This is a genomic window from Psychrobacter immobilis (assembly GCF_904846175.1).
GTDB classification, from domain to species: Bacteria; Pseudomonadota; Gammaproteobacteria; order Pseudomonadales; family Moraxellaceae; genus Psychrobacter; species Psychrobacter immobilis_E.
In genome coordinates this window covers 173,014-230,684 of sequence record NZ_CAJGZM010000002.1, presented here as the reverse complement: position 1 = coordinate 230,684, position 57,671 = coordinate 173,014, and the positions used below count along the sequence as shown (strand labels likewise).

Sequence of the window (57,671 nt, the reverse complement as noted above, 5' to 3'; positions counted from 1 at the left end):
CGCCCGCTTTTGGCTCGCCTGTTTTTAATAGACCAAAATAGCCAGTCATACCCGGCATACCGAGTACACCTAGGTAATAAGATAACGGCGCAATTTTTGGATCCACTTTGTATAGACCACTGCCCTCACTGACTGCATACGATTGCACGCCATTGTGACCGGAAACATAATCACCCACTGCAAATTTCTCATGCTTACTTTCAATAACTTTACCCACGGTACCAGCACGCATTACCTCGCCAATCTGTACTGGCGGTATATAAGATTTTGCATCGTTTAACCAACCACGCATTGCAGGATCCATTGAGATATACTCAATTTTTATCAACAGTTCACCGTCTGTAATAGTCCGCAGTTCCGTCTCGGTATACTCCCACGTATCGGCGCTTGGTTCGCCAATTGGTCTTGCTTTTAAGCGCCACTGCTTATTGATTGTCGTCATTATTTATTCCTTTAAAATCTTATCCGTTATTAATATCAAATATAGTCCAAAATCGCTTAGAACCACTCTGCTTGCATGTCGGTACATACGGCATTGTCGTTATTTAACAAAGCAATATCGCGATTGATTAATGGCAATTCCCAATCAATAAAGTATTTTGCTGCTTGTATTTTACCGTGATAGAAGTTTTGCTTTTCAATATCCTGTGTTGCGCTTAATAATTGCTCCGCTTTACTGGCTTGGCGAATCCAAATCCAACTCACCACGATGGAGGCAAAGATATTCATCAATGCTTGCGCGTTGCCAGTCAGCGTTAGTGCTTTTTCCGTTTGCAAGATTTTGCTTAAATGCACCAACACTTCATGCAGATGACCCATATAAGGCATCAATTTACCAGCAAGTTTGGCAGTCTCGGGCGTACTAATGCTTTCTAAATCTCGCGTGATTTCACGTTTCAGAATTTGAATACCAAGACCCTTGTTTTGCCATAACTTACGAAATGACAAATCTAACGCTTGCACGCCATTTGTGCCTTCATGGATAGGATTCAGCCGATTGTCACGCCAAAATTGCTCGGCCTGATATTCACGTGTATAGCCTGCGCCGCCCAATACTTGAATACCCAAATCATTGGCTTTAGGCCCAAATTCAGACGGCCATGCTTTGAGCACTGGTGTTAATAAATCCAGCAGCTCTGATAGCTCAGCTTCTAGTGTGGCGTCTTCACAGGTATTGATACGATCAATCAGGTTTGAGCCATATAAGCAAAGTGAAATACCGCCTTCAGAGTAGGCTTTTTGCGCCAAAAGCATACGCTTGACATCACCATGCTGAATGATTGCCGTTGCCGCATCTTCAGGTTTATTATTCGGCGCGATTCTGCCTTGTGTTCTATCCTTTGCATAATCGAGCGAGTACTGATAACCACGATAGCCAATCATCGCTGCGCCAAAGCCAACCGCAATGCGCGCTTCATTCATCATCTTAAACATATAGCGCAAGCCGAAATGCTCTTCGCCGATGAGATAACCATGACATTCGCCTTTGTCACCAAAGCTTAATGCCGTAGAGGTAGCACCTCTATAGCCAAGCTTATGAATGAGTCCCGTTAAATGCACATCATTGCGCTCGCCGACCGATAAATCATCATTTAAGCGATACTTCGGTACGGCAAATAAAGAAATCCCTTTGACGCCACCAGGACCGCCGGGCACTTTGGCTAGTACCAAATGTACAATATTGTCAGACAGTTCGTGATCACCCGCTGAGATATAAATCTTACTGCCTTTCACACGGTATGACCCGTCTTCTTGTTTCACTGCGATGGTTTTGATGTCAGCAAGTGATGAACCAGCATGCGGCTCTGTTAACGCCATGGTTCCGGTAAATTCACCGGTTAACATACGCGGCACAAAGGCATTTTTAATGTCGTCACTGGCAAAATGTGAGATGACATTAATCGCTGCAGTGGTTAAAAATGGATATGCGGTAGTCGATGGATTGGCCGCCATAAAATAGCCTGCCACCGCTGTCATCACTGTTTCGGGCAATTGCATCCCGCCATCTTCAAAACTATAACGACCTGCGATAAAACCTGATTCACGAAAGGCATCGAAGGCGACTTTGACATCGTCTATCATGCTGACTTTTTTGCCATCAAACTGCGGCTCGTTTTTATCCGCGACATGGTTATGCGGTAAGAATAACTGGGTCGCGATTTTATTAGCGGTGTCCAATACTGCATCGAAGGTTTCGCGGCTGTGTTCTGCAAACTTCGGATGCTTGGTTAAATGCTCAGTACCCAATACATCGTAAAGTTGGAACGGTAATTCAAAGTCATTGATAAGCGTATCTGCTGCCATAGTCATTTCCCTATTATAATAGTGATAAATAAGCGGTCATAAATAAGTGATGAATTAATATTAGTCTAATTTAACCCATTGCCGTATTGTCATTTATGACATAATCATGGTTAAATAAGACATTTATAAGCTAGCCAGCTAGACAATTTCAGCCGAAAAACATTTTGTTTTAGACAGCAGCTATCAAAAGATAGCTATGAAAAACAGATAAAGGAATTTAGACACCCATGCCCTACTTTAAACCCTTTAAAGTGATTATTCTTGGCTTCGATGGCGTGCTTGGTAGCGTGCTTGCTGGGGCATTAGACTTATTTTCATTTACTGGTGTCAGTTGGCAACGATTTTTGGGTGAAGCCGTAGAACCGAGATTTAATGTACAGATAGCGAGCCTAGGCGGCGCAGATATTAGATGTAGCAACCGCTTAATCATGCAAGCGCATTGTGATATTCAAGATGTAGATGAGTGCGACCTATTATTAATCCCAACCATTGGCGATTCAATCGACAAGGTATTGAGCCAGAATAGCGCGTTATTGCCGCATTTAAAGCGACTGGCAAATACCAAAGCAGATATCGCTAGCAATTGTAGCGGCGCTTTCTTTTTAGCAGAGGCAGGGTTATTAGACAATAAAACAGCGACAACTCACTGGGGCTATGCCAATAAGTTTAAGGCAGATTTCCCGCTGGTTGATCTGCAAGAAAATCAGTTTGTCACCCAATCAAAAAGAGAGTCAAAAAGCCAATCAGGCACTATCTTTTGTGCAGCAGGCGGTAGTGCCTTTTATGATTTGGGATTGCTATTAATAGAGCGTTATTGCGGGCGTGAGATTTCCACACAAGTGGCAAAAACCCAAATCATCGATAGCAAAAGAGGCAATCAAAACAGTTATACCAATGTGACTTTGCATAAACCGCATGCAGACCAACTGATCAAGCAAGTACAAGAGTACATCGAGGAAAATTTCAATCAGCCTATACAAGTGAGCAGCTTGGCAGCCATGGTGAATATTACGCCGCGCACCTTAAATAGACGCTTTCAGTCGTCTGTCGCTATGCGTCCGATTGAGTATATTCAAGCAGTGAGAATTGAACAGGCGAAACGCTTATTGGAATTGGGCGATGTGACGATAAAATCGCTAGCGGAGCAAGTCGGCTACGATGATATCTCCTCATTTACCCGCCTTTTTAAACGTGCCACTGAGCTGACCCCGAAAGAGTATCAGGATAAGTTTTCGCGATTGGCTATTTAGTTTTTAGTTGTTGCTGATTTCGCTGATAGCTACAGGTTTTGCCACAAGCCTTCGACATGAATGGCATCCGGCTTAATCGTGGGATAATCGCTAAATGTCAATTGATAGCCATCGACTGTATTGGGGCTAATTTGACACGTTGCCCCTAGTGGAAAGCTGTGTTTTTGTCCAATATGACCAAAGCTCATGCCGCTATAAATAGGCAATCCTGTCAGCTGATACAGTTGACGAACCACGGTGGCGACATCATAACGCTTGTCGTAGCTGTCCTCACCTGTACTCGATAATGCACCAAATACGATTGCTTGCTGACCTTTAAACGCGCCTGCTAGATACAAATCATACAGCATGCGCTCAATACGATAGGCTTGCTCGCCCACATCTTCTAAGAACACAATACCGCCGTCAATACGTGGTAAATACTCACTACCTGCCAGCGCCGATACCACACTCAGATTGCCACCCCAAATAGTACCCGTTATCATTTTTGGCTCGCCATTTGTCAGAATACTCGGTAAATTTGGACTGGTTAAAGACGCGTCTCTTATGCTGATGGTCAGGTTTGGGTTAGTTAATGATTCTACAAATTTTCGGCAGCTGACTTGATCAGGTTTGTTCTTGCCAAACTCGCTATAGAGCATCGGCGCAGCCAGCGAGCTCATGCCTCCTTTTGCGAGTAGCGCGCACTGGATGGCCGTCACATCACTAAAGCCTGCGAGTATAGTGCCGCGCTCCTTCATGATGCGCCCCAACGTTGACCAATCAACCATCGGTAATAGACGCACAGCACCATAGCCACCGCGTACGCCAAGCAGCAATCCGGGCGCAGCGATTGCTCCCGTCGCAATATTTTGCAAGTCGCTGGCTCGCTGTGAATCGGTACCAGCAAAACGCAGATACTGCCGAGTAGTAATCGCAGGATTGTCGACTTTAAAACCTGCACAAGCCAAACGATCTAATGCCAATTGATTACGCTCATTACTACCGCCGACATTGGAGCTGGCAAAAAGCCGCGTCTCAATACTTGGTATGATACAGCTCGTTTGCGCCTGTAATGTTTCGGGCGCTGCTTCTTGTAATGTCAACGCCGTTGGCAGATCGTCTTTGGTAAGCTGTGTACTTTTATCTTGTTCAATACTACTAGAAGCCAGTGCCTGAGTAATACTTTGGCTCGCTAATAGCCCTGCCCCTGTGCTGATTCCGACTTGACGTAAAAACTGGCGACGATTAAGTCCAGATATGGCTTCACTCGCTGTATGAGCATTTTTACTTTTATCATCTTTTAATAACTGACTTTTAGAAACCATATCTCGCTGCTACCTTGTCTTTTTTATTTTGATATATTTTTTAACTATCTTTCTTTATCTTGGCAATTCTGCAACCTATTTACTTAAACACCACAGCAGCATATTGTAGACGCTTTATTGGCTATAATAGTTGCCTAACCTTTGCCCGTATTTACTTTTTCGCTACTCTATACACTAAAAAAACAATCCAATTAAATCTATCAATAATACGCAATATTGGCGCACGCCACGACTTTGTTGTAGTATGAAGATACCGATTGCGCTTAAATAAGGATAATAATGGCAGATAAAGCGACTGATAAGCAGGAAAAAGATGACATCTTGGATGCCGATTTAGAGTACATCATTCATGAGGAAGAAAAACTACAAGCAAAGCTAAAAAATAGCAGTCATCTTGAGCGCTTCACTAAAGATTTGATGCTATTTATGAGCCTGATTAAAGATTACTATAAAGGTAATTATCGCGACATTCCCTACAAGACCATTTCAGCGGGCGTCGTTGGACTGCTTTATACCTTGAATCCGATTGACATCATTCCGGATTTTATCCCTTTTATCGGTCATATTGACGATGCGCTAGTACTCACTTTTTGCTTAAAACTTATCGAAAAAGATTTGCAGAAATATCAAATGTGGAAGAAGAGCCAGTCAGCGGTTAAAACTGCTACCAGCTTAAAGAAAAAAGCTTAAACGTTCGCCAACTACAAGCTTGAAATGAGTATTTTGAAAAGCCACGGCTGATGAGCAATTTATCAGCCGTGGCTTTTTTATCAACCGCTAGTCATTCATTTATATGGGTTAATCTGGCACTTCATAATTGGCTTTTTCTGGATTTAGACCAAATGAATACACAAACGTAGCGACGAGGCTATTCACAATAATAAAGGGTAAATCAACGGCAATATGACCAAGCAAGTAGCGGCCGATGAGCCATGAAACAATCAGCATAATAATAAAAAATCCGCCTAGATACGCCAATATAGCAGGATGTTTAAGATTATAAGGCTGCTCAGGTTTCGGCTGTTTATCTAGGATATAGCTTCTGACCGCCCAACCCGCCGCATAAGAAAATCCGCCTAACACCACATAACTAAAAAAATTCATATTGCCTGACTCTAATGACTTAACTATTTATGAGAAACGATTATTTATAAAGAGGTTTTATAATGAATAATGGTCACTTAATAACTGTTTGCAATTCACTTTTATTAGACCTTTCAGTCTCTATCAAACTCTTCATTTAGCTGCCCGTACCGACATTATCAATGACAATATTGGCATGAGGATTGGCTAAAATGTCCGTATTGACGTCGTCACATTCGATACGGTAAATAGTGTTTGCACCTTTATAGATATAAGATAAGTACTCACTATCAAGTAGCGGATCGATATTAGCGTAAACAGGCTTCACATGCGCAAGTACTAACACTCTATCCGGACGACCGATGACCGCATCGACATTATCAGGGTCGATAGAAAAATATGTCGGTATGTCGCTATTTTCAATCACCTCTAACGGCTCAGCATCATCCCAAACGCGCTTGGCACTTGCTGGCTCTTTCATTTGCATCACCCACATACCGGCTTCTTGGCTGACTTTTATTTGCGCAGGCTCGTCATGGCTGACAGTGTAGCAGCCTTCAAATATGGATAAATCCGCTGGCGTATCAACCTTTTTAGTATCAGCTTGCGTATTACTATCATTGCAAGCACTCAAAAACAGCGCGCTACTTGCCATGATAGCGACCATTAAGGGCGTCAATTTTCTATAAAACACGTTTGGGCGTACGGACATCATAGGGTTATCCTGCATTTGGAGATAAAAAGCTGATATTGAGCGCATGACTAAAGACAATTAAAAAAACAATAAAATCGCACCATCGTATTATCATCAAAGCCATTTTAACAGAAAACCACCGCGTTATTATTATCATCACTACTATCATCTGTGCTTTTACGATTTTGTGAATGGCAGCTGCCCATAGCTGGGATAGATTTGCTATACTCAACCCTAAAATATATCGTGTTAGCTAGTGTAAAAATAGCACTACCGAAACCGCCCTGCTCCACGTTTACCATTTATTAGGTCAATACGCTTTTATGTCAGACACTTTTACTTCAGCGCAGTCATTTAATACCAACAACGCCATAAATCCGTTGGCCGCGAAACCCAATACGACAGTTGCTTATACCGACGGTGCTTGTAAAGGCAATCCGGGTGCTGGCGGCTGGGGCGCGCACCTGATATTTAGCGATGGTTGTACGCAGGATTTATATGGTGGTGATAAAGAAACCACCAATAATCGCATGGAGTTAATGGGCGCGATACAAGCACTGACCCATAGTCCGCATGAGCACAATCTCGAGATTTGGACAGACTCAAGCTATGTCAAAAAAGGCATTACCGAATGGATTGAAGGCTGGAAAAAAAGAGGCTGGAAAACGGCGAGTAAAAAACCTGTCGCCAACCAAGACCTTTGGCAGCAACTCGATGAGCTGTGCCAACAGCGCGATATCGATTGGCATTGGGTCAAAGGTCATGCTGGTCATGCGGGCAATGAAAAAGCGGACGAGCTGGCAAATTTGGGCGTGACCTCTAGCAGTGAAGATTTATCAAAAATAGGCGCGCAAGAGACTGCTAAAAAAAAAGAGCAAATAGTGACCGATAATACCCAAAATGCTAGCGATGATTGGCTAAAATTTGATCCATTAGGCTTTGATATGATGGATGATGAGCTTGATGCCGAGCTAGAAAACCATACAGAAGAAAACAACGCATTAGAAGACGATGATAATAATAAGTATGACAATACTATAAATAATAATATTTTAGTCGAAGAAAACCGTCATCAATATGAAAATCAACATCAGTATAATGCTAGCGAACCCATGAGAAATACCGATATGTCAGATATAGATACCAATATGGATACTGAAGTAGAAGCTAAAACGGAAGCTCGCATGGAAACTGATACACCGACATTCGATGGTGATACCAGCCGTGCCAATCCGTATTTTATACCGCTGCTACCCAAACCTATTCATCGTCATGAATCTGACCGTCAGCTTATTATGGATACCGAGACCACAGGTCTTGATCCAATGAAGGGCGACCGTATTATCGAAGTTGGTATCGTAGAGATGATCGGGCGTAAATTTACCGGCGAAAAGCTCCATGTCTATATCAACCCGCAGCGCGGTATGGATGAAGAAGTGATTCGTATTCATGGTATCTCTGAGGCGTTTTTAACCGATAAACCAACCTTCGATCAAGTCGCTCAGGCGCTGTATGATTTTATGGACGGTGCCGAAATCATCGCCCATAACGCCACCTTTGATATGAACTTCTTAAACATGGAGTTCGCTAAAGTTGGCATGCATGACTTTGCGGAGCGCGTCCAAGTGACTGACTCACTGGTTATGGCCAAGCAGCAATATCCGGGGCAGAAAAACACCCTAGATGCCCTTGTTCGCCGCCTAGATGTCGGTAAACAAGACCGTACTTTCCACGGCGCTTTACTTGACTCAGAGATCTTGGCTGAAGTTTATTTGGCAATGACCGGTGGACAAGTCACCCTTGCTATAGAGGACGACGCCCAGTCTGATGGCGGACATACAGCGCATGCAAGCTTTGCTGATTTGGCCGCGTTATTGCTTAAATCGAGCAGCAATGAGAGTGCCAATCAAAGCTGGTATGCGGCGCTTGCAGACGATTATCCTGCGCTTAAAGATAAAATGTAGCCGCTATAATAACTACCATTAAAATCATTTTTTATTAAAATAACCCCTTATACTGGTAGTTAAGTCAGTTAGTCTCTTTATACTGGTAGTTAAGTCAGTTAGTCTTTATTATGACAATAAGGGTTGAAATCTTACTCATATAATTTTTTAATCTATCCTCCAAATCATTGCTATTTTCATCAGTACGTCATGGAAAAAAACAACTATGAACCATTCTACGCAAATGAAATTAACTGCCCCAACCTTGAGTGTGACTGATTTTAACTTGCCATCGCTGCATTTATTGCACGATGAAATTAACGTCATCTTAAAAGACACTGAGATTCATTTGGGCGAATTCAATGATGATAATAGCCAAGCGCCTTTATTGTTAGACTCTATTATTGTGTTAAAACAGCTGTCTTGTATTTTTGAGCTGATTGCTTTGGCCGGTGCTGAGGCGCTCAATAACGCAATCGTACATGGCTTACAACAACTGTATGATAGTGGTGATAATAGCGATACTGCTCTAATTATGGACTTATCAGAAGCCATCATGACGCTTGATCGCTATATTGAATTTGTCCTACTGACAGAATCGGTAGAGCCTACATTACTACTGCCTATCATTAATAAGCTCAATGCTCACGGGCAAGGCGCACCTATCGCTGCCGATTATTTTTCCACTTTTGGTAGCAGCAGCGTCATCATTGCCAATCCTGAGAACAATTTTCAACCGCTTCACGAGCTTAACCTTGACAGCGACTTACTGACTTACGCTTATCGTAGTGGGCTTGGGGTTGCTTTATTAAATCAAGACGGTAATGTGAGCGACGATGAGCAGCAAAAACTCGATGCGATGTCAGCAGCTTGCGCCTTGATAGCGGCAAACTCTAACCGTTTGTTTTGGCAAGCAGCAACCGCCGCCGTTGCCGATATTGCCAGTATCTTACCGCTAAACTTAAGCCAAAAGCATACGCTTATTTACTTAGAGCAGCAATTCCAAAGCTATCTGCCCGTAATGGATACGCGCTTTGCGGACTTGGTTAGCTTTGCTTGCCAGCGTGATACGGCAGAGGCCAAAATCCTACGCGAGCAATATGCTGCCAATCAGTTAGAGACACCGCAACTTGAGCAGATGGCGCGCTTCTTATTTGGTCCTAACCGTGCTTTAACCGATACGTTAAACACTATTATTCAAGCACAAATCAATAGCATCAAAGAAAATGTCGATAGCTACGCACGCGGTGATTCCATCAATCCTGTCGATATGCAAACCTCGCAAATCACCGAGCAGCTGACTGAGCTGAGTTCAGCTTTTCAGTTATTGGGTTTAGCAAATGCTGCCAACAGTCTAAATGCTGCCGCAGAGGCAGTGAGCAAATGGCGCGCACCTACGCCAGAAGATTTTGACCATTTATTATTGGCATTGATGCATGCTGAAAATGCCACTATCGCTATGGCAGAGATGCATACGCCAGGGGCAATTTATTTGCCTTTGAATAATCCGCATATTTCATTACATCAGCTAAACACAGCGTATGATACGCTGATACAAGAAAGCCGTACCGCCATTGCCAGTGCCGAACAAGCCATCAATGATTATTTGGCGGAGCCTGAGCGTGATATCCTCAATATTCAAAATATCCCTGAGATGCTGCGCCAAGTGTCAGGTGCGGTGCGCTTTTTACAATTACCAACCCCTGCCAGTATGCTCAGCCAATTAGCGAGTTATTTGCAGCAGCGCATTGATAGTGGTGCACGAATTGATGACGGCACTTTGGCTTATATCGCCGATGTCATTATGGCCGTTGACCATCATTTAGATGGTTTTGAGAATAATCGTCCTGTGAATAAACAGGCACTAGATGTCGGCCAACAAAGCTTAAGCCAACTGCTTGCAGCCTAAGTGCTTAGCTTCTTAACTGCTTATTTTCAACAGACTCTTACCCAAGCGGATATGAGTCTGTCTTTGATTGTTTGGAAACTTATCCTATGACCCATGCCTTTATACTTCGTGACGAGACGGTTTTATGTCGTCAAACGCCTAATGGCTGGTGGCCTGTGCAGATTCAGTTACCAAAGTCGGTTAATGATACAGCGTTAAACACTCATGACATTCATAACATGCAGCCAGCCTATCAAGTTGGACGAGTCACACTATTTGAAAGCTTAGCCCCGAATCATTGGTTAGTTAGCGCTGATAGCGGTCAAGTTGAAGATAGTTTGGACGATTTTAAAACCGAGGCTGCCAATACTTTTACGGCACAAGCCACCATAGCGATAACTTATGACTATGCCATAGCTCATCATATTGATTTGCCTATTGTTTTAGAAAGCCACAATTCAGAAAACAGTAATTTAGAAAGCAATGTTCTAAATAATAGAGATTTAACAACTAATAGCGAAGAAAGAAACACTCTAGATAATGACGAGTGCGCTTTTATTGCTTATCGCTTGCTTATCACGCAACTGCCATTCGCCTTATCTGACCAACTTAGTCAAGCCATACAGCTGTTACGTTGGCAAGCTGATACGCAGTTTTGTAGTCGCTGCGCGGCTCCCGTGGTACATGCCGCAAGCGCTGAGCGCGCGATGGTCTGCCAAGTTTGCCGCTTACGCCAGTATCCGCGCGTGCAGCCGTGTATCATTACCGCCATTACTCGACCAAATCCACAAACGGGTGAAATGCAAATTTTACTGGCGCACCACCACCGTTATGGGCAGCAAAAAACCCCTCAACAAGCGCTACAATATGGTTTGATTGCTGGTTTTGTAGAAGTCGGTGAAAGTTTGGAGCATGCGGTGGTACGCGAAGTGGCAGAAGAGGTGAATATTAGCCTCACCGATATTCGCTATGTCAGCAGTCAACCTTGGCCGTTTCCGTCTAATTTAATGCTTGGTTTTCGAGCGTCGCATGATGGTGGTGATATTGTGATACAAGAAGATGAGCTGTCACATGCTGATTTTTTTGACCTGTCAAATTTACCAAAAATACCGTCGAAAGGCAGTATTGCTTACGAGCTGATTGCGCAAATTGCTACTGAGCATGGCATATCACTTTAACTGATAATGGCAAGACATCATTTATAAATGCAGTTATTGTTTATGGATGTTTACGGACTTAACCTAGCAGCGCTTATCTCATTTGCAGATTTAGCGCTCCTTACTATTACCCTATTTATTCTAATGTCAGTACCTAGCACTGATATCAAGGTTTTACATTAAATGCAAAGTACCATGAGTAAAAAAAGCCATCTTATCCGTTTGACCAATCTGCCTATTTTATTCAACAGCTTGGACATAGAGAGCTTGCCTGACGCCACCCAAGAAAAGATTGCGCGCATTGACGCCTGCTTGCCGCAAACCCAATGTGGACTTTGCGACCATGCTGATGGCTGTTTGCCGTATGCGGTGGCGATTGTTATCGACAAAGAGCCTTATAATAAATGTGTGCCCGGTGGGCAGCCAGTGACCGATGAGATTGCGCAAATTATCAATCAAGATAGCAGCGATACACAAACCTTTAGCGCTGAGCCGTCAAAATGGCCGATAGATGCTAACTCGCAGCGTCCAGTAGAAGTGCGCGCGGTGATTCGGGAAGATGACTGTATCGGCTGTACCAAATGTATCCCTGCCTGCCCTGTTGACGCCATCGTCGGGACTGGCAAGCATATGCATACCATTTTTACGGACTTGTGCACGGGTTGTGAACTATGTATCGCGCCCTGCCCGGTTGATTGCATTGACTTAGTCACCGTTGAGCGTACCCTATCAACAGCTGAGCGCACGCTTGAACAAGAAGATTTGCGCCAACGTTATCATACCCATTTGAGACGCGTTAGTGAGCAGCTGGCTGATAGCAGCAATAGCAAACCTGTGGTCAGCATGGTGGAGGCAAAACTGAATAATGCCGCCAGTCAATCGTTAAATATCAGCGAAGCACAAGCAAAAAACACGATTGCCGCCGCCAAACTACGCAGTAAAATTAAGAAGTTAGAAAAGCAGCTTAGCGTACGTCCAAATGACAGTAAACAAGCAGAGCTTGAAGGATTACAAACAGAACTCGCGCAACTTTAATAGCAAATATCTGCTTCTGAATAACCAATGAATAAAGTAATGGTAAAAATACCATGAGTAAAACCGTTAAACATAAAACTGCCGATACGCCACCATCGAGGCGGATGCCCAATCGTGATGTGCGCCCATTCTTTGAGAAGTTGGCTGCGACTATCGAAGAGCCAGTTACTGAACTAAATTACGGCAGTAACTTTGAGCTGCTTATCGCCGTCATATTATCGGCGCAAGCGACCGATGTTAGTGTCAATATTGCGACCAATCAGCTCTATTCGGTAGCGAATACGCCTGAGTCCATTTTGGCATTAGGTGAAGAAGGCCTTAAAGCGTATATTAAGAATATCGGTTTATATAATGCCAAAGCCAAAAACGTCATCAAAACCTGTCGTGACTTGATTGAGAAGTTTGATAGCACCGTCCCTGATAACCGTAAAGATTTAGAATCTCTAGCGGGCGTCGGGCGCAAGACGGCGAATGTGGTGTTAAATACCGCCTTTGGACAGCCGACAATGGCAGTCGATACCCATATCTTTCGCGTCGGCAACCGTACTGGACTTGCAACAGGTAAAAACGTCTTAATCGTTGAGAAAAAACTGCTCGAACGTATCCCCGATGATTTTATCGTTGATGCTCATCATTATTTGATTTTGCATGGGCGCTATACCTGTCAGGCTCGCACCCCAAAATGCGGCGCTTGTCCTGTTTATGAAGAATGTATGTTTAAGGATAAAGCCCATTTTTTAGAGCTTTAAAGACTGTTAGATATTTTCTTTCTAAATACTTCAGCTTAATGCTTTACCTTGAGGAAGCAGAATGCAGACCCTGACCGCACTCGTATTTGATGACTTTGAAACCTTAGACTTATTTGGACCTATTGAGCTATTTGGTAGCCTGCCTGAGTATTTTCATATCCAATTTGCGTCAATGAAAGGTGGTATCATTCATAACCATCATGGTGTTGCCTTACAAACTGTCGCAATAGCAGAGTTAGCCCAGCAAACGAATATATTATTGGTCGTCGGCGGTAAAGGTACACGTCCACTCATCAATAATAGTCATTTTTTGCAGACCCTGACTATGCTCGCTGATAACGCCGACTGGGTACTTAGCGTCTGTACAGGTAGTGCTTTATTGGCAAAGGCAGGCATCTTAGACCATAAACGAGCCACGTCAAACAAGCGTGCTTGGCAATGGGTAACCGAGCAATCGACTGCCGTGCATTGGTTAAAGCAAGCACGCTGGGTCGTAGACGGCTAGTTCTATACCTCTTCAGGCGTCACAGCAGGCATGGATATGGCGCTCGGTTTTATTGCTGATAGACACGGGCTTGATAGCGCAAAAGCAGTCGCTGACTATACAGAATACCGTTGGCAAGAAGACAGCCGCCTCGATGATTTCTACAATTGTTAGCCGTCATGGCTGACACTAGAGTTTTAACTCGATTCACGGTAAAATACCATAATTTTTTGATTCACTTTTACCTTCTCTTTTCCGTTAACATTTAATAATGACTGAGTTTATATATTACAGTCCCTGCAATTAAGCGATCCCATTATGCGCGAATACAACTTATTTACCTCAGAATCTGTGAGCGAAGGTCATCCTGATAAAATGGCTGACCAAATTTCAGATGCTATCCTTGATGCCATTTTACGTCAAGACATCCATGCTCGTGTGGCGTGTGAAACGCTGGTTAAGACTGGCGCGGTGATACTGGCAGGCGAAGTCACCACGACTGCCAATATCGACGTTGAACGTATCGTGCGTGATACGGTAAACGGCATTGGTTATCATCACTCAGACTTAGGCTTTGATGGCGAGACCTGTGCCGTTATTAATATGCTGGGTAAGCAGTCTCCTGAAATTGCTCAAGGTGTCGATCGTAGCGACCCTGAAGAACAAGGTGCCGGCGACCAAGGCTTAATGTTTGGTTATGCCAGCAATGAGACCGAAGTATTGATGCCAGCGCCGATCGAATATGCGCATCGCTTGATGGAGCGTCAATCTGAGCTGCGCCGTGGCGGTGATCTGCCTTGGTTACGTCCGGATGCCAAAGCCCAAGTGACCCTTAAATACGACGGTAATAAACCGGTTGCCATTGACGCCGTGGTTTTATCAACTCAGCATGATCCAAGTATCTCGCAAGCAGACCTGCAAGAAGCGGTAATGGAATCTATCATCAAGCAAGTATTGCCAGCAGATTTATTGCATGCCGGTACGCGCTATCATATCAATCCAACTGGTAAATTTGTCATTGGTGGTCCTGTCGGTGATGCTGGTCTTACTGGTCGTAAAATTATCGTTGATACTTACGGCGGTATGGCGCGTCATGGTGGCGGCGCATTTAGTGGTAAAGATCCTTCAAAAGTCGATCGCAGCGCTGCGTATGCGGTGCGTTATGTGGCTAAAAACATCGTCGCTGCCGGTATTGCAGATCGCTGTGAGTTACAAGTGAGCTATGCGATTGGGGTTGCTGAACCGACTTCGATTTCAATTAACACCTTTGGTACTAACAAAATCAGCAACGATGAAATCATTAGCCTAATTCGTACCCATTTTGACCTACGTCCTTACGGTATTACGCGTATGCTGAACTTGTTACAGCCGATGTACCAGCAAACGGCAACCTTTGGTCACTTCGGTCGCCAAGGTTCTGAAACTGCCTTTACCTGGGAAAAAACTGACAAAGCAGAAATCTTAAAAGCCGATGCAGGTTTATAAGCCTAAGGTTAGATTTTTTACTATTTTATCCATTTTTTGATTTATCCAGTCTTTACCCTTCTTAAGTTTAAAGACTGCCGTAATATATTTAAATTTACTTACCCTTATTAGGAGTCGCTTATGTCTCAAGACAATATGCTAGACAATGTTCAAAACGACGCTCAAAACAATGCCAAAAATGACGATATTGATGCTGCTCTTGAAATTACCCCTGAGATGCAAGCATTTTACCAGCGTGCCGATGCGATTATTGGCGTGGCAAACAGTCAACTAGGTTCTGAAGCACATTCAGGTCAAGTAGGCGCGTCACTGCTTTATGCAGCGGCACGTTATAGCGCTTCAGTTGCCTCTATTGGCTTTGTAAAGGGTGATGATTTCGCCAAAGAAAAAGACGATATCGTTGAGTTTTATACCAAACAATATCGTCAAATGTTAAGCGATAACTTGACTGACTACGCACAAAACTTTGATAAGTATGTACAGCTTAATAAAGATGATAAACCTGCGCAGTAAGCTTTCTAAAATCTTATTCAAGAATTTTATTAAGAAGTAACATAAATAACCCAAGCCTTATAAGCTTGGGTTTTTATTGTTCTAATACTGCGCTTATTAAATGTGAGTAGCGAATTGAAAGCTCAGTTGTGCATTTGCTTTTTGTTAAAAACTGGCGTTTAATACAAAATAAATGACGAAAATTATATAATGACAAAAACTGTATAAGGATATTTATGATGAGCGCTCTATCTAAACCATGGCTATCTTTATTAAAGCCTTCTACCCTCGCCCTATCACTCACCATAACTTTTACACTCGGTTTAGCAGGTTGTAATAATATCAGCCCTAACTCAAACCCTATGCCTGATAGCGCACCTATTCAGCCGCCCGCTTCTCACACCAGTCATCCTCCCAAAGGAATCGTTGCCCAGTGTCCAACCTTTAACCCTGAAAAAACCATGTGTACAGCGCAATACGATCCGGTCTGCGTAAAAACTCAAGTCGGCTCAGTGATAAGCTATCGCACGGCTGGCAATGCTTGCTCAGCTTGTAGCACGCCTGAGGCAATTAGCTATGTAAAAGGCGAATGTTTATAACAGTAATAATAATTTCGAAATCATATTGTTAAATATCTATCATTCGCTAAATACCAATACATTATTAAACGCTAATAAAGAATCCCAGCTCAAAACTGGGATTTTTCACATTATTAACTATTAGCATTTTTCAGAAAATTAAATTTTTGAGTTATCTAAATAGTTACTCATCAATTTTCTTAATGCTCGGCGGTCCCGTCAATAACTCTTCATCACGGAACTCATTGGCGGAGTTGTGCTCAGCCGATTCTTCAGTGATAAACCACTGCTGATTACGATAAAGTATCAACCTATCACGGCTCAAGCCCCGCAGTAATGAATACATCATAATGAAAATGACCACGGCAAATGGAAGGCCAGAGACGATAGAAGCGGCTTGTAGCGCACCCAAACCGCCTGCGGCTAATAGCACCGCCGCTATCACGCCTTCTGTGCCCGCCCAGAATAACCGCTGGATTTTCGGTGGGTTGGTGTCACCGCCCGAGGTCAGCATATCAATGACAAAACTGGCAGAATCTGATGAGGTGACAAACCAAAGTACAATCATCACCACGATAAGTCCGTTTAGTGCTGCGGTCAGCGGATACGACTCCATCAATTTAAAGATAGCACTACCAGTATCTGCTCGCACTGCTTCAACCAGTCCTGGACTTGCGATATTTGGGTCAACCGCTGCCATCAGTTCCATATGAACGGCTGAACCACCAAAGGCGGTGAACCATAAGAATAAAATAGTAATCGGGATTAATAACACCCCTAGGATAAACTCGCGAATGGTACGACCACGAGAAATACGGGCAACGAACACGCCAACGAATGGTGACCAGCTAATCCACCAAGCCCAGTAGAACACCGTCCAAGACGACTGCCAGTTGGCTTCCCCTTCATAAGACTCTGTCCACAGACCAAGTGGAATCACTTGATGCAGATAATTGCCAATATTCTCAAAGAAACTGTTAAAAATAAACTGGGTTGGACCCAAAATAATGACAAAGCTTAATAGCACAATGGTGAAGAAAATATTGATATCACTTAAGCGCTTAATCCCTTTATCAAGTCCCATTAATAGCGACAATCCTGCCAGCATAGTGATAAAGGCAATCAAGATAATTTGCACGGTGATGTTATTTGGAATACCAAATAAACTCTCAAGCCCCGAGTTAATCTGTAGTACCCCAAGACCTAATGTCGTCACCACACCAAACATGGTGCCAAATACTGCCAGTGTATCGACCGTATGACCCATAGGGCCGTAGATTTTTTTGCCAATTAACGGATATAGGGTTGAGCGAATCGCCAACGGCAGACCACGGCGATAATGAAAATACGCCAAGGATAATGCCACCATGCCATAGAGTGCCCAGACATGCAGACCATAATGCAAGAACGAGATGTTCATCGCTTGCTTAGCGGCGGCAACACTTTCAGGCTCACCTAACGGCGGCGCCATAAAGTGATATAGCGGCTCAGCCGTACCCCAATAGAGCAAGCCAATACCGATACCTGCGGAAAATAGCATGCCAATCCAAGACACCAGATTGTATTCTGGGTTCTCGTTCTGGTGACCGAGCCTAATATCGCCATAGCGGCTAAATATCAGATAGATACTCATCACCAACGTTAAGTTGACCACCATGATAAAAAACCAACCAAAGCGCATCGATACAAATGCCTTCGCTTGGCCAAACACTTCGGTTGCCAATTCATTAAAAAAGGCACCGAAAATAATAAACGCGAGGATTAAAATCGCTGAGGTTAAAAAAACAGGTCTACTTACCCGTGGAAAAGGGCCCAATCGGCCAACTTTAACGTGATCCATTCAGTCGTCTCAATTTTTTAGGACGCCAACCTTAACAAGATATTTACAAACTATCAAATCGGGCCAGTCATCTGCTAATGGTAAAAATCAAAAAATCCTAAGATAACGATGCATCTTAGGATTTTAAATGACAATTATTATATTGTTTTTAAGTAAAACTTATAGCATCTAACCACATGATTACGTTAATAAAAATACTTTTAAACTTACTATACGTAGCCTATTAATCACCTTTCGCAATTTTAGGCGGGCCTTTTAATAGCTCTTCATCAACGAACTCATTGGCCGAATTATGGTCGGCTGACTCGTCAGTAATGTAACGCTGCTGGTTGCGATATAAGATAAGACGGTCGCGACTCATGCCACGTAATAGCGCATACATCATCACAAATATGACCAAAGCAAACGGTAATCCTGCCACGATGGCCGCCGCTTGTAATGCGCCTAAACCACCTGCTGCTAATAAAATTGCCGCAATCACGCCCTGCATAATTGCCCAAAATAAACGCTGAATTTTAGGTGGATTGGTATCACCACCAGCCGTCAGCATATCAATGACAAAACTGGCCGAATCTGATGATGTCACAAACCAAAGTACAATCATCACCACAATTAATAAGGTGATGGGTTTGGTAAATGGATAGTATTCAACCAATTTAAAAATGGCACTACCCGTATCAGCTTGCACCGCGGCGACCAATCCTGGGCTGACCAAATCAGGACTGATAGCGGCTAGCAGCTCCATCTGAATGGCAACGCCACCAAAAGCCGTAAACCAGAAGAACAATATCGTCATAGGGATAAGCAGAACGCCAAATACAAACTCGCGAATGGTACGACCACGGCTGATACGCGCGATAAACACGCCGACAAACGGTGACCAACTGACCCACCATGCCCAATAAAATATCGTCCAAGCGCTTTGCCAATCAGTGCCACTATAAGCTTCGCTCCACGTCGATAACGTGACGATGTTTGCCAGATAGTTACCAATATTTTCAATAAAGCTGTCAAAGATAAATAACGTGGGACCCAAAATCACCATAAAGGCTAATAGAATACCGGTCAGTCCCATATTGATATCACTGAGGCGCTTAATGCCTTTATCAAGACCTAACATCAGCGAGCCACAAGCTAATGAAGTCACAAAGGCGATGATAATAAACTGTACGGGCAACGTATTAGGGATACCAAATAAGCCTTCTAGACCCGAGTTAATCTGCATAACCCCGAGACCTAAGGATGTCACAACCCCAAACATCGTGCCAAATACCGCCAAAATATCGACGGTATGTCCCCATTTACCATAAATCTTTTGTCCAAGGATGGGGTACAAGGTTGAGCGAATCGATAACGGCAGACCACGGCGGAAGTGAAAATAGGCTAACGACAAAGCAACGACGGTATAAATCGCCCAAGCATGCAGCCCCCAATGTAAAAATGACAGATTCATCGCTTGCTTGGCCGATTCTACAGTCTGTCCCTCACCAATGGGAGGCGCCATAAAGTGGTACAAAGGTTCTGCTGTGCCCCAATAGACCAATCCAATCCCGATACCCGCCGAAAAAAGCATCGCAATCCATGAAAACAAGCTATATTGCGCTCGTTCTGTTTGTTTTCCTAAACGAATATCGCCGTAGCGACTGGCAGCAAGGTAAATACAGAACACCAGCGCCACGTTAAATAAGATGATAAATAACCAGCGGAATTTTTCGGCGATAAAGTCCTGTAAGAAACTAAAAAGCGCGGCTGCAGTTTCAGAAAATAACGAGCCAAAAATGATAAAGCCGACAATTAAGATACTTGAGGTGATAAACACAGGTTTATTTACCCGTGGAAATGGGCCGAGCTTACTTATTTTTATGTCGTTCATTCGCTAAAACCTTATATTTAAGAAAGGTTACCTTAACAAACTAACCCCTAATTATCAATTAACTACCAAATAAACTCCATAAAGACATTTTTTAGTCACAAGTTGATCGGCTGTTTTACGGCTGTTTTAAGGTTGATTTGAGAGGTGCTAAGCAATTATTTTAGTTATATTGTTTAGCTCACTATTTATATATCTCATGTTATATAGTTCATCATGCAGATTATTAGAAAATCCACTAATTGGGTAATAATCGCAGCAGCCTACCATTAGCGTCATCTTCTAATAACCATACTTGTCCATCGACATTTAAGACACCACGAATACGCTCACCCATATCATAGCGATAGCGTTCTGCCGCTCCCTTATTTTTATCGAAATTCACTACGATAAGCGCTTTTGATGATAAACCACTGATAAGGGCGTTGCCTTGCCATGCTGGGAAGTCATTGTATTTACCCGCTTTATAAATACTTATTGAAGAAGGTGATATCACGGGCGTCCATGATATTTTTGGCGCAGCAAAATCAGGGCGCGTGTCGTGATCAGGAATATCCGTCCCTGAATAGTTGCGACCATTGGAGACAACTGGCCAGCCATAGTTCTTACCTTTTTCAATGAGATTAAACTCATCACCGCCGCGTGGACCCATTTCGTGCGCCCAAAGTCTGCCTTTGTCATCGAAAGCCATACCAAGTACATTACGATGCCCGATGGTCCAAAATTGGGTGGCAATGCTCGTATCACTGCCATCTTTCGAAAATGGATTGTCGGCTGGCGCTGAGCCATCAGGATTTAATCTAATAATTTTACCCAGATTTACACTCATGTCCTGCGCAGGCGTTTTTTCTTGGCGCTCACCCGAGCTGATATATAAATACTTGCCATCGGGTGATAAGAGCAAGCGATGGCTATAATGCCCTTGTCCTTTTAGTTTTGGGAATTGCTCCCAAATTGGCGTTATGGCTTTTAAGATTGGCGTGTCAGTATCTGACCCCGTCAATGTCGCTTTGATTACTTTTGCACCGAACTTATTACTATCAGCGCCCTTACCTGCTTCGACATAGCTGATATAGATATTATTAGAAGTAGCAAAATCTGACGCAAGGATAATATCGCCAAGTCCGCCCTGCCCGCCGTAAGCCACTTTTGGAATACCTGTCACGGCAGTTTTCATTCCTGTTGCCGTATCAACAATCAAAAGCTCGCCTGTTTTTTGGGTCACCAGTAGTTTAAGCGTTTTATCCTTAACGTTAGGCAACGCCGTCATTGCCCAAGGTTCATTAAAGGTAGCAACAGTATTGGTTATAAAGGCAGGTTTTTCAGTGCTTGCTGCTGATTTATTAGCCTCAGTTTGTCCTTGTTTATGTTCTGTCAGATCGGCATCGGTATTGACGGCTGAAGGATTGGAGCATGCAGATGCACTAAACAGTAGTGACGTCATGAGTAACGATAATAGTAATGGCCTGTTTTTCTGTTTTTTATTGGTTATCATCCTGATGCCATCTCCGTTAATTTTGTCGTATTCTTATCTGCACTATCATTATTTATACCATAATCAATACACGCAAACGGTAAATAATAATAGCGCACAAAAAAACCCCTTACTTACCATAAAAATAGGCAAATAAGGGGTTGGTTTTAAACCATAACCGTCATTTAATGATAGTCATTTAGTGATAGTCATTTAGCGTTTGCTATTAGCTCATTCTAAGCTTATCAAAAGTTAGCTTATCATCAGCGCCGACATCGACTTTGATGATATCGCCAGCGACAAAATCACCTGCCAGCAGTTTCAATGACAATGGGTTTTCAATTTCTTGTTGGATAGCACGTTTTAGTGGACGCGCACCATATACAGGATCGTAACCAACTGCCACCAGCTTGTTCATAGCATCGGCTGATAACTCGATATCCAACTCACGCTCATGCAAGCGCTGACGCAAGCGATCCAACTGAATCGCAGCAATGCCTGACATTTGCGACATACCCAGTGGATGGAATACTACGATTTCATCAATACGGTTAACGAATTCAGGGCGGAAATGCTGTCCAACCGATTCCATAACCTCAGCTTTAATACTCTCGTAGCTTTCACCAACCATCTCTTGGATTTTGTGCGAGCCCAAGTTACTGGTCATGATGATAACGGTGTTTTTGAAGTCAACCACGCGACCTTGCGAATCCGTCAAGCGACCATCGTCCAATACTTGTAGCAAGATATTGAACACATCAGGGTGCGCTTTTTCAACTTCATCAAACAAAATCACACTATAAGGCTTACGACGTACCGCCTCAGTCAAAGCACCGCCTTCTTCATAGCCAACATAGCCTGGAGGCGCGCCTACCAAACGACTGACGCTATGCTTCTCCATATATTCACTCATATCGATACGGACAATCGCATCCTCACTATCGAATAAAAAGTTCGCCAATGATTTAGTTAGCTCTGTTTTACCAACACCCGTTGGTCCTAAAAATAAGAACGAACCTGAAGGGCGATTTGGATCCGACAAGCCCGCACGACTACGGCGTACCGCATTGGCGACCGCTTCGACCGCTTCATCTTGACCGATGACGCGCTCATGAAGCTTTTCTTCCATCGCTATCATCTTGTCACGCTCGCCTTGCATCATTTTATTCACTGGAATACCAGTCGCAGCTGCTACGACTTCAGCGATTTCATGATCGGTGACTTTATTGCGTAGCAATTTTACAGTGATTGGCTCGCCAGCTTGCTCTTTTTGCTCTGCCGAATCAATCTCGGCAATTTGTTTTTCAAGCTCAGGTATCACACCATATTGTAAGCGAGACATCTCTGCATAATCGCCTTCTCGACTGGCTTTCTCTAACTGAATACGTGCTTTATCCAAGTTTTCTTTATGCTGTTTACTGCCTTCAACTAAAGCTTTTTCGGCCTGCCAAATCTCATTGAGATCGGCATACTCTTTTTCTAGCTCTTCGATCTGACTGTCTAATATTTTAAGCTCTGCTTGCGCACCTGCATCCTCTTCATTTTTGAGCACTTCGCGCTGCATTTTCAGCTGAATACGGCGGCTATCGAGCTTACCTAAGGCTTCAGGTTTACTATCCATCTCCATCCGCAAGCGACTGGCGGCTTCATCAATGAGGTCAATCGCTTTATCTGGCAGTTTGCGATCAGTGATATAACGATGGCTCATGCGCGCTGCCGCTATAATCGCGCTATCTTGAATAACGACACCATGGTGCAGCTCATAACGGTCTTTTAGACCACGCAAAATCGCAATGGTATCTTCGACCGTTGGCTCATCGACCAGTACTTTTTGGAAACGACGCTCAAGCGCGGCATCTTTTTCGATATATTGACGATACTCATCGAGTGTCGTCGCACCGACACAATGTAACTCACCACGAGCTAGCGCCGGCTTTAGCATATTACCAGCGTCCATCGCACCATCCGCTTTACCAGCACCGACTAAGGTATGTAGCTCATCGATAAATAGAATGATATTGCCTTCTTGCTTTGATAAGTCGCTGAGTACCGCTTTGAGGCGCTCTTCGAACTCACCACGGAATTTGGCACCCGCAATCAATGAGCCCAAATCTAACGACAATACTTCTTTATGGCGTAGACCTTCTGGCACATCACCACTGATAATTTTCTGTGCTAAGCCCTCAACAATAGCGGTTTTACCAACGCCCGGCTCACCGATAAGCACTGGGTTATTTTTGGTACGGCGCGATAGTACCTGAATGGTACGGCGAATCTCTTCGTCACGACCAATCACCGGATCAAGCTTACCAAGTTCTGCCTGTTCAGTTAAATTAATCGTATATTTATTCAGCGCATCACGCTGATCTTCGGCATTTTGATTGTCCACTGTATCATCACCTCGCAATTGCTCAATCACGGCTTTTAACTTACTTGCGGTCACGCCAGCACTTTCAAATATCTTTTTAGTGTCGCCTTGTTCAGCGAGCGCCAACATCACCCATTCAGTGGCGATAAAATCATCGCCTTCTTTTTGTGCTTGACGATCTGCCAAGTTCAAAATTTTAACTGAATTGGGGTTTAAATTAACGTCGCCTGTTGGCTCGCTAATCGTTGCTTGATTCTCAAGCGCTTTTGCCACGCCATTTTTTAGCGCAGGGATAGACGCGCCCGCTTGTTGGCAGATAGATAAGTTAGACTCATCTTGCAGTAATACCGCAAGCAAATGCACAGGGTCGATACCTGTGTGGTCGCGACCTAGTGCCAAACTTTGTGCCTCTTGAATCGCCGACTGCAGTTTTTGGGTAAATTTCTCAAATCTCATATTTTTGTCCTCTTATAATTGATAATAATTTATATCTGATAGTAGCTGCGGCTTTTTATAAGTATTAAGATGCCGCAAGCTTTTCGTTATTATCTATATCGGGTTTATTGAGTAATATTTCAATGTTAATTTAACTTTAATAAATAATTATTACAGGCTTATTAATGTCAATTCCTATCAGTTAAGAAGCCAATACACAGCGCTGAAATATCACCTTATTAAAATAAACCTTACTTATAACAATGATATGACGATAAAGCATTAATAGGCACATTTATGAGAGATTTCAAGGGAATATAGAAAAGAAAAGATAGGAAGCTTGAGTATGAGCAAAAACAAAGAAATGTATTTTAGAATACTATTAAACCAATAGAAAATACTAAGGCGTGTCCTCAATTCAATCGATGGGTATCTAGTCGATGGACATCTAAATGGGCTAAAAATAAGCTGAATAAGAATACCTTAACTATGTTAACAAGGTATTTATTCTACAATTTCGATCGCGGTGCCAATCTTTACCGCAGCCATGATTTCATCCATCTCATCATTGGTCACCGCCATACAGCCTTCCGTCCAATCGCGTTGTTGGTTGAGTATGCCAAATGCACCAAAGCCATTTTTCTGCCCATGAATCATGATATCACCACCAGCACTGACGCCTCGCGATTTGGCGCGGGCTTTATCGGCAGTATTTGGATAACTGACGTGAATAGAACGGTAATATCCAGAGTTTTCATTTTTATAATCGAGTGTATAGTTGCCAACAGGTGTACGTTGATCGCCTTGTTGTTGCTTATGTCCAATAGGATTACCACCGAGCGCAATGTGATAAGATTTGATCACTTTATCATCGCTTAGCAACTGCAGGGTGCGAGCGGATTTATCAACAAAGACTTTATCAACCATCATACTTTTCGGCATAGCTTGTTTGTTCTCTGAAGTACTCTCAGCAGCAATGGCACTCGTGCTGGTAATGATAGCGAGGCTAAAACCTATGACGATAAATAACCAATGTGAATATTTACTATTTATATTGAAAAAAAACATAGCTTTTGCTTCTTAAAGTTAAGCGCTCATTGATAAAACCATCTTTGATAAGATAGCAAAAGACTATGTCAATTTGTATAAAAATCTTATGAATTAAACTTAAAGTTCTCAAAGTCAAAATCTAAAATTACCTTACACCATACGAATCGCACCATCTAAGCGAATGACTTCACCATTAAGATAGGCATTATCAATAATGTGTGTGACCAGTTTGGCAAACTCATTTGGATTTCCCAAACGCTTAGGATATGGTACTGCCGCCTCTAGTTGCTCACGCGCCTTCTCAGGCAGACTTTGCATCATAGGTGTTGCAAACACACCCGGCGCAATAGTCATCACTCGGATACCATGACGAGTCAGCTCACGTGCTAGCGGCAACATCATACCAACGACCCCAGCTTTAGATGAGGCGTAACTTGCTTGCCCTACTTGCCCATCAAAAGCAGCGATAGAAGCCGTATTAATAATAATTCCGTTGTCAGCATTAACTTCGGCGGGTGTGCTAGCCGCCACACGCTTAGCAATACTGGCTGCCACCAAACGTGCCACGTTAAAAGAGCCCACGAGGTTGATATTAACCCCGCGACTAAAAGCCTCAAGGTCAGCAGGATTATTTTCACGATCTAACAACTTTTGTACGACAGCGATACCTGCACAGTTAATGGAACCTTGCAGACCTCCGAATGCCTCTTCAGCCATAGCAACAGCCGCTCGAACGTCATCACCACTGGTGACATCACAGCGCACAAAGCGTACATTGTTACCTAGCTCATTGACCAAAGCCTGCCCAGTTGATTCGTTTAAATCAGCAATGACGACCTTACCGCCTTGCGCGACGATAGCACGAACCACTGATTCACCCAGACCTGATGCACCGCCGGTGACTAAAAAACTGTGTTGTTCAATTTGCATAATTATTCCTTTAATTGATGTTTTATTACTATTTTTATAAACTCACTATTTTATTATTTTCAACTACTATTAAGACTTCGATTCGCTTAAACAGAAGACAAACTGCGCAGCAAGAAACGCTGAATTTTACCGCTTGGTGTTTTTGGTAACGCAGCGACAAATTCAACCTCACGCGGATAAGCATGGGTCGAAAGACGCTTACGTACCAAGTCTTGAATCTCTTTGGCAATCTCATCTGTCCCAACGATACCATCTTTTAGCACCACATAAGATTTAATAGTGTGACCGCGCACTTCATCTGGCACACCAACCGCTGCGGATTCTGCGACTGCCTCATGCTCAAGCACGGTGTTTTCGACATCAGTTGGCCCTACGCGGTAACCTGCCGTGATAATAATGTCATCATCTCGCCCTGAGAACCAATAACTGCCGTCGCTGTGACGCTCAACCACATCACCTGTCAGATAATAATCATCAGCGAACGCATCTTTTTCATTCCAGCTATAGCCGCGGAAATAAAACGCGGGCGATTGACTGACCACCACTGCCAGTTGTCCTTGCTCGCCATCAGGCAAGATGTTCATGTCATCATCTAGCACAACCAATGTATGTCCCGGTAGCGCCATCCCCATCGAACCGACTGGACATTTATGCTCTAAAGCATGGTGCTCGCAACATGTCATGCCTGTTTCTGTCTGCCCATATTGATCACAAACTTTACAGTTTAAGTAGGTTTCAACCCAGTTGACCACTTCGGTATTCAAGGTCTCGCCTGCTGAATTGGCACAGCGTAACGATAGCTTGGCATTGGCGTCGCCGTGAGCACTTTCAAACACACCGCTGGATTTCATCATACGAAAAGCAGTTGGTGATGAAGCCAAATTGCTAATCTTATGGCGTACCATAAAATCGCGAGTATTGGCAGCGTCAAAGCCGGACTCGTTAAAGTAAGTCGTGACGCCCATTAATAAAGGTCCAGTAATCGCGTAATATAGTCCATACGCCCAACCGGGATCGGCCATATTCCAGTAGTTATCATCCGCGCGCAAGTCGATTGCGTAGCGCATATAGAGATAAAAAGCCGAGAGTGCACTTAGTGGCACGCTGACGCCTTTTGATTTGCCCACCGTACCCGAGGTAAACATTTGCAAAAACTGTGCATCTTTATCTAACAAAACAGCTTCTACCGTTTGCGGCTGCGTCGCCATCATTTGTGCATAGTTATCATCGCCCCAATTATTGTCTAACTGTCCATCATTCTCACTGCTAACCATGACCATTTTAGTTTGCTTAGCCAAGTCGTCGAACTTGCCGCGATTATCAATATTGGTAAAAACTACTTTAGTATTGGCTTTATCCATCCGATATTTAATCGAATCATAACCAAAGGCAGTAAATAGCGGCTGATAGACTGCACCAATCCGCCAAGTGGCTAATACAATCGTGAGTAGCTCAGGGGTGCGCGGTAGCATAGTCGCTACTTGGTCACCAGCTTGCACGCCATAGGATTTTAATAAATTGGCAATTTGCGCACTTGCCTTATCAAGCTCTGCAAAAGTCATGCGCGTCACATTACCCGCTGTATCTTCATGCACCAGTGCAATATTATCGCCGCGACCATCACGCACATGACGACCGCAACACGCTATATAAGCATTCAAACGGTCGTCTAAATGCTCACCAAATATTTCTGTCAATAAGGTATCCATATCAAAATTATGGTAATAATCGTTGTAGCTTGTTATTGTATTGACAGTATTTACTGCGGCGTCTGTAGATGAGGTGTTCATAAGCTAATCCTTTAGCAATCGAGGTTCACTGACGATATCAGCGATTAATAAATAATAAAATAAATCGTAAAACAGTCACATCCTATCAACTGTTTAAACCTATCAAATAGCATATGCTCTATTAGTAACGTATTTTTTCACTTATTTCAATACATAACGTATCATTTTTATTTTTCAATAGAAAGTATCTAATAGGTGAAGGTTTACTGTAGAGCGCTTAAAAATCCAAGCAATGCCTTCTCTTCACAGCTTTGATGTTGCTTAGTGCGTCCACGGCGCGCTTGTTTATAAGGCTCAAAAAACTGCCCTACTAAAAACTGCTCGATAATAATAGGATTGATATAAGAAGATCGGCACACCGCTGGTGTATTGCCCAGCTCATCAGCAACACTTTTTACCATATTAGTCACCAGTTGCTGACGCTCTTTACCATCAGGCTCACTGGCTAAAATCACTTTGCCAGACTTGGTTTGGAGTTCATCATAAAGGTAGCTTGCTGCCAACACACTGGCCATCCATGTACGAAAATCTTTTGCACTATATAAATTGCCGCCATAACTTTCACTGTCACAGTTATTACCGCAGGTATAGATGCGCAGATAATCATTGATATCAGCACTATCGACGACTTGCTTATCACCATTTTCATCTAAATACTTAAATACTTGATAACCGGGCAGCTCAGAGCAGGCATGTACAATTTCAATCAAACGCTCATCTTGCAGCTCTATATGATGCTCCTTGGCACTTTTACCGACGAAATCAAATGCCAGTCCAGTATCCGTTTCACTGACATGCTTGCTGCGTAACGTGCTTAAACCATAGCTTTTATTGAGCTTGGCATAGCGACTATTACCAATACGAATTAAGGTCGTTTCTAATAGTTTCACCACTGCTGCCAAAACATTGTCACGCGATAGCGGCGGCGCTTCTAAATCTTTCTCTACTTGCGCACGCAGGTTAGGCAATGCTTCAGCAAAACCTATCATGGCATTAAACTTGGCTTGATCTCGCACGCGATCCCATTCTGGATGATATAAATACTGCTTACGGGCTTTGTCATCACGTCCTGTCGACTGTAAATGCCCTTTGTCATCATGGCATATCCAAACCTCCGACCACATCGGCGGTATCACTAAGGCATCAAAACGCTGACGCAAGGCTTTATCTTTAACTGTTTTGCCTGTGGCATCTCGATAAGTAAAGCCACGTCCCGAACGCCGACGCCCGTATCCTGGATCGGTATCGCTGACATATCGCAAGTTCGCGAGGCTCGCCAAGTGCTCATAATCATGGCGTATGTCTTGTGTATTGGTTGGTTGATTTGACTTCGCCATAAAAAATACTCATCTGATAATATCGTTGTTTTAGCATAATCAACTGCCCTTATCTTTGCTGTGTATTTGCCATGGACAATGTGTAATCCTGTGTAAAATAAAGGCGATAAAAGCCTTGTGGATTTTGAGCGTTACGACATAATTTAAGATACATTTACTGAAGGCACCGCCAACATGACAAATTCCACCCTTATGAATTCAATCAATGGCTCTTTAAAAATAGCGCCATTATCTGCCGCTGACTATGAGTCTTGGCTCAGCTTATGGCAAAGCTATCTCACTTTTTATGAGAGCAGCTTGCCATTAGAAACGACGAATGCAACGTGGAATAATGTGCTCGATAGCAACGTACCTATTTATGGGTTTGGGGCTTGGTTAGAGGATAAGTTAGTCGGTATCACTCATGTGGTGCTACACCCTAATACTTGGAATAGCACTGAATGTTGCTACTTAGAGGATTTATACGTGGCTGAATCTGTGCGAGGGCACGGTGTAGGACGAGCATTGATTGAGTATGTCTATGAGTTTGCTCGCCAGCAAAACTGCAACCGCGTTTATTGGGTTACTCAAGAAGAAAATACAGCTGCACGCCGCCTCTATGATACGCTTGCGACCAAAACCAATATGATTCAATAACGCAAGGATTTATGATGGCTTGCTTGTAATTTTTGATAAATAAATAGATAGCTGCTTTTTTATAACCTAGTCGATGTAAAAACAAAAAACGCCAAGTATTGAATACTTGGCGTGTTTATAATTCATATTAATACAAGCTAAAAAACTATTCACCATAGGTACATAGATAGGCCGTTTCCACTGCTACTTTTACTTGAAATTTCTGATTGGCTTCAATAGTAAATTGCTCACCAGCATTGAAGGTTTGCCATTCATCACTCTCTGGCAGCTTGACCGTCAAAGCACCGCTAACAACTGTCATCGTTTCGAATTCGCTGGTGCCAAATTCGTATTCACCAATCTCCATCACACCAACAGTGGCAGGCTTGGTAGCGGTTTGAAAGGCAATAGAAGTCACTTTATTATCAAAATAATTATTAACGCTTGGCATAATTTTCCTTAATTGACTGTTGGTTGATATTTTGTAAATTTCTTTATGGCCTAGCTTTACAGTCCAGCCTTAAGACTCGCTTCGATAAACTGATCAAGGTCACCATCGAGCACCGCGCCGGTATTAAAGGTTTCAACGCCCGTACGCAAGTCTTTAATACGTGAGTCATCGAGTACGTAAGAGCGAATTTGACTGCCCCAACCGACATCAGACTTACCATCTTCAACCGCTTGCTGGGATTCCATCCGTTTTTGCATCTCAAGCTCATAAAGCTTGGCGCGTAACAACTTCATCGCTGTGGCTTTATTACCATGTTGGCTACGCTCGTTTTGACAAGTGACCACAACGCCAGTCGGTTCGTGAGTAATACGCACCGCTGAATCGGTGGTGTTCACGTGCTGACCACCTGCGCCCGATGAACGATAAGTATCAATACGCAAATCAGCTGGATTGATATCAATCTCGATATTATCATCAATCTCAGGCGATACAAAAACGGCAGCAAATGAAGTATGACGACCGTTATTACTGTCAAACGGTGATTTACGTACTAAGCGATGCACGCCAATTTCAGTCCGTAACCAACCAAAGGCATAATCGCCTTTAATTTCAATGGTTGCCGATTTGATACCAGCGACACCGCCAGCAGACACTTCGATAACGTCCACTTTAAAGCCATGCGCTTCTGCCCACCGTGTATACATACGCAGCAGCATCTCTGCCCAATCTTGTGCCTCTGTACCGCCACTGCCTGACTGGATGTCCAAATAGCAATTATTTGGATCCATCTCACCGCTAAACATCCGGCGGAATTCTAAATCAGCAACGCGTTTCTCTGCATTATCGAGCTCTGCTTGCACATCAGCAAGCAAGGATTCGTCTTCTGCTTCTACTGCTAAATCAAGCATAGCAGCGGCATCTTCTAAAGTCGTTTCAAGCGAAACGACCACGTCAATGACGCCATCAAGCTGGCTTTTTTCTTTATTAATCTTGGTCGCGCGCTCTGGATCATTCCATAGCTCGGGATTTTCCAATTCTAAATTAACTTCCTCTAAGCGTTCTTGCTTACCATCGAAGTCAAAGATACCTCCGAAGGTCCTGTCCACGCTCAGATAAATCTTTGATACGTTCTTGATACGGATTGATTTCCATAAATCTTCCTGTCTTTTTAAATAAATATCTCACTGATATGGCGCTATTTTAAATTAGATTGACGCTAAATAGTTGGCTAATTAGTACTGCCTTTATATTAAATAGTTATAGACCACCTAAATCGACCAATCTTCTACTGCCCAACGATGAGCCAGCGCATGCGCATGTAACGCATCATCGGGTGACACGCAGATAGCTACATCCGCCCATTCGAGCAATGGAATGTCATTTTTGGAGTCTGAATAGGCATAGGTTTTATCAAAGGTAGTACCTACTGATTGTCGTTTATCCAACCACTTATTAAGATGGTAAATCTTACCTTCTTTAAAGTTAGGTTTATCGGTTAATTTGCCGGTATAACGCTCTTTTTTTATCTCAAGCGGTGTCGATAATACATTGCCATCTTCAATACCAAAACGCTTAGCAATAGCTGATACCACAAAGTTATTGGTCGCAGAAATAATGACTACCTCATGACCTTTTTCGACATGATGACAGAGCGTCTCCATCGCTTTTGGGCGAATATGTGGCTCGATTTCAGTTTTAATATAATCTTCGCGCAGCTCATGTAGCCTGTCCATAGGTAAGCTACTTAAGAATTGCGCGACAAATTCATTATATTCGGTCGCATCAAGCGTACCTTCGATATAATCTTGATAAAACTTTTGATTGGCGGTGCGGTATTCAGCTTCGTCAACGAGATTATGCTTAACGATATACTCACCCCAGAGATAATCGCTATCGACGTCGAGCAAAGTATGATCTAAATCAAAGAGTGCCAACTCTTTTGGTGCATGTCCTGCTTGTGTTGCCTGCATAATGGAACCTTATTTTTTATTTATTAAAAGAATAATTTTTTGAATGTAAAATATTTTAGAAAAAATATTGGATATAAAACGTGCTGCATCATTCCCTATAAGCCTACTGTTTACCAAACAAATTTATGCTAACTTATTTACTTTAATGTCTCATTAGCTTATCTTTAGCCTGCTTGATAATAACAATAGAGAAATTTATGAAAGCGCCTGATGATAAAACTGTTTTGTCTAATCGACCGCGACGTCCTGCCCGTTCAATCAGAGAAATCAGACGACGTCAATTAGGCAAAAGCTACCAATCACCTTTTGACCGTCTGCTTTATGCGCTGTTAAACGCGCTATTATATGGTTTTGGCGGCTTACTTATCGACCTTGCGATTGTTGTTATTCGCTCAATCGCTGGTATGGGTAATGGCGAGATATTCTGGCTATTTACCCCGTTTATGCTAGTTTTGGGGGCGTTAACAGGCTTTATCGTCGGTAAAAGCGCTGGTGCTGAAAGCGTCAATGCCTTAAATATCGACGACACAGGTAATAATCATTATCTTAGTGACCATTCTATACGCCATGATATCTTTCGCGGTCTGATTATTGGCATTATCATTTTTGCCATCATTTGGCTGATCATGATGCTAATGGCATAACCACTGTTTGCTTAAAAAGCATCACAACGTCAAAAAATAAATTAACATTCATAAAAAGGATTGCTCACTATAAAGCCATCCTTTTTATGAATGGGTTTTGACTTCTATTGTTCTAACATCTATAGTAATTAATCAGGCATGGCTATTTCTGTTAAGCCAGTTTTAAACTTTTGACAACGTTCCGCATAGTGCATTGCCGACAGTTTTAACATTGCCGCTTGCTCATTGGTCAAAGTTTTGACCACTTTTGCCGGAGCGCCCATCACCAGCGAATTATCGGGAATCTCTTTACCTTCAGTGACCAAAGCTTTGGCACCAATGATACAGTTTTTACCGATTTTGGCATTATTCAATACCACCGCGCCAATACCAATCAAGCTGTTATCACCGACTTCGCAGCCATGCAGCATCGCTAAATGTCCAATGGTGACATAATTACCAATTTTTACCTCAATGCCTGCATCGGTATGAATGACGCTGTTTTCTTGCACATTACTATAATCGCCAATATGAATGCGCTCATTATCGCCGCGAATCACCGCCCCAAACCATACGTTAGCTTTATGACCCAAATACACATCGCCTATCACGCGAGCGGTATCTGCTACCCAACCGTTAAATGGTACTGCAAACTCTGGCGCTTTGTCTAAATACTGATAAATCATAATCCATCCTTAGTCGTTATTTTTATACAAGTTTATACATGGTGAAAAGTGTGTCGTAAAAAATGATAGTGTTAAAATCATGTCATAAATAAATATGATCTAAAGCGCGATAGTTGTAAAGAATGACAAAAACTTTATAGTATAATGCTGCCGATAAATAGAGCCGCTAATTAATAGAGCAATTAGCATTTAGAATAAAGCCGCATGCCATTTATCGCTATAAAATGACCAGAAGATTTTATACAGACAATTAACGCTCACCAACCCTCTTTAGGATCGCAGCAATGATCAGCAAACAATACGCCCCTATCATTTTATTATCGACCAGCTTGATGGCTGCCATCCCTGCCCACGCAGACAGTAGCTCTACCACCAAGGTAGGCGATGTGCTCGCCTTTGCGATACCGGCAGCTGCTTACGGTAGCACTTATTATATGGATGATAAAGAGGGTCGTCAGCAATTTTACTATTCATTTGCGACCAACCTTGCTGCGACACAAGTGCTAAAGTCAGTGATAGATAAAGAGCGCCCCAACGGTCGTGATGAGGACTCCTTCCCTTCTGGTCATACTTCAGTGGCGTTTCAGGGTGCCAGCTTTATTCATAAACGCTATGGTTTAGAATATAGCATTCCTGCTTATATTGGTGCAGGATTTGTGGCATATAGCCGCGTTGAGGCCGATGAGCATGATGTGACTGACGTTCTGGCGGGCGCTGCCTTAGGTATTGCCAGCAGTATGTATTTAACCAAAAGCTATTATGACGACCAATTGCATATCGCCACCAATTTATCACCCGACTATTATGGCTTATCGGTACATTATAATTTTTAACAGTCAGTTATCTGGCTTATTTAAAAACGTGGCTTATTTAACGACGTGTCTGATTTAATAAAGTGACAGCAACGCTATAGTAGAATTACTCTAAAATCGATACAGTGCGACTGTGATGAATTTTTCGTAGCCTCTGTGATAACAGCAAGCAAGGAAAATTTATACCAGTCGCATATAGATATAACGTAGCGCTTTTATTTTGAACTGACTATACTGTCTCAACTGATTGGTCTTAAGACGTGTCCTTATCTTAAAATGGCGCTAAATATAGATCGAAAAATAACAGACGAGAGAAGGTGCTAGCCCTTAACGCAAAACTCTAGTATAATGCGCAAAATCTGTGCCAAAGCGAGCGGACATGATGTAAGTTACTTATTCACCCCTTAGTGAATCCTGTACCTTTTCGTCGATGATGTCTTCTCGCTTTTTTGTGGAAAAAATTTGGCTTTAACACTTTTTTATCATTATTTAACAGCCGTTAGGTAGAGATTAAAACGCACTTTAGAGCAAGTTTTTAACCGTAAAACATCATGGCACTCACCAATAACAGCGGAGGCAACCCTTGAATTCATCGGCAGAAATACAAGCAATTTTGGCACTAGCAGACGGTACGATTTTTCGCGGTTTGAGTATCGGTAGTCTTGGTCATCGTGTCGGTGAGGTGGTATTTAATACAGCCATGACAGGGTACCAAGAAATCCTCACTGACCCAAGTTACGCGCGTCAGCTAGTGACGCTTACCTATCCGCACATTGGCAATACTGGTACCAACGCTGAAGATGTCGAATCTGGCAACGGTCATCAAGTGTGGGCTGACGGTCTTATTATCCGCGATGCAACGATGGTTACTTCAAACTTCCGCAACTCTCAATCATTGAGTGATTATCTACAGAGCCATGATACGGTCGCTATTGCTGATATTGATACCCGCCAATTGACCCGCCTACTACGTGATAAAGGTGCTCAAAACGGCTGTATCATGACCGCTTCTAACGGTTCAACGATTAGCAGCGAAGATGAACAGCAAGCCATCAAACTGGCGCAAGAGTTCGCTGGTATCGAAGGGATGGACTTGGCAAAAGAATGCTGTACACCGACGACGTTTGAATGGACAGCCGGTAGCTGGGATTTATCAGACACTCTACTGAACCGCGATGTACCAGGTAGCCATGATAGCGGTACGGGTGGCTTCTTTAAGCATTTGGGTACGCATGTCGAAGCAAAATATAACGTGGTCGCCTATGACTTCGGTAGCAAAACCAATATCCTACGTATGCTTGTTGACCGCGGCTGCCATGTAACCGTCGTACCAGCGCAAACACCTATCGCAGATGTGTTAGCAATGAATCCAGACGGTATCTTCTTATCAAACGGCCCTGGCGATCCTGCTGCCTGTGACTATGCCATCGACGCGGTACGTCATATCATTGAAGAAACGGACATTCCAACTTTTGGCATCTGCCTAGGTCATCAGCTGATTGGTCTTGCCAGCGGTGCAAATACCATCAAAATGAAAACCGGTCATCATGGTGCTAACCATCCCGTACAAGATTTGGCCACGGGTACCGTTATGATTACCAGTCAAAACCATGGTTTCGCGGTTGATGAAGACACACTACCTGACAATGTTAAATCGACCCATCGCTCATTATTTGATGGTACCAACCAAGGGATTGAGCTGACCAATAAGCCAGTATTTAGCTTCCAAGGTCACCCAGAAGCAAGCCCTGGGCCGCACGATGCCGCGCCACTATTTGATAAGTTTGCAGAGATGATGGCAGCCGCTAAAGCTTAAGTTATCGCTAATTAACTACAAGCAACATATAAGCATAAAGCTTGAAGCACAGACAGTATTTCAAGCTACTCCAGACCAAACACGATAAGCTCTATTGAAAATACAGATTAATCAAAATATCACCCAAACGAAGGTAGCCTTAACTATGCCAAAACGTACCGACATAAAAAGTATTCTTATCATAGGCGCAGGTCCTATCGTCATCGGTCAAGCGTGTGAGTTTGACTATTCAGGCGCTCAGGCGTGTAAAGCACTAAAAGAAGAAGGCTACCGCGTCATATTGGTCAACTCAAACCCTGCAACCATCATGACTGACCCTGCCATGGCTGATGCGACTTATATCGAGCCAATTACGTGGCAGACGGTTGAGCAAATTATTGCTAAAGAACGTCCCGATGCAATCTTGCCAACCATGGGCGGACAAACCGCACTAAACTGTGCCTTAGAGCTAGATAAGCATGGTGTATTGACCAAGTATAACTGCGAATTAATTGGTGCGACCAAAGATTCCATCGAAATGGCAGAAGACCGTAACTTATTTGATAAAGCGATGAAACGCATCGGCCTTGAATGCCCACGCGCTGAAACGGCTGAGACTATGGAAGAAGCCTTTGCAACCCAAGAAAAAATGGGCTATCCATGTATCATTCGTCCCTCATTTACGATGGGTGGTTCGGGCGGCGGCATCGCTTATAACCGCGACGAATTTATCGAGATTTGTGAGCGCGGTTTTGACTTATCGCCGAACCATCAATTGCTAATCGATGAATCATTAATCGGTTGGAAAGAGTATGAGATGGAAGTGGTTCGTGACAAAAACGACAACTGCATTATCATCTGTGCCATCGAAAACTTTGACCCAATGGGCGTGCATACGGGCGACTCAATCACCGTTGCACCAGCACAAACGCTGACCGATAAAGAATATCAAATCATGCGTAATGCTTCATTGGCAGTACTGCGTGAGATTGGTGTGGAAACGGGCGGCTCAAACGTGCAGTTCGGTATCAACCCTGATACTGGTCGCATGGTTGTCATCGAGATGAACCCACGCGTATCACGCTCATCAGCATTGGCATCAAAAGCCACTGGCTTCCCGATTGCTAAAATCGCTGCCAAACTAGCGATTGGTTATACGCTTGATGAATTGCAAAATGACATCACGGGTGGCAAAACGCCAGCGAGCTTTGAGCCTGCACTTGATTATGTCGTGACCAAGATACCAAGATTCAATTTTGAAAAATTCCCGCAAGCGGATAACGTGCTATCGACGCAGATGAAATCGGTTGGTGAAGTGATGGCAATCGGTCGTAACTTTCAAGAATCGATGCAAAAAGCGCTGCGCGGCATGGAAACTGGCAATGATGGTTTTGATGAGCAAATTGACTTATCAAAAGTGAGTATTGAAAAGGCACGTAGCGAAATTAATAATCGCTTAACTATTCCAACGCCTGAACGTATTTATTATATTGCTGATGCTTTCCGTATTGGCATGAGTGTCGATGAAGTGTTTAACTTAACCAAAATCGACCCATGGTTTTTGGTACAAATCGAAGATATCGTCAAAACTGAAGCGCAAGTTAAAGCATTAGGTTTTGGTGGTTTAACTGAAAAGAACTTACGCAGCTTTAAGCGTAAAGGCTTATCAGACTTGCGTTTGGCGAAACTGCTTGGCGTCTCACAAAAGCAGCTACGCACCAAACGTTGGGATTTAAACGTTTATCCAGTATATAAGCGTGTCGATACCTGTGCCGCAGAATTTGCCACCAGCACTGCTTATATGTACTCAACGTACGACAGTGAATGTGAAGCCAATCCGACTGATAATAAGAAAATTATGGTTATCGGCGGCGGTCCTAACCGTATCGGCCAAGGTATCGAGTTTGACTATTGCTGTGTCCACGCCGCACTTGCCATGCGTGAAGATGGCTATGAGACCATCATGGTCAACTGTAACCCTGAAACGGTTTCGACCGATTATGATACCTCTGACCGCCTCTACTTTGAGCCAATTACGCTTGAAGATGTATTGGAGATTGTCCGTATCGAAAACCCTGATGGTGTGATTGTACAGTTCGGTGGTCAAACACCATTGAAACTGGCCCGCGCCCTTGAAGCTGCTGGCGTCAAAATCATTGGTACCAGTCCTGATGCGATTGACCGCGCTGAAGATCGCGAACGCTTCCAACATATGATTCAGCAATTGAACCTGATCCAACCAACCAATGCTTTAGCGACTAGCTTAGAAGATGGTTTGGTCAAAGCAAAAGACGTTGGCTATCCGCTAGTAGTACGCCCATCTTACGTACTTGGTGGTCGCGCGATGGAGATTGTCTATAACGAAGATGAGCTCAGACATTACCTACGTACTGCCGTACAAGCCTCAAACGAAGCGCCAGTACTCCTTGATCGCTTCTTAGATGATGCCATCGAAGTCGATGTTGACTGTGTTAGCGACGGTACAGACGTCGTGATTGGCGGTATCATGCAGCATATCGAACAAGCTGGCGTGCACTCTGGTGACTCAGCCTGTTCATTGCCGCCTTACTCATTATCTGATGAGCTGTGTGATGTGATGCGCGCGCAAACGGTTGCGATGGCAAAAGAGCTTGGCGTTATCGGTCTGATGAACGTCCAGTTTGCGGTAAAAGGTGAAACGGTTTATATTTTAGAAGTTAACCCACGTGCTGCGCGTACCGTGCCGTTTGTTTCTAAATGTATTGGTACTTCTTTAGCGCAAATCGCAGCGCGCTGTATGGCTGGCACGTCATTGAAAGACCAAGGCTTTACCACTGAAATCGTACCGTCGTTTTTTGCCGTCAAAGAAGCGGTATTCCCATTTGCTAAATTCCCTGGCGTTGATCCAATCTTGAGCCCTGAGATGAAATCAACCGGTGAAGTCATGGGCGTTGGTAAAACCTTTGGCGAAGCATTCTACAAAGCGGTCATCGGTAGTAATGAGCGCTTGCCAGGTCTGCCAACTGAGGGCGAAACCAAAACCGTCTTTATCTCTGTACGTGATAGCGATAAAGAACAAGTTGCCCCTATCGCCCGTCAGCTAATCGACTTTGGCTTTGATATCGTTGCGACTGCTGGTACGCAAAAAGTGCTTGCTGAGAATGGTATTGAGTGCAAACAAATCAATAAGGTCACTGAAGGTCGTCCGCATATCGTCGATGCCTTGAAAAATGGTAAAATCGACCTTATTATCAATACCACTGAGGGCAAACAGGCACAAGAGGATTCATTCTCTATCCGCCGTAGTGCCCTACAAGGTAAAGTGTTTTATGTGACGACCCTAGGGGCAGCAGATGCGGTTTGTAAATCTTATGCCATTGACTTACCATTTGATGTGTATAAGTTACAAGATTTGCATGAACAAGCAAAGACTATCGCTTAGCTCTATTGACTTAGCAGCATAATTTCAGTAGATTAAGCATAATTGCACCGCTTGTTTAAAAGCTGATGCAAAACGTGTTATCGATATTCATATAACAGTAGTGCTTTAAAAAACGTATTACTTTAAAAAAATAAAGTTTTAAAAAGACAGACCTAAAAAGCATAGTGGCTAAACTGCGACTATGCTTTTTATTACGTAAGGTTAATGTGCATTATCTGTCAGTGTATCGATGCTCACAGATAAGCGCGCGTTTAGTTGTTACGCAGTCTAAACCTCATTCTTTTTATATCTCATACTCATTGCAACAACACTGACACCATCTCACTATTCACTAGGAGATGGTGTGGTGTTATTGGTTTAAGGAAAAAACATGCAACGTTATCCCATGACTCCGCAAGGACATGCGGCTCTAGAAGCCGAATTAAAACAGTTAAAAAGTGTCGACCGTCCACGTATCACCGCTTCTATCGCTGAAGCCCGTGAACACGGCGACTTAAAAGAAAACGCTGAATATCATGCAGCCCGCGAACAACAAGGTTTTTGTGAAGCGCGTATCCGTGATATCGAAGCCAAACTTGGCGGTGCTCAAATCATCGATCCTACGACGTTACCAAAAGATGGTCGTGTGATATTCGGCGTCAGTGTCGTTATCGAAAACATGGACACCGAAGAAGAAAAACAATACAAAATCGTTGGTGATGACGAAGCTGACTTTAAAGCCGGTAAAATCTCAGTCAACTCGCCTATCGCGCGTGGTCTGATTGGTAAATCTGAAGGCGACGAAGCTCGTATTGAAACACCAAAAGGTGTGGTTGAATACGAAATCATGAAAGTGATTTATGATTAATATGGTTGGCTTTTATAGTGAGTAAAATAGTATTTTTCTTAAGAAATATATAAAGCAAAGCACACAAAAAGTTATTGTTTATAGGAGAGCAGTTACACAACGCTGCTTTTCTACTCAATTCGTTTTAGCGCATAATTGTTGAGTTGAAATGGCTAAATAATTGGGCGCATGGCACATGCTTAGCTTTTCATTAAAATAATGACGGATAAATCAGTAATTCGATAGTTTATGATTTGATCGTTTGATAACACGCTTCGATAGATAGCTTATATCGTTTGGCTGTTTCTGACTATTATTAGTACTGCTACCCTCGTTGACCTGCTCTATAGAGTCAATTAACGAGGGTATTTTTATCTAAGTGTTTGTCATTTTTGTTTTACTTATTATAACTTTAAAGGACTTTATCATGACCACTACTATTCATCGCTCATCAAGTAGCATGCAAAAAACAACGACATTTACCGCAATATCAGCACTGTTGGCAGGCGCAGTGATGTCTATCGCCACAGCCAATGCCGCGCCTGAGATAGCGGTTAGCTCGTCTGTTGGTAGCACGACGGTGGTTGAGCAGTATTCTGATGGTAAAACGGCGGTCATCACCGCAACGCCTAATAGCATTACCATGCAAGATGGCATGCCGTTTGCGGTGACACAAGTGACCAATGTTCCGCGCTATACGGTTCGCCAAGTCGCCAGTAACGGTGTTAGCAATACGGTCGTTACCCAAGGCAGTGCCACGGTTACGAGCGTGCCTGTGACCAACCAGATGACCAATCAAACCAGCAGAGTAGATGTCATAGCCGTGCCAATGACTAGCGTGACAGAAGTCTTGCCTGTGATGACAGCTACCCAATTGCCAGTCATCAATGCGCCAACGACGACCGTCGTGACTAACCAACCGGCAACGACGCAAATCGTATCTACCTCTTTAGACGCTCTGCAACTGGTCCCAACGTTTAGCACCCCTGGTGTGGTCAATGCACAAACCAAAGTCATGAAGATATTAAAAAACAAAGATGGTCGCGAAGTAGCCGTACCAGCCAATCATATCGCGCCTGGCGACATCATCGAATATCACACCACTTATACCAATACCACAGCGCAGCCTGTTACTGATATCAATGCGATGGTGTCATTACCAAACGGCGTGCAACTGGTATCATTAAACAGTCCATTGCCAACGCTTGCCACCACTGGCGGCGACAGCTATCAAACTATCCAACAAGTTGGCAATACTGTAATTATCACAGAAAACTATTCTGGACTAAAATGGAACTTGGTTGACCTTCCTGCTAACGCGCCGCAAACGGTTGTTATACGTGCGAAAGTTCAATAATAGTTATCTTGTATAAAAATGTACTTTGCTAAATAATTGCTCTAAAAGTCCTACTAATGCAGGGCTTTTTTTGTTTATAGATAATATAAACGACTAACTTATTTTTGATAGTAACTTTTCGGCAGTAATTTTTCAGCTATAACTTCTCGCTAATAAATTACTGTCACCTAACGACACTATCTGTCGTATTGTTCTTGAAATTCTCCACTGTTTACAATGACTTAATGCCAATTTTGTTAGAATAGTCGTTCATTAATGCATTGGTAAATAGCGCTCATGGCAACCATCAATTATGAACGACTGCAAGGCAAGCTTAATATCTTAGCGGACGCTGCTAAGTATGATGTCTCTTGTTCCTCCTCCGCTGGCACGCGCAAAAATCAAGGCGGTGGTCTTGGTGATGCTTCAGCAACCGGTATTTGTCACAGCTATACCGAAGATGGTCGCTGTGTTAGCTTGCTTAAAATCCTACTGACGAATCATTGTATTTACGATTGCGCTTATTGCACCTCACGCAAAAGCCATGACACCCCGCGCGCCGCTTTTAGTGTCGAAGAAGCCGTCGATTTAACCATGCAGTTTTATCGTCGCAACTATATCGAAGGGCTATTTTTAAGCTCAGGTATTTTTAAAAGTGGCGACTATACGATGGAGCGCTTGGTCGAGGTTGCCAAGATATTGCGTACCCGTGAGCGCTTTAATGGCTATATCCATCTAAAAACTATTCCCGGCGCGTCAAAAGAATTGTTATTAGAAGCGGGATTATATGCCGATCGCTTGAGCGTCAATATCGAGATTCCAACCAAATCAGGCTTGGCTTTACTCGCACCAGAGAAATCACATGAGCAATTAAAAGCACCAATGGAAACGGTGAAAGAAGAAATTATTACCATTCGTGAGAGCCGTAAAACCCATAAAAAAGCGCCGAAATTTGTACCAGCAGGTCAGACCAGTCAAATGATTGTTGGCGCCAGTAACGAGACTGACTTGCAAGTGATTCAGCTGTCGAATCATTTTTATAAGCAATATGATCTTAAGCGCGTTTACTATTCTGGCTATGTACCAATGTTATCTGACAGTCGCCTGCCAGCTATCGGTACACCTGTCCCTATGATACGTGAAAATCGTCTGTATCAAGCTGATTGGCTGATGCGTTTTTATGGCTTTGGCGCGCACGAAATCGTCGAGCCAGATTCGCCATTTCTAGACTTGGATTGCGACCCGAAACTTGCTTGGGCAATCCGCCATCGCGAGCATTTTCCGGTTAATATTCAAACCGCCACTTACGAGATGATTGTGCGTATTCCCGGTATCGGTACCAAAACCGCTAAAAAGATAGTTAAGGCACGCAAGTTTAATCAGTTGACGCTTTATCACTTGAAGAAAATGGGTGCGGCGGTTAATCGCGCCAAATACTTTATCGCAACGACGGGTAAAAACGAACATCTTGCCCATTTAACGCGTGACAACTTCCGTCAATACGTACTGGCACAAACGCAGACCAAATATAAAGATCAACGCAGTGGGCAGTTGGCGCTGTTTTAGTCAGCATGATTTTGATTAGCATGGTTTTAATGAGTATGGTTTTAATTACCGCTATTTTAAATAGGAACATAAATGTCACAACTGATGCAAAGTCATGACTATATTGTCGGTCAATTAACGCCCAGTATTGTGCTTTATGAGCCTAGTTTTGAAGGTTGGCTGAGTGCGGTATTTTATGTCTATGCTAATAAGTTACAGGACGATGAATCCTTACAGCTAATTGCTCAAGACTGCTATGTACCTTCATTAATCTCACAAGCGAGCAGTGTTGCAACTGATGAAGACAAAGCAGAACGCGTACTATCAAAGCTTAATCAACTACTAGGTCGCTCAGGTATGCGCAATATTCTGTGGGGATTTCTATCAGAAAAAGACAATATCGGCACCACTTTATTTCAGGTGGTTAAATATGCCATTGACTACCCTAACCGCCCTATTATGGAAGATTTGGGTAATCTCAATGTTTTAGAGTTGGTACAAACCGTCAAGTCTGTCGGCCGAGAAAAGCACCGTATGGAAGCTTTTGTGCGCTTTGAGCATACCACTGACGACATTTACTTTGCCCGCGTTGAGCCTGACTTTAATGTCTTGCCATTGATTGGTGAGCACTTTCGTCAGCGTTATCAAGATCAGCATTGGGCGATTTATGATTTGACTCGTAATTATGGTATTTATTATGACAAAAGCCAAAGCACGCCCAAGCGCCCCGCTGCCCTGCAAACGATTACTGACTTTGATGATGCGGTACTGCGCAATCCTGCCAGCATTCATAGCGAAGATGAGCAGCGCTATCAGAAATTCTGGCAAGGGTACTTTACCAACGTCAATATCAAAGAGCGTAAAAACCCACGTCTGCATAAGCAGTACCTACCGCAGCGCTATTGGAAATACTTAAGTGAGAAGCAAGTACTACCAAATGCTGAACATCTACAAAAACGTCGCTAGCTTTTTAAGATTGATACTAAGTTAACTGTCATTAAATGATTGCTTTTAGCTAAAAAAAGCATGGAAAATTTGACCTTATCTTTTTATCTTGGTGGTTGAGTTTTCAGCACTTTTAACTGACAATAGCAGCTTGATATCTTATTCGGTGACCAACGCTATTATGAAAGTTATGCGCTTACTGTCGTCTTTAAAGCATGATGAATCCGAGCGCGGTATTTTTCATCTGGGACGCGCTTTGGTTAAAAACGAGCATACTTCTATCATTATCTCCAGCGCTGATGAAGAAAACGACTTGGTCAAACGCCTAAAGCGTGACGGCAATATTTACCATCAGCTTTATATGAATAAGAAATCTTGGCTGTCACTGCTACAAGTTGCGCCGCTGCGTCGCTTGATTGAAAAATATGACCCTGATGTCATTCATGTGCATTCGCGCACACCTGCATGGGTACTACATTTAGCACTGCGCCGAGCGCGCGTCAAGCGTCGACCAAAACTGGTCTCGACCATGTATGGCTTTTATCCCATTAATAAATACTCGCAAGCGCTACTCGATGTCGATACCATAATCACGGTCTCTGATAGCGTCACCAATTATCTAAAAAAAGGCCTGCGCCGTGAGGAGCTAGAACCCAAAGTCATTAAACGCATCTATCGCGGTGTCGATACCCGCCGCTACCCATATCGACACAACCCTTCTGTTTATTGGTTGCGGCATACGTTTGCCGAATATCCTGAGCTTGAACATAAAAAATGGCTGGTTTTTCCGACTATCATTGGCAATGAATATGGGCAAGAATGGCTGATTGATATTTTGGGTAATCTACAAGGACAATTTCCCAATATCCATGTCATTATTATGGATGAAGATTATCGCGAGGGTGATGTGGCGCATGAAGACTTCCGCCAACGTAGCAATACGCTTGGGCTTTCTGAGCATATCACCTATGTCGGTAGCAAACGTAATGACATGCGCGAATGGCTGTCAGCTGCTAATATCGTCATGGCGCTAGCCAACGAACCCGAATCGATTGGTATCAATGCCTTACAAGCCATCCATTTAGGTACGCCTGTGATTGGCTGGGATCAAGCGGCATTTAGCGAGATTTTACAGCCACTCTATCCGCAAGGATTGGTGAAAAAATATAATGCTAAAGCGTTATGTAAAGCGGTACGCAACCAGCTAGAGAGTGTCACGCGCCCTGAGATGACCAACAAATTCACCATGCGTGAAATGATTGACGAAACTCTCGCCGTGTATCGAGGTTTATATGACCAATCGCTTGCAGAAGAACAAGCACAGGCAGATGCAGCAGCAGTTAAAAGAATTAAAAAGAGTCTGAAACCGACGCTAAAACCTTTTGATAAACTCTCTGAGCGCTTGGTCACTCCAGAGCCTGCAACAGCCGTTAATCTCAAAAAGAATAGAGCAATTGAGCATAATAATCGTGCTATGAAACCTGGCAATGAAGTGGTGGAAAATAAACATAGTATAATTTTAAAAGATAAAAAACTGGATACTGAAGCATTAGATAAGTAGTCTTTAGATAAAGATTCTTTGAAAAGTAATAGGTTAGACTAAAATTAGCTAATAATATTAAGACTTACTTATGGCATTTTATCTTCAAAAAACGGGATTCATATTACTGAATCCCATTCATGATTTTATGAAAATCAAAAAAATATAAACCTCGATAATTAACTAATGTCAGAACACCAGTATTTGATGGTTATATATTCTTCAATACCATATTTTGATCCTTCACGGCCAAAGCCAGATTGCTTGACGCCACCAAACGGTGCTACTGCAGTCGATATCAAACCAGTATTGTGCCCGACAATGCCATACTCTAAGGCTTCTGTTACCCGCCACGAGCGTGCATAGTCGCTACTATAAAAATAAGCGGCTAAGCCAAAAATGGTATCATTAGCCTTCTTGATCGCCTCTGCTTCATCTTCAAAAGTAAATATCGTAGCAACAGGACCAAATATTTCCTCTTGTGCGATATCCATATCAGATGTCAAATTAGTCAATACGGTTGGATTAAAGCTTAGCTTTGAGGCATCATTAGGATCGCCGCCAGTAATGACTTTAGCGCCTTTGTCAGTAGCATCTTTAAGTAGGTTTTGGACTTTCTTCAAACCATCTTCGTTGATTAAAGGCCCAATATCGACGCCTTTATTCATACCGTTACCAACTTTAAGCGCTTTTACTTTTTTGGTAAAGATGTCCAAAAACTTATCTTTGATGCTTGCTTGTACATAAGTGCGATTGGCACAAACACAAGTTTGACCGGCATTACGGAATTTAGAGGCGATAAGGCCTTCTGCTGCGGCTTCCAGATCGGCATCTTCAAACACAATAAAAGGTGCATTGCCACCAAGCTCTAATGATAGCTTTTTGATGGTCGGTGCGCACTGTGCCATTAAAGTACGACCGACCTCGGTAGAACCAGTGAAAGATAGTTTTTTAACGCGCTCATCACTGGTCAAAACCTCACCGATGACCGACGATTTACCAGTTACTACTTGAATAACACCTGCAGGAATGCCTGCTTGCTCAGCCAATACGCCAAGTGCTAAAGCAGAAAAAGGTGTTTCGGTCGCAGGTTTAATAATAACGGTACAGCCTGCCGCAAGCGCTGGACCAATTTTACGGGTGATCATCGCCGCGGGGAAGTTCCATGGCGTAATAATAGCGCAGACCCCAATAGGCTGCTTAATAATTACGTGGCGCAAATTTGCATTGGTTGCGGGTATAACATCGCCATAAACGCGCTTCCCTTCTTCGGCAAACCAGCGGATAAAGCTATTAGCATAATCAATTTCACCGCGCGACTCGGTTAAGGGCTTACCTTGCTCAGTAGTCATAAGCACCGCTAAATCTTCGCGATTGTCATCAATGAGATCTGCCCATTTTTGCAATAGCTCGCCGCGTTCATGTGCAGTTTTGGCAGCCCAAGAGCCTTGCTTTTCATTGGAATAAGCAACGGCATCTAAGATATCTTGCTCCGTCAAACTCGGAATCGTACCAATAACTTCGCCGTTAAAGGGGTTTTGCACATCGATAGTTTGACCATCGCTGGAATCTTTCCAACTGCCTTTTATTAAGCATTGTTGCTTGATTAAATTTTGATTGGATAATTTCACATGACTAGCCATTATTATTGTCCTTATTTTATTTATTGCTTGTATATCACCATGGGTACGATAATAGCTGCTATAAAAACTAAACTCTATCTCCTACTTTCTATATCACACATCTAACCATTATAAAAAACATAAAACCGACTAGCCACCCTTACTCACATTTCTCTCACCATTTCATGGGTAACACAACCAGTTCACAACATAAGAAATACCTTTTATATAAGGTAAGCGGCTATTAATCTATAATAAAAACTAAAAGAACGCTTGAATCCCAGTCTGGGCACGTCCTAAGATGAGCGCATGAATATCGTTCGTCCCTTCATAAGTGTTAACAGCCTCTAGGTTCATCACGTGACGGATAATATGGAACTCATCAGAGATACCGTTACCGCCATGCATATCACGAGAAACACGCGCGATATCTAACGCTTTACCGCAGTTATTACGTTTAATAATCGAAATCATCTCAGGTGCCGCATTGTCTTCATCCATCAGACGACCCACACGTAGCGCTGCTTGCAGACCTAGTGCGATTTCTGTTTGCATATTCGCAAGTTTCAACTGCACGAGCTGCGTCGCAGCTAATGGACGACCAAACTGCTTACGGTCTAGCGTGTACTGACGGGCAGCTTTCCAGCAGAATTCAGCTGCACCCATCGCGCCCCATGCGATACCATAACGGGCTTTATTTAAGCAGCCAAACGGTCCTTTTAGACCACGGATATCAGGGAAAGCATTGGCTTCAGGGACAAACACTTTGTCCATTACAATCTCACCGGTGACTGAAGCACGCAGTGAAAACTTACCTTCAATTTTCGGCGCTGATAAGCCCTTCATACCTTTATCTAAGATAAAACCACGAATTTCACCAGCATCATCTTTTGCCCAAACCACAAATACATCAGCGATAGGACTGTTGGTAATCCACATCTTATTACCCGTCAGCTCATAACCGCCGTCAACCGCTCGTGCACGAGTCGACATTGAGGCTGGATCTGACCCTGAATCTGGCTCAGTTAGACCGAAGCAGCCGACATACTCGCCAGTAGCAAGCTTCGGCAGATATCTCTCTCTTTGCTCTTCAGTACCGTATGCATGTATAGGATGCATCACCAAGCTTGATTGCACACTCATCGCTGAGCGGTAGCCTGAATCAACGGCTTCTACTTCTTTGGCAATCAAACCATAAGCCACACTAGATAAACCGGCACAGCCATAACCTTCAATCGTAACGCCAAGTAAGCCCATCTCACCCATTTGACGCATGATATTACGGTCAAAATTCTCATGACGATTGGCTTCAACGATGCCAGGCATCAGTTCTTTTTGAAAAAACTGGCGGGCGCTGTCCGTAACCATGCGCTCTTCGTCAGTAAGCTGATCGCGTAATAAAAAAGGATCTTCCCAGTCAAAACTTGGACGCGTAGATGTTGCCATGTGGATCTCCTTGATATCAGTCATCCTGACCGACGAGTAGTAATTAATGAGTAAATTGACTTAATAGGTTATTGACTTACTAATTCCGCTGTGCGAAACTTAGTTTCATAATTTAAATCCATTAAAACAAAGTTTCGGGTCGCTGTAAATCTTTATCAAATAAAATGAGTATAAAATGACAAAAAATATATCAGCAGCTCTACCATTACTGACTCGAATGAATAGCATCCTTGAGAAGAGTAAAGATGATAATGACAGACAATTCGTCACTGCATTGGGGCGTGGACTGACTCTGTTATCAGCATTTGAGCATCATGAGCAGCTGAGTCATCAACAGTTATGTCAAATGACCGGACTGCCTAAAGCGACCATCACGCGTCTGATTCATACCTTGATGACGCTTGGATTTTTGCGTATTACGGAGCACGGACAGTATCAATTGGGCAGTAGCGCGGTGCGACTTAGCGCCACTGCATGGAGTCGTCATGACATGGTGGCGGCAGCTGAACCGTTACTACGACAGTTTGCTATTAGCAATGAGGTATCAGTAAACTTGGCAACCGAGGTCGAAGGAGAAATGCGCTATCACGCTTGTTGTCGTAGCCCTGCTCGCCTATCGGTCAATTTGCAAGTTGGCTCAGCAGTGCCTGTCGCCCGAACCGCTATTGGACGCGCTTTTTATGCGGCTAGCTCGCCAGCAAGACAGGCTTCAATTCGTAATAATTTACAAGAGCACTTATCTACAGAAGATTATAACCATGCGCAGTCTGCTCTCTCTGATGCTGCAGAGCATTATAGAGCGCATGGCTATACGGTATCAGATGGTGAGTTTTCTACGGATATATTGGCAGTAGCTGTTGGGATATATGATGTTGCGACTGGGCAATATGCTTATTCGCTCAATGCCAGTGTGCCGAGTGCCAACTGGCAAAGCGACGATTATGCGGCGATGATTGTGCCAAAACTACAAGCGTTGGCTGAAAGGATTGGGAGTGGTGGTTAGAGAAGGTAACTGACTTATTAATTTTTCAGCGGCGTATAAAGATACTTATAATGTGATGAAAAAAAAGTGATGCATACCTTGATGTAGGTGGTTTGTATTAAGGGCTAAATTTAATATTTTTTATTAAGGAAATGTTATGGAAGATACGGATTACTCCAAAATTACTTATACAAACTTGCAGCTAGCCAATGCATCTAAAATGATTGAAAAGGGGCAGTTTGAAGAAAGCTATAAACTATGCTTATATCTGAAAGATCTTTTAGAAGAAGTTAGTAATTCTACTGAACCAAATTTCTGTTCTACACTGTATAGGCTAGGAATGTTGTTTGTTGATTTAGGCAACATGGCTTCAAATAATAAAGCAGCTGAGCTGGGTATTAACATAATGGAGTCTGAAGTTTTTGCAAGTATTTTAACTTGCGATAGTTATTACTATAATCTAGGGAATGCAAAAAGTAATCTAATTCGAAGCGCATTTGGAGATCAACTTGATACCAATGTAGAACTAATAAAGCAACTTGTAGAAGTGAGTTCTCTGTTTTTTAAAGCTGTCTTATCTTGCAGAAAACAAAGTATAGACCCCCTACCTGATTACCTTGTTAATTTAGCTATAAATTTACAGAGACAATATAGATTTTCAGAGGCTTTAGCTTTGTACGATCAAGTTATTGCAATGAACTTAGACATTCCACAAGCTTGGACAAATCGAAGTGAGTGTTTAAGTGTAATAAGTCAAATAAATAACTTTTCCTCAATTAAGCAAGGTAGAGAGATTGCTCTAGGTTTTAGAAATGCTAGCAAGTCTAGCAAACTACCACATGATTGGGCAAAATCTTATCTCATTAGAGCTGAGAAAATAGATAGTGATATCGAAAAAGATTGTTTGGATATGGGAATAGCTATAGAAGATGATAGCCATTTAGATGAGCAAGAATACCAATCCTTATCAACATTTCGAAAATGGTGTTTAGATAATTTCTTAAGTCTTAGTGAGCATGGATTGTATTGCAAATGCTATGGAAGTGCCCGTGATAATTTAACAATTCCATTGACTAATAGACCTATTAATGGGGATTTCATATATCCTATGGAAAAAGTCCTTAACAGGCTAAAGTCTGAATTTGGACTTGCTCGACTAATGCTATTTGAATACAAAACAGCTGATAGAAATCATTCTATTGAAGATGAGGCTTGTTATTCAGAATTATATGATAATGAAATACTAAGCATAGATATTGAAAAGCTTCGGACTGCTTTTAGATTATGCTTTGGAATTTTAGATAAAATAGCAAATGCTACAGACCTATTATTTGACTTTAAAACTAAGGGTAATATATATTTTCCTACTTTCTGGAGGCTCGATATACAAGAAAGATTGAAGAGATTTGAGGAATTGAATAATACTGGATTAATTGGACTGTTCAGTATCGCATGTGATTTAAACCATCAGGCTAAAGGTGAGCTAAGTTTTTATAAGAAATGCCGTAATTCTTTAGAGCATAATTTTGTATTCATCTATGAAAATAAAGAACCAAAAGAAATTAAAGACTCAATTAGATACTATAATAATGCAGAATTTATTTCAGAAGATGAATTTTTAGAAAGCACTGAACACATATTACAGCTAACTCGTTCAGCAATCTTTTCTTTCGTCTACGCAGTTAGAATTAAAGCAGAAAAAGAAGAATAAAAGGACTCTAGAAATTTATTTCAACATAGAACTATGCAGAGAGAGAAATTTATGAAACTCGCCGAAACCCTACTCATCCGTAGCGATATGCAAAAGAAGCTTGCCCAAATTAAAGGGCGTATTCGTAGCAACGTCAAAGTCCAAGAAGGCGATACGCCAAACGAAGACCCAAACGCGCTGATGATTGAAGCCAGCCAAATCATTACCGAATTATCCATTCTCATTGAACGTATTCATCGTACCAATGCCATTGCAATGACGGATAAAGGTCAGTCGATGCTGACGTTATTGGTCGAGCGTGATACATTAGAGATGCGTCATAAATTATTGATTGAGACCATTGAAGCCACGGGCAGCGAGGCTGACCGTTATAGCCCTCGCGAGATTAAATGGAATATTATGATCTCAGTCGCAGGCTTACAAAAGCAAGCCGATGACATCGCGATGAAGCTACGCAAGATTAATATTGTCATTCAAGCCAATAACTGGCAAATTGACCTTGTTGAATAACTAACTTTTGAACTGTTAGTTTTAGAATTTTCTATGTGCTTTATATAAGCGCATGGACTGCCTCTTTGGAACCGACTGGGCGAGTGTCAGACCCCAAACCTACACAACAGGGGGTTGAAAATATACTGTAGTGTCCGTCACGCGTTGCGGGCAGACGCTTTTTTTACTACTCATGCCCTGCACCCGTCACCGCTCACAAGGCACCATTTAGACCTTACTACCAGACACTGACAGTCGGTTTCAATCTTAGTTTTAATACTTTGCACCTTTTTGCTAGTGCCACTGAATGCCATTTCCTTATCTTCTACGCCAAACCGTCAGTAGAAAATCATTTAAGACAATTAATCAAAGCAGTTTACGTCTGAAAACTGTCATTCTGAGAGCAAAATTAGCACTCTGTTACCCAATTAAACCGTCGCAGTGATATCATATGTGTATGATGTACGCGATAAATTTAAGCATTTAAACCACACTCAATAACCATGTTTATGACATGGTTATTTTGTTATTGATGGTTTATTTTCTTACCGTCGCGTTTTTATTATTTACGTATCACTGTTGAGTATCGTTATGCCCCAATCTCGTACCAATCTAAATCCAAAACCCAAACATGACTCTCCTTATTTAGTGGGCGTCATGTTGCGCTATAGTACTTTTGCCGCCGCTGCCTTGTTGTTTATAGCAGGGCTGTTATTGATGAATTGGTGGCTGATCATTCTTGGCGGGCTGGGTGTATGTTTGGGAATTTATGATGTCATACAATCAAAGCATGCCATCTTAAGAAACTATCCGGTTGCTGGTCATATTCGCTATGTGCTTGAAGACTTCCGTCCTGAGATTCGTCAATATCTATTAGAAAATGACAAAGAACAAGTTCCCTTTTCACGCCAGCAGCGCGCGCTGGTTTATCAACGGGCCAAAAATGTCAGTGATACCAATGCTTTTGGTACGCTTGATAATTTATATGCGCACGGTAAAGAATGGTTTTTACAATCAGCCGTCAGTCAACCTTTAGAAAATAAAGACTTTCGTATTATCGTCGGCGGTGAGCGTTGTCAGCAGCCGCATGATATGTCAGTATTTAATATCTCAGCGATGAGTTTTGGTAGTTTATCAGCCAATGCCATTATGGCGCTCAATCAAGGCGCAAAAATGGGCGGTTTTACTCATGATACTGGCGAAGGCGCGATTAGCCCTTATCATCGTAAGTTCGGTGGCGATTTGATTTGGGAGCTGGGTACGGGTTATTTTGGTTGCCGTGATGCAAATGGTAATTTCGATGCACAATCCTTTGCCGAAAAAGCGGTCGACCCACAAGTAAAAATGATTGAGATTAAACTCTCACAAGGCGCAAAGCCAGGTCAAGGCGGCGTCTTGCCCGCCGAAAAAATTACCCCTGAAATCGCTGAAACGCGTGAAGTGCCGCTCGGACAAGATTGCGTCTCGCCCTCGTCGCACAGCGCATTTAATACACCACGCGAGTTGGTTGCTTTTTGGCAGCAGCTGCGTGATTTATCAGGTGGCAAGCCCGTCGGCTTTAAGTTATGTGTCGGTCAACCGTGGCAGTTTATGGCAATCGTAAAGGCCATGATAGAGACGGATAACTATCCTGACTTTATCGTGATCGATGGCGCAGAAGGCGGTACAGGCGCAGCGCCCGTGGAATTTATGGACAACGTTGGTATGCCTATGGTCGAAGGGTTTATGTTAGTTCATAATACCTTGGTCGGCGCTGGTATCCGCGACAAGATTAAAATTGGCGTCAGTGGTAAAATCGTTTCAGGCTTTGATATTGCACGTATGATTGCGCTGGGCGCTGATTGGTGTAACTCAGCGCGCGGCTTTATGTTTGCCGTTGGTTGTATTCAATCGCGCTCATGTCATACTAATACCTGCCCAACTGGGGTTGCAACCCAAGATCCGTATCGTCAAAAAGCGCTCGATGTGCCGAGTAAAGCTGAGCGCGTGGCAAGCTTCCATAAAAACACCCTTAAATCACTTGCCAGTATCGTGGGCGCGGTTGGTCTTCAGCATCCAAGCCAGTTGCAGCCGTATCATATTGCGCGCCGTTTAGACGATGGCCAAATCAAGCTATTATCGAAGTTCTTTTACTTTGCCGACCAAGGCGCACTGCTTGAACAAAATGCCCGTGCTGACGTCTTTAACCAAATGTGGGTCATGGCAAATCCTGACAGCTTCCTCGCCAATAATGATGCGCTGATTGCTTATAACAAAGACTCGCGTGATCGAGGTAAAGAAACCAGTGCCCCTACAAACTTGCACCCAGATGATTCGGTAGATCTTATCGATGGTGGTTTATTAATTGGTAACGTCAATAATACTTTTCGTGAAATTCCATCACTAGATGATTAAAGGTCATTAAATCCTTAAGACAGATAAACTTTATCCCTACCATAAAGATAAGTCATCGATGCCAAGTTCTATTTTTACGTTATCTTACTCACTGTTGACGGCAGCGCTCGTTGCATTAAGCATCAGCGCCTGTCAACCAATAGACGATGTAAACAATGACGCGATAAGCAATGATAGCGAGAACTGGTCATGTCAGTCGCAAAACGTGCCCTTTGCTTATAGCGTTTGTCGTATCGAAGTGCAGGCGTTATCAGACCCACGCTATTCATTGCAGCTGTTTTGGCAGCAAGCGGATAGCAGTGCTAATAACAACCAGCCACTACTAACTTTCGATAATTTATTAGCATCACTGCCCTGTAATCAAACGCTGAATTTTGCCATGAATGCTGGCATGTATAATGAAAATTATGCCCCGATTGGCTATACCGTTATCGAAGGTAAAGAGCTGCGCGCGCTAAACCTTAACGAAGGCGGCGGTAACTTTCATCTATTGCCCAATGGCGTGATGTGGTGGGATAAGTCTGGCAAGGTGCAAATTACTGAAAGCAACGCTTTAAATGAGCAGCTCAAAAGTGGCAGCGCACAACCTTGGTATGCGACGCAATCAGGTCCTATGTTGGTGATTAATAATGAGATTCACCCACAGTTCAATCCTGACAGTACCTCGCTTAAGCTGCGTAATGGTGCCGGTGCTTGCAGTGACGGTAGTATACAATTTGTTAATAGTGAAGCGCCGGTGAGCTTTTATCAATTTGCTGCGCTGTTTAAAGATGAATTAAACTGTCCAAATGCATTATTTTTAGATGGTGGTATTGCTTCGGCACTCTATGCACCGACTATCGATAAGTATGATAAAAAAGAGATGGGCGTGATGATTGGGCTGACAGAAACAAAGAATTAGAAAAGAAAGAGTAATAACAAAAAAAATAGAAATAAAAAAAATAGCCGCTATATTTTATAACGGCTATTTTTATGAGTGTTTCAATAATAAATAAAGCAAATGATTCTTACAATTATCAATTAGCGCGCCAGATAATTGGTCATCTCTTCCACCCCATGCAAGGTCATCGGATACATTTTATTGTCGAAGAGTTTTTTAATCTCAACGATGGTTTGCGTATATTGCCAATAAGTAGGATTTTCAGGATTGAGCCAAGCGACTTTATCAAAATGCGCAAGCACTCGCTTAAGCCAAACGATACCCGCCTCATTATTCATATACTCAACACTACCGCCGACCGTCATCAGCTCATAGGGCGACATCGACGCATCACCAACGAATATCACGCGATATTCACGGCCGTACTTATTGAGCAGCTCGTACGTTGGCATCGGAGCACTATGGCGACGATTATTATCCTTCCAGACATAATCATATAAGCAGTTATGAAAATAAAAAAACTCTAAGGTTTTAAATTCATTTCTAGCGGCAGAAAACAGTTTTTCTAAAGCTTCCACATGGATATCCATACTGCCCCCAACATCAAATAGCATTAGCACTTTGACGCGGTTGCGGCGCTCAGCTTGCATATGAATATCGAGTACGCCTTTTTTCGCCGTGCGCTTAATAGTCTCATGAATATCTAGCTCATCGGCGCTACCTGTACGCGCAAACTGGCGCAAGTTCCGTAGCGCCATTTGAATTTGGCGCGTACCAAGCTGACTGTCATCATCGAGGTTGCGATATTTTCGCTGCTCCCACACTTTAGCAGCGCTGCGCTTACGCGACTCACCGCCGACGCGCACCCCTTCTGGATGGTCGCCATAGGCACCAAACGGTGACGTACCGCCAGTGCCGACCCATTTACTACCACCTTGATGACGCTCTTTTTGCTCTTTAAGACGCTCTTCAAGCGCTTTCATAAGCTCCTCTAATGAGCCGTATTTTTTTAGCAAGCGGCGCTGCTCTTCGGTTAGATCTTTTGGGTCGAGCTTTAAATCTAGCCACTCTTTAGGGACGTCAGTTAGCTTTGCCATCAGCTCATCCATATCAAGACTATCAACACCCTCAAAATAGTCAGACATGGCGCGATCAAACTTATCAAAATGGCGCTCGTCTTTGACCATACAAAGCCGAATCAGCCGATACATATCTTCGCGGCTGGCAAAGGTAGACAGCGCTGAATTTTCAGGATGTGGCTGCATCATCAGCCCTTGATCTAACGCAGCATTTAAGTCAAGTAGCTCGCGCGTACTGACCGGCACACCGTAAGTACGTAAGGTATAGAACAATTTGATAAACATAAGAGTCGTATCACTTATTGGCTGATATGGTGACGAGTGAAGCCGTTTCATTAACTTCAATCATAAGCTTTAATCATGATAAATGGTCTGTGACTTAACGACGCATCATGTTAGCAAAGCGCTGCAGCAAGCTCACATCGGCTTCATTTTTAAGCAGCGCGCCATATAATGGTGGGATAGACTTTTCGCCGCGCAAGTTTTCTTCTAACTCTGCTTGTGCCATGTCATCTGCCAATAACAATGTCAACCAATCAACCAATTCTGACGTTGATGGTGGTTTTTTAAGTCCCTGAATATTGCGTAATTTATAAAAGATATCCAATGCATCATTAACCAGCTTTTCTTGGATATTGGGGAAATGTACGTCGATGATTTGACGCATGGTTTCTTCTTCTGGGAAGTCGATATAATGAAAGAAGCACCGACGCAAGAAGGCATCTGGGAGCTCTTTTTCATTGTTTGAAGTGATAATTACCACTGGACGCTGCTCGGCGGTGATGGTCTCACCCGTCTCATAGACGTAAAATGACATCTTATCGAGCTCATGTAGCAAGTCATTCGGGAACTCGATATCAGCTTTATCAATCTCATCAATCAATAACACACTGCGCTCGCTGCTAGTAAATGCCTCCCACAGCTTACCGGGCTTAATATAGTTGCCAATCTCATACACCT

At 43.0% G+C, this 57,671-nt stretch carries 47 protein-coding genes (2 of these 47 only partly in view); 26 read left to right on the top strand and 21 right to left on the bottom strand.

What is annotated here, in order from left to right:
* Positions 1-442: the 5' end (the start) of an NADP-dependent oxidoreductase gene (locus tag JMW39_RS03520; RefSeq protein ID WP_201543879.1), read on the bottom strand. The gene continues 566 nt to the left of window position 1, outside the view; 442 of the gene's 1,008 nt are visible here — the first part of the coding sequence; its start codon is at positions 440-442; its stop codon lies off the left edge, out of view.
* A gap of 56 nt (positions 443-498) precedes the next feature.
* Entirely contained in the window at positions 499-2,304 is a 1,806-nt protein-coding gene (locus tag JMW39_RS03515) for an acyl-CoA dehydrogenase (RefSeq protein WP_201543877.1), read from the bottom strand.
* Between the two features lie 227 nt (positions 2,305-2,531).
* On the opposite strand from JMW39_RS03515, the gene JMW39_RS03510 reads away from it, so the two are divergent.
* Entirely contained in the window at positions 2,532-3,554 is a 1,023-nt protein-coding gene (locus JMW39_RS03510; RefSeq protein ID WP_201543875.1) for a GlxA family transcriptional regulator, read from the top strand.
* A 29-nt stretch (positions 3,555-3,583) separates the two neighbouring features.
* On the opposite strand, the gene JMW39_RS03505 is transcribed toward JMW39_RS03510, so the two are convergent.
* Complete coding sequence (locus tag JMW39_RS03505; RefSeq protein ID WP_201543873.1) at positions 3,584-4,861, bottom strand: LD-carboxypeptidase; 1,278 nt, start codon at positions 4,859-4,861, stop codon at positions 3,584-3,586.
* 279 nt (positions 4,862-5,140) lie between these two features.
* On the opposite strand from JMW39_RS03505, the gene JMW39_RS03500 reads away from it, so the two are divergent.
* Positions 5,141-5,551, top strand: coding sequence for a YkvA family protein (locus JMW39_RS03500; RefSeq protein ID WP_201543868.1), 411 nt, complete (start codon positions 5,141-5,143; stop codon positions 5,549-5,551).
* A 108-nt stretch (positions 5,552-5,659) separates the two neighbouring features.
* Here the strand turns inward: JMW39_RS03500 and JMW39_RS03495 are convergent, their stop codons facing one another.
* A complete protein-coding gene (locus JMW39_RS03495) occupies positions 5,660-5,965 on the bottom strand; it encodes a hypothetical protein (protein WP_201543867.1) in 306 nt (101 codons plus the stop codon).
* A 136-nt stretch (positions 5,966-6,101) separates the two neighbouring features.
* Entirely contained in the window at positions 6,102-6,659 is a 558-nt protein-coding gene (locus JMW39_RS03490) for a hypothetical protein (protein WP_227679221.1), read from the bottom strand.
* Positions 6,660-6,961: 302 nt separating this feature from the next.
* On the opposite strand from JMW39_RS03490, the gene dnaQ reads away from it, so the two are divergent.
* The 9 genes from dnaQ (at position 6,962) to JMW39_RS03445 (ending at position 16,470) form a co-directional block, all read left to right on the top strand.
* The gene (gene dnaQ, locus JMW39_RS03485) at positions 6,962-8,602 is read left to right on the top strand and encodes a DNA polymerase III subunit epsilon (RefSeq protein WP_201543865.1); all 1,641 of its coding nucleotides are present in this window, start codon (positions 6,962-6,964) and stop codon (positions 8,600-8,602) included.
* A gap of 205 nt (positions 8,603-8,807) precedes the next feature.
* Entirely contained in the window at positions 8,808-10,490 is a 1,683-nt protein-coding gene (locus JMW39_RS03480; RefSeq protein WP_201543863.1) for a hypothetical protein, read from the top strand.
* A gap of 86 nt (positions 10,491-10,576) precedes the next feature.
* The gene (nudC, locus tag JMW39_RS03475; RefSeq protein WP_201543861.1) at positions 10,577-11,647 is read left to right on the top strand and encodes an NAD(+) diphosphatase; all 1,071 of its coding nucleotides are present in this window, start codon (positions 10,577-10,579) and stop codon (positions 11,645-11,647) included.
* Positions 11,648-11,809: 162 nt separating this feature from the next.
* Positions 11,810-12,661, top strand: a complete 852-nt coding sequence (locus tag JMW39_RS03470) for an RnfABCDGE type electron transport complex subunit B (protein ID WP_201543859.1) — start codon at positions 11,810-11,812, stop codon at positions 12,659-12,661.
* A 53-nt stretch (positions 12,662-12,714) separates the two neighbouring features.
* Positions 12,715-13,410, top strand: a complete 696-nt coding sequence (gene nth, locus JMW39_RS03465) for an endonuclease III (RefSeq protein WP_201543856.1) — start codon at positions 12,715-12,717, stop codon at positions 13,408-13,410.
* A gap of 61 nt (positions 13,411-13,471) precedes the next feature.
* Positions 13,472-13,915, top strand: coding sequence for a DJ-1/PfpI family protein (locus JMW39_RS03460; protein ID WP_265088438.1), 444 nt, complete (start codon positions 13,472-13,474; stop codon positions 13,913-13,915).
* A gap of 297 nt (positions 13,916-14,212) precedes the next feature.
* Positions 14,213-15,379: a methionine adenosyltransferase gene (gene metK / locus JMW39_RS03455; protein ID WP_201543855.1), complete on the top strand. Its 1,167-nt coding sequence runs from the start codon at positions 14,213-14,215 to the stop codon at positions 15,377-15,379.
* Positions 15,380-15,595: 216 nt separating this feature from the next.
* Positions 15,596-15,892: a DUF3144 domain-containing protein gene (locus tag JMW39_RS03450; RefSeq protein WP_201544284.1), complete on the top strand. Its 297-nt coding sequence runs from the start codon at positions 15,596-15,598 to the stop codon at positions 15,890-15,892.
* Between the two features lie 218 nt (positions 15,893-16,110).
* Positions 16,111-16,470 carry a hypothetical protein gene (locus tag JMW39_RS03445; protein WP_201543854.1) on the top strand — a complete coding sequence of 120 codons (360 nt, stop codon included), beginning with the start codon at positions 16,111-16,113 and terminating at the stop codon, positions 16,468-16,470.
* A gap of 163 nt (positions 16,471-16,633) precedes the next feature.
* On the opposite strand, the gene JMW39_RS03440 is transcribed toward JMW39_RS03445, so the two are convergent.
* From JMW39_RS03440 to JMW39_RS03405, 8 genes are all read right to left on the bottom strand, one after another.
* Positions 16,634-18,289, bottom strand: a complete 1,656-nt coding sequence (locus JMW39_RS03440; RefSeq protein WP_201543853.1) for a BCCT family transporter — start codon at positions 18,287-18,289, stop codon at positions 16,634-16,636.
* 223 nt (positions 18,290-18,512) lie between these two features.
* Entirely contained in the window at positions 18,513-20,162 is a 1,650-nt protein-coding gene (locus tag JMW39_RS03435; protein WP_201543851.1) for a BCCT family transporter, read from the bottom strand.
* Positions 20,163-20,397: 235 nt separating this feature from the next.
* Positions 20,398-21,654 carry a PQQ-dependent sugar dehydrogenase gene (locus JMW39_RS03430; RefSeq protein ID WP_201543849.1) on the bottom strand — a complete coding sequence of 419 codons (1,257 nt, stop codon included), beginning with the start codon at positions 21,652-21,654 and terminating at the stop codon, positions 20,398-20,400.
* A gap of 205 nt (positions 21,655-21,859) precedes the next feature.
* Positions 21,860-24,457, bottom strand: a complete 2,598-nt coding sequence (clpB, locus tag JMW39_RS03425; RefSeq protein ID WP_201543847.1) for an ATP-dependent chaperone ClpB — start codon at positions 24,455-24,457, stop codon at positions 21,860-21,862.
* Between the two features lie 483 nt (positions 24,458-24,940).
* Positions 24,941-25,504 carry a L,D-transpeptidase family protein gene (locus JMW39_RS03420; protein WP_201543844.1) on the bottom strand — a complete coding sequence of 188 codons (564 nt, stop codon included), beginning with the start codon at positions 25,502-25,504 and terminating at the stop codon, positions 24,941-24,943.
* Between the two features lie 132 nt (positions 25,505-25,636).
* Positions 25,637-26,416 (bottom strand): SDR family NAD(P)-dependent oxidoreductase, encoded by a 780-nt coding sequence (locus JMW39_RS03415; protein ID WP_201543840.1) that lies wholly within the window; start codon positions 26,414-26,416, stop codon positions 25,637-25,639.
* Between the two features lie 86 nt (positions 26,417-26,502).
* Complete coding sequence (locus JMW39_RS03410) at positions 26,503-28,206, bottom strand: AMP-binding protein (RefSeq protein WP_201543832.1); 1,704 nt, start codon at positions 28,204-28,206, stop codon at positions 26,503-26,505.
* A 203-nt stretch (positions 28,207-28,409) separates the two neighbouring features.
* Positions 28,410-29,543 (bottom strand): DNA topoisomerase IB, encoded by a 1,134-nt coding sequence (locus tag JMW39_RS03405; protein ID WP_201543829.1) that lies wholly within the window; start codon positions 29,541-29,543, stop codon positions 28,410-28,412.
* Between the two features lie 174 nt (positions 29,544-29,717).
* On the opposite strand from JMW39_RS03405, the gene JMW39_RS03400 reads away from it, so the two are divergent.
* Entirely contained in the window at positions 29,718-30,179 is a 462-nt protein-coding gene (locus JMW39_RS03400; protein ID WP_201543827.1) for a GNAT family N-acetyltransferase, read from the top strand.
* A gap of 145 nt (positions 30,180-30,324) precedes the next feature.
* Here JMW39_RS03400 and JMW39_RS03395 read toward each other — a convergent pair whose 3' ends face one another.
* The 3 genes from JMW39_RS03395 to JMW39_RS03385 all read right to left on the bottom strand — a co-directional run bounded on the left by JMW39_RS03395 (position 30,325) and on the right by JMW39_RS03385 (position 32,579).
* The gene (locus JMW39_RS03395) at positions 30,325-30,609 is read right to left on the bottom strand and encodes a pyrimidine/purine nucleoside phosphorylase (protein ID WP_201543825.1); all 285 of its coding nucleotides are present in this window, start codon (positions 30,607-30,609) and stop codon (positions 30,325-30,327) included.
* A 56-nt stretch (positions 30,610-30,665) separates the two neighbouring features.
* A protein-coding gene (gene prfB, locus JMW39_RS03390) for a peptide chain release factor 2 (protein ID WP_201543823.1) occupies positions 30,666-31,761 on the bottom strand; the annotation gives its coding sequence in 2 pieces (ribosomal slippage) (positions 30,666-31,688 and positions 31,690-31,761; 1,095 coding nt in all).
* Positions 31,762-31,877: 116 nt separating this feature from the next.
* Positions 31,878-32,579, bottom strand: coding sequence for an HAD family hydrolase (locus JMW39_RS03385; RefSeq protein ID WP_201543821.1), 702 nt, complete (start codon positions 32,577-32,579; stop codon positions 31,878-31,880).
* Between the two features lie 197 nt (positions 32,580-32,776).
* On the opposite strand from JMW39_RS03385, the gene JMW39_RS03380 reads away from it, so the two are divergent.
* Positions 32,777-33,223, top strand: coding sequence for a hypothetical protein (locus tag JMW39_RS03380; protein WP_201543819.1), 447 nt, complete (start codon positions 32,777-32,779; stop codon positions 33,221-33,223).
* Positions 33,224-33,351: 128 nt separating this feature from the next.
* Here JMW39_RS03380 and JMW39_RS03375 read toward each other — a convergent pair whose 3' ends face one another.
* Positions 33,352-33,888 carry a gamma carbonic anhydrase family protein gene (locus tag JMW39_RS03375; RefSeq protein ID WP_201543817.1) on the bottom strand — a complete coding sequence of 179 codons (537 nt, stop codon included), beginning with the start codon at positions 33,886-33,888 and terminating at the stop codon, positions 33,352-33,354.
* 284 nt (positions 33,889-34,172) lie between these two features.
* Between JMW39_RS03375 and JMW39_RS03370 the strand changes: the two genes are divergently transcribed.
* From JMW39_RS03370 to JMW39_RS03335, 8 genes are all read left to right on the top strand, one after another.
* Positions 34,173-34,721, top strand: coding sequence for a phosphatase PAP2 family protein (locus JMW39_RS03370; protein WP_201543815.1), 549 nt, complete (start codon positions 34,173-34,175; stop codon positions 34,719-34,721).
* A 562-nt stretch (positions 34,722-35,283) separates the two neighbouring features.
* A complete protein-coding gene (gene carA / locus JMW39_RS03365) occupies positions 35,284-36,516 on the top strand; it encodes a glutamine-hydrolyzing carbamoyl-phosphate synthase small subunit (RefSeq protein ID WP_201543813.1) in 1,233 nt (410 codons plus the stop codon).
* 145 nt (positions 36,517-36,661) lie between these two features.
* Entirely contained in the window at positions 36,662-39,916 is a 3,255-nt protein-coding gene (gene carB, locus JMW39_RS03360; protein WP_201543804.1) for a carbamoyl-phosphate synthase large subunit, read from the top strand.
* 370 nt (positions 39,917-40,286) lie between these two features.
* Positions 40,287-40,763, top strand: coding sequence for a transcription elongation factor GreA (gene greA, locus JMW39_RS03355; protein WP_201543796.1), 477 nt, complete (start codon positions 40,287-40,289; stop codon positions 40,761-40,763).
* Positions 40,764-41,169: 406 nt separating this feature from the next.
* Positions 41,170-42,099, top strand: a complete 930-nt coding sequence (locus tag JMW39_RS03350) for a hypothetical protein (RefSeq protein ID WP_201543794.1) — start codon at positions 41,170-41,172, stop codon at positions 42,097-42,099.
* A gap of 276 nt (positions 42,100-42,375) precedes the next feature.
* On the top strand, positions 42,376-43,644 hold the full coding sequence (locus tag JMW39_RS03345) for a putative DNA modification/repair radical SAM protein (RefSeq protein ID WP_201543792.1): 1,269 nt from the start codon (positions 42,376-42,378) through the stop codon (positions 43,642-43,644).
* 72 nt (positions 43,645-43,716) lie between these two features.
* Entirely contained in the window at positions 43,717-44,589 is an 873-nt protein-coding gene (locus JMW39_RS03340; RefSeq protein ID WP_201543789.1) for a TIGR03915 family putative DNA repair protein, read from the top strand.
* Positions 44,590-44,749: 160 nt separating this feature from the next.
* On the top strand, positions 44,750-46,129 hold the full coding sequence (locus tag JMW39_RS03335) for a glycosyltransferase (RefSeq protein WP_227679220.1): 1,380 nt from the start codon (positions 44,750-44,752) through the stop codon (positions 46,127-46,129).
* A gap of 158 nt (positions 46,130-46,287) precedes the next feature.
* Here the strand turns inward: JMW39_RS03335 and JMW39_RS03330 are convergent, their stop codons facing one another.
* Positions 46,288-47,751: an NAD-dependent succinate-semialdehyde dehydrogenase gene (locus tag JMW39_RS03330; RefSeq protein ID WP_227679218.1), complete on the bottom strand. Its 1,464-nt coding sequence runs from the start codon at positions 47,749-47,751 to the stop codon at positions 46,288-46,290.
* Between the two features lie 240 nt (positions 47,752-47,991).
* Positions 47,992-49,176: an acyl-CoA dehydrogenase gene (locus JMW39_RS03325; RefSeq protein WP_201543787.1), complete on the bottom strand. Its 1,185-nt coding sequence runs from the start codon at positions 49,174-49,176 to the stop codon at positions 47,992-47,994.
* A gap of 175 nt (positions 49,177-49,351) precedes the next feature.
* Between JMW39_RS03325 and JMW39_RS03320 the strand changes: the two genes are divergently transcribed.
* From JMW39_RS03320 to JMW39_RS03300, 5 genes are all read left to right on the top strand, one after another.
* Positions 49,352-50,179, top strand: a complete 828-nt coding sequence (locus JMW39_RS03320) for an IclR family transcriptional regulator (RefSeq protein ID WP_201543785.1) — start codon at positions 49,352-49,354, stop codon at positions 50,177-50,179.
* A gap of 136 nt (positions 50,180-50,315) precedes the next feature.
* Complete coding sequence (locus JMW39_RS03315; protein WP_201543783.1) at positions 50,316-51,869, top strand: LA2681 family HEPN domain-containing protein; 1,554 nt, start codon at positions 50,316-50,318, stop codon at positions 51,867-51,869.
* A gap of 51 nt (positions 51,870-51,920) precedes the next feature.
* Positions 51,921-52,379 carry a DIP1984 family protein gene (locus tag JMW39_RS03310; RefSeq protein ID WP_201543781.1) on the top strand — a complete coding sequence of 153 codons (459 nt, stop codon included), beginning with the start codon at positions 51,921-51,923 and terminating at the stop codon, positions 52,377-52,379.
* Between the two features lie 570 nt (positions 52,380-52,949).
* Positions 52,950-54,752, top strand: a complete 1,803-nt coding sequence (locus JMW39_RS03305; protein WP_201543779.1) for an FMN-binding glutamate synthase family protein — start codon at positions 52,950-52,952, stop codon at positions 54,750-54,752.
* 58 nt (positions 54,753-54,810) lie between these two features.
* Positions 54,811-55,653: a phosphodiester glycosidase family protein gene (locus JMW39_RS03300; protein ID WP_201543777.1), complete on the top strand. Its 843-nt coding sequence runs from the start codon at positions 54,811-54,813 to the stop codon at positions 55,651-55,653.
* A 119-nt stretch (positions 55,654-55,772) separates the two neighbouring features.
* Here JMW39_RS03300 and JMW39_RS03295 read toward each other — a convergent pair whose 3' ends face one another.
* Both JMW39_RS03295 and JMW39_RS03290 read right to left on the bottom strand, forming a co-directional pair.
* On the bottom strand, positions 55,773-56,996 hold the full coding sequence (locus JMW39_RS03295) for a vWA domain-containing protein (protein WP_201543771.1): 1,224 nt from the start codon (positions 56,994-56,996) through the stop codon (positions 55,773-55,775).
* Between the two features lie 94 nt (positions 56,997-57,090).
* Positions 57,091-57,671, bottom strand: partial view of an AAA family ATPase gene (locus tag JMW39_RS03290; protein WP_201543770.1) — the 3' portion only. The gene runs 286 nt beyond the window's last position; 581 of the gene's 867 nt are visible here — the last part of the coding sequence; its start codon lies beyond the right edge, outside the window; it ends in the stop codon at positions 57,091-57,093.

Bases quoted from the DNA above. Each gene is read 5' to 3' on its own strand.
- JMW39_RS03515 (WP_201543877.1), bottom strand. From the start codon at position 2,304: ATGGCAGCAGATACGCTTATCAATGACTTTGAATTACCGTTCCAACTT.
- JMW39_RS03510 (WP_201543875.1), top strand. From the start codon at position 2,532: ATGCCCTACTTTAAACCCTTTAAAGTGATTATTCTTGGCTTCGATGGC.
- JMW39_RS03505 (WP_201543873.1), bottom strand. From the start codon at position 4,861: ATGGTTTCTAAAAGTCAGTTATTAAAAGATGATAAAAGTAAAAATGCT.
- JMW39_RS03500 (WP_201543868.1), top strand. From the start codon at position 5,141: ATGGCAGATAAAGCGACTGATAAGCAGGAAAAAGATGACATCTTGGAT.
- JMW39_RS03495 (WP_201543867.1), bottom strand. From the start codon at position 5,965: ATGAATTTTTTTAGTTATGTGGTGTTAGGCGGATTTTCTTATGCGGCG.
- JMW39_RS03490 (WP_227679221.1), bottom strand. From the start codon at position 6,659: ATGATGTCCGTACGCCCAAACGTGTTTTATAGAAAATTGACGCCCTTA.
- dnaQ (WP_201543865.1), top strand. From the start codon at position 6,962: ATGTCAGACACTTTTACTTCAGCGCAGTCATTTAATACCAACAACGCC.
- JMW39_RS03480 (WP_201543863.1), top strand. From the start codon at position 8,808: ATGAACCATTCTACGCAAATGAAATTAACTGCCCCAACCTTGAGTGTG.
- nudC (WP_201543861.1), top strand. From the start codon at position 10,577: ATGACCCATGCCTTTATACTTCGTGACGAGACGGTTTTATGTCGTCAA.
- JMW39_RS03470 (WP_201543859.1), top strand. From the start codon at position 11,810: ATGCAAAGTACCATGAGTAAAAAAAGCCATCTTATCCGTTTGACCAAT.
- nth (WP_201543856.1), top strand. From the start codon at position 12,715: ATGAGTAAAACCGTTAAACATAAAACTGCCGATACGCCACCATCGAGG.
- JMW39_RS03460 (WP_265088438.1), top strand. From the start codon at position 13,472: ATGCAGACCCTGACCGCACTCGTATTTGATGACTTTGAAACCTTAGAC.
- metK (WP_201543855.1), top strand. From the start codon at position 14,213: ATGCGCGAATACAACTTATTTACCTCAGAATCTGTGAGCGAAGGTCAT.
- JMW39_RS03450 (WP_201544284.1), top strand. From the start codon at position 15,596: ATGCAAGCATTTTACCAGCGTGCCGATGCGATTATTGGCGTGGCAAAC.
- JMW39_RS03445 (WP_201543854.1), top strand. From the start codon at position 16,111: ATGAGCGCTCTATCTAAACCATGGCTATCTTTATTAAAGCCTTCTACC.
- JMW39_RS03440 (WP_201543853.1), bottom strand. From the start codon at position 18,289: ATGGATCACGTTAAAGTTGGCCGATTGGGCCCTTTTCCACGGGTAAGT.
- JMW39_RS03435 (WP_201543851.1), bottom strand. From the start codon at position 20,162: ATGAACGACATAAAAATAAGTAAGCTCGGCCCATTTCCACGGGTAAAT.
- JMW39_RS03430 (WP_201543849.1), bottom strand. From the start codon at position 21,654: ATGATAACCAATAAAAAACAGAAAAACAGGCCATTACTATTATCGTTA.
- clpB (WP_201543847.1), bottom strand. From the start codon at position 24,457: ATGAGATTTGAGAAATTTACCCAAAAACTGCAGTCGGCGATTCAAGAG.
- JMW39_RS03420 (WP_201543844.1), bottom strand. From the start codon at position 25,504: ATGTTTTTTTTCAATATAAATAGTAAATATTCACATTGGTTATTTATC.
- JMW39_RS03415 (WP_201543840.1), bottom strand. From the start codon at position 26,416: ATGCAAATTGAACAACACAGTTTTTTAGTCACCGGCGGTGCATCAGGT.
- JMW39_RS03410 (WP_201543832.1), bottom strand. From the start codon at position 28,206: ATGAACACCTCATCTACAGACGCCGCAGTAAATACTGTCAATACAATA.
- JMW39_RS03405 (WP_201543829.1), bottom strand. From the start codon at position 29,543: ATGGCGAAGTCAAATCAACCAACCAATACACAAGACATACGCCATGAT.
- JMW39_RS03400 (WP_201543827.1), top strand. From the start codon at position 29,718: ATGACAAATTCCACCCTTATGAATTCAATCAATGGCTCTTTAAAAATA.
- JMW39_RS03395 (WP_201543825.1), bottom strand. From the start codon at position 30,609: ATGCCAAGCGTTAATAATTATTTTGATAATAAAGTGACTTCTATTGCC.
- JMW39_RS03385 (WP_201543821.1), bottom strand. From the start codon at position 32,579: ATGCAGGCAACACAAGCAGGACATGCACCAAAAGAGTTGGCACTCTTT.
- JMW39_RS03380 (WP_201543819.1), top strand. From the start codon at position 32,777: ATGAAAGCGCCTGATGATAAAACTGTTTTGTCTAATCGACCGCGACGT.
- JMW39_RS03375 (WP_201543817.1), bottom strand. From the start codon at position 33,888: ATGATTTATCAGTATTTAGACAAAGCGCCAGAGTTTGCAGTACCATTT.
- JMW39_RS03370 (WP_201543815.1), top strand. From the start codon at position 34,173: ATGATCAGCAAACAATACGCCCCTATCATTTTATTATCGACCAGCTTG.
- carB (WP_201543804.1), top strand. From the start codon at position 36,662: ATGCCAAAACGTACCGACATAAAAAGTATTCTTATCATAGGCGCAGGT.
- greA (WP_201543796.1), top strand. From the start codon at position 40,287: ATGCAACGTTATCCCATGACTCCGCAAGGACATGCGGCTCTAGAAGCC.
- JMW39_RS03350 (WP_201543794.1), top strand. From the start codon at position 41,170: ATGACCACTACTATTCATCGCTCATCAAGTAGCATGCAAAAAACAACG.
- JMW39_RS03345 (WP_201543792.1), top strand. From the start codon at position 42,376: ATGGCAACCATCAATTATGAACGACTGCAAGGCAAGCTTAATATCTTA.
- JMW39_RS03340 (WP_201543789.1), top strand. From the start codon at position 43,717: ATGTCACAACTGATGCAAAGTCATGACTATATTGTCGGTCAATTAACG.
- JMW39_RS03335 (WP_227679220.1), top strand. From the start codon at position 44,750: ATGAAAGTTATGCGCTTACTGTCGTCTTTAAAGCATGATGAATCCGAG.
- JMW39_RS03330 (WP_227679218.1), bottom strand. From the start codon at position 47,751: ATGGCTAGTCATGTGAAATTATCCAATCAAAATTTAATCAAGCAACAA.
- JMW39_RS03325 (WP_201543787.1), bottom strand. From the start codon at position 49,176: ATGGCAACATCTACGCGTCCAAGTTTTGACTGGGAAGATCCTTTTTTA.
- JMW39_RS03320 (WP_201543785.1), top strand. From the start codon at position 49,352: ATGACAAAAAATATATCAGCAGCTCTACCATTACTGACTCGAATGAAT.
- JMW39_RS03315 (WP_201543783.1), top strand. From the start codon at position 50,316: ATGGAAGATACGGATTACTCCAAAATTACTTATACAAACTTGCAGCTA.
- JMW39_RS03310 (WP_201543781.1), top strand. From the start codon at position 51,921: ATGAAACTCGCCGAAACCCTACTCATCCGTAGCGATATGCAAAAGAAG.
- JMW39_RS03305 (WP_201543779.1), top strand. From the start codon at position 52,950: ATGCCCCAATCTCGTACCAATCTAAATCCAAAACCCAAACATGACTCT.
- JMW39_RS03300 (WP_201543777.1), top strand. From the start codon at position 54,811: ATGCCAAGTTCTATTTTTACGTTATCTTACTCACTGTTGACGGCAGCG.
- JMW39_RS03295 (WP_201543771.1), bottom strand. From the start codon at position 56,996: ATGTTTATCAAATTGTTCTATACCTTACGTACTTACGGTGTGCCGGTC.